The organism is Pseudomonas sp. AC463, assembly GCF_979253585.1.
This window is the reverse complement of record NZ_CEEDDZ010000029.1, coordinates 1-57671: the sequence shown is the minus strand read 5'-3', so window position 1 is coordinate 57671 and position 57671 is coordinate 1. Positions and strand designations below refer to the sequence as shown.

Genomic DNA, 57671 nt, shown 5'->3' with positions numbered 1-57671 from the left:
CCGTCGGCTAAGGTGCGCGGCTGTATTCCTCCGACTGCAAAAGGCCCGGCATGACCGCGACAAGTAACGACCCTCTCCACGGCGTGACCCTGCAGCACGTGCTCACCACCCTGGTGGAACATTACGAATGGGCAGGCCTGGCCGAGCGCATTGATGTGCGTTGCTTCAAGAGCGACCCCAGCATCAAGTCGAGCCTCACGTTCCTGCGTAAAACGCCGTGGGCGCGGGAGAAAGTCGAAGGCTTGTACGTGAAGCTGATGCGCACCAAACGCCCGCTGGATTGAGCCGATGAAGCGGTATGTGGCAGCAGCGGCGCTGGCCGGTTGGGTAGGGCTGGCGATTCAGCAATACCTGATTTTCTATTCGCGCTGGGAAGCCGGCGCCAGCCTGCTGGGCGGGTTGATCAATTTCTTCAGTTTTTTCACCGTGCTGACCAATACCCTGGCGGCGGCGGTGCTGAGCTATGCTTGGGTGAAGCGCGATTCGGCGGCGAAGCGGTTTTTCCTTGCGCCCAGTGTGAGCAGTGGCATCGCGGTGAGCATCGTGGTGGTGGGCCTGGCCTACAGCCTGTTGCTGCGGCATTTGTGGCAGCCCGAAGGGTTCCAGTTTATTGCCGATGAATTGCTCCACGACGTGATGCCGCTGTTGTTTGTTGTGTACTGGTGGCGTTGGGTGCCCAAGGGTCAGCTGCGCTTGAAGCACATCGGCCTGTGGGTGATCTACCCGCTGGTGTACTTCGGCTATGCGCTACTGCGCGGGGATTTGCTTGGGCAGTATCAGTACCCGTTCATAGACGTCGGCACCCTGGGTTATCCACAGGTGTTCGTGAATGCCGGGGGGATTCTGGCGGGGTTTGTGCTGGTGGCGTTGGTGGTGGTGGGGCTGGATAAGGTCATCAAGCCCCGCGCGTGACTCACTCTTCGTCGCTGCCCTCGGCACGCCAGTAACCCACAGCCTTGAAGGCCTCCTCATTGATCTGGTGCGTATCCAGCAGCACCCGCCGTACCTGGCGCGACAGCTTGGCTTCGGTCGCGACAAAACTGTACAGCGAGCCACTCGGCAGGGTCAGGTTGCGCACCGTTCCCACCAGGTCATCCTGGCCGCGCACGACCCAGATCACCTCAACGTCGGCGGCACTCTGCAGCGTTTGCTGTTCCGCTGCATTGGCGATTTCAACCACGGCCAACACCTTGCGCCCCGCCGGCAATTCTTCCAGGCGGCGGCCGATGGCAGGCAACGCGGTTTCATCGCCGATCAGCAGGTAGCTGTCGAAGATATCCGGCACGATCAACGAGCCTCGCGGCCCACCGATATACAGGTGCTGGCCGACTTGTACCTGATCGGCCCAAGTGGACGCAGGGCCGTCGCCGTGCAGCACGAAGTCGATGTCCAGCTCGCCAATTGCCAGGTCGAAGCGACGGGGGGTGTAGTCGCGCATGGCGAGTTTTTCGGCGTCCTTGATGTTGAACGTCGGGCTTTCCAGCGCGGCCACTTCGGCGGCGTTCTGCGGGAACAGCAACTTGATGTGATCGTCGCTGCCCAGGCTTACAAACCCCGCCAGCTCGGGGCCGCCCACGGTGATGCGGCGCATGCGCGGGGTGATGTCGACCACGCGCAGCACATTCAGGCGGCGGCGTTTGATTTCGTGGGTAACGCGGTGGATAGCTTGAATATTCATTGAGTTTTCCCGTCGGCAATGGCTTGGGCGGTGCCGTTGAGCAGCGCGGCAACGCGCACGATTTCTTCCGGGCTCCAGCGCCCATGGTGCGAATGCAAGGCGTGGCGCAGGTTGTGCACCGCCTCGTGGATTTCCGGCGGGCGGTCATGGCCGCGCAACGAGCGTTTGCTCACGTCCATGCGCAGGCGAATGCCTTCGAGGGCCACCGCCTGTTCGCTTATGAAGAGACGACCGGCGTCGGTGATTGTGTAGCGTTTTTTGCCGCCTTCGGCGTCGCCGCTGATCAAGTCGCTCTCTTCGAGGAAGGTCAGGGTCGGGTAGATCACCCCTGGGCTTGGGCTGTAGGCGCCGTCGAACAGGGCTTCGATCTGCCGGATCAGGTCGTAGCCGTGGCAGGGCTGCTCGGCGATCAGCGCCGGCAGCAGCAGTTTCAGGTCGCCCGGGGCGAAGACCCGTGGGCCTCGGCCGCCGCGCCCGCCGCCAGGGCGTTTTTCGAAGCCGTCGCGGTCATCACCGTGGTTACGGTGGGAATGATGGTCTCTCATTTCTGTGTGCTCTCGTTTGGTTTCGATACAACTTAAGATATATCTTAAGAAGGGCGCAACCTCGCCAGACGAACGGTCATTCCTCGCATTTCGTGATGAAGGCCACAAAACGCCGCACAGCCACTCGACATATTCTTCAACTTGTTAGTTGATAGGGGGCCGTAATTACTATTGTTTTTTAGACTATGTAATCTTATTCTTACGGATCTCTCCGGTAGTAAACAATTCTCGTTTATTACTATGTAGTATCTTTCTTACAGTTAATTTCAAAGTTTTGGCAAAGTGCCATAATTTTCCTATAAGTCGTGGTGTAACAAAGCTACGCAACTAAGCGAATTGGACGGCTTTCTTAATCAATCTCGCCATGGATAATTGCCCGGCGTCGAACGAATCCATCAATTGCAATGCAAGTAGTTGGAAAAACTTCAACACTTCAATGCACGCGGAAAACGTTTAGGCGCCTAACAAGTCCTGCGCATAACTGCGTTCAGGAATCCGTTGTGATTTTAATATTACGTGAGCGTCTGCTAATGAAATCTAAAGTGAAAACTGCACTGTTAACTGTCGGCCTGCTGGCGGGTTCGATCTCTGTTGCCAACGCGGCAGATGGAACGGTTACGTTTTTAGGGTCGGTCCACTCGGGTGCTTGCTCCATCAAGCCTGAATCCGTAGACCAGTCGGTTCACCTGGGCGCCATCGCGAAGCATCAACTGGAAACCGGTGGCCGTTCCGAATCGCGCCCAGTGCGTATCGAACTTGAAGGCTGCGACCTGTCCGGCCTCACCGACAACACCGTGACCACCACCTTCACCGGCGCGCCGTCGGGCGTGGTACCGGGTGCGATCGGCACCGTCGGTGGCGCGGGCGGTATCGGCATCATGATGACCCACGGCGGCCGTCCGGTCGTGCTGGGCACCCCGACTGCGCCACAAGTCATCGCCGTGGGTAACAACACCCTGGAGTTTGGCGCCTATGTGCAAGGTCAGGCAGCGGGCGCAATCGTTCCTGGCGAGTTCAGCGCAGTCACCAACTTCACCTTGGCTTATCAGTAAGTTTTTCCCCCCGCGATGTGAATCGCGGGGGGGGAACTGGCGGGAGGTTCAGGTGAAAACATTCATAAGTCTCGCTATCGCCTCTTCGTTGACGATGTTCATCAGCCCTTGTGCGTCTGCGCAAGGTGATGGCGTCGTGACGCTGGGAGGCCAGGTCATCGACTCCGCCTGCGGGCTGGAGGCAGCCTCTGTCGATCAAACCGTCGAGATGGCTGCCGAGCCCATCGGCCGGCTTTTACGCGAAGGGGAGGGGCAAAGACAGCCCTTCCAGTTGCGTCTGGTCAATTGCTCGCTCAATCGCCCCGACCCGCTGCGCCCGGGTGGCAGCCTGCCGGATTGGGAGCACCTGCGCGTGACATTCGACGGCCCGACCGATAGGCAAGGGCGCTCCTTTGCCACCTTTGGCGGCTCCCAGGGGGTGGCCTTTCATATCGAGGACGCGACCGGCCAGGAGAGTGTGCCGGGGGTGCCGATGGCGCTGTACCCGATAGTCGATGGCGACATGACGCTCAACTACACGGTGCATTTAGTCGGCAACGGAGTGCCGATGTTGGCCGGGGATCACACTGCCGCAGTGCGGTTCAAGTTGGAATACTTCTGAAAAATGATGGGTTGCTTGCATGTGGAATGCGTCGAAAGTCATAAATACCCTTCGCCCAAGCCTGTTTGGCGGGTTGATATCGCTGGCAGGCACTGCACTGGGTGCTGGCGATATCGAGTTTAATACCGATGTGCTTGATTTAAATGACCGCACCAATATTGACTTGTCTCGGTTTGCGCGCAGCGGGTTTATCTTGCCGGGCACCTACACGATGGAAGTGCAGATAAATACCCAGGCTATCTCCGAACAACCCGTGGCGTTTTATCCTCCGGATAATGACCCCAAGGGCAGCCAGGCCTGTATCTCACCCGAACTTGTCGACCAACTGGGCCTGAACAAATCCGGCGTGGCACAACTGCGTTGGTGGAAAGACGGTCAGTGCCTGGACCCCCAGGGCTTGCCTGGCATGGAGGTCAGTGCCGATCTGGCCACCGCCACGCTGAACATCAGCCTGCCCCAGGCCTACCTCGAATACAGCGCCATCAATTGGGACCCACCCTCACGTTGGGACGAAGGGGTGCCCGGGTTGCTGATCGACTACAACCTGACGGCCCAGTCCAACTACCTCCGGCATGACGGTACCCGCAATGAACTGAGTGGCAATGGCACCGTCGGGGCCAACGCCGGGGCCTGGCGCCTGCGGGCGGATTGGCAGGGGCGTGCCGAGACAGACCGCGAGTCGGCGAGCAATCGGAAAAAGCTGGAGTGGAGCCGTTACTACGCCTACCGCGCCATTCCTGCGCTCAAAGCGCGTCTGCTGGTGGGCGAGGACTACCTGTATTCGGACCTGTTCGACAGCTTCCGCTTTACCGGTGCTGCGCTCAAGTCGGATGAAAGCCAACTCCCTCCCAACCTGCGCGGTTACGCGCCGGAAGTGGTCGGCGTGGCCAAGACCAACGCCAAGGTCATCATCAGCCAACAGGGCCGCGTGCTCTATGAAACGCTGGTGGCGGCAGGGCCGTTTCGTATCCGGGACCTCAACGACGCCGTGTCCGGCATGCTCGATGTGCGCATTGAAGAGCAGGACGGTTCGGAACAGAAATTCCAACTCTATACCGCCGGCGTTCCTTACCTGACGCGTCCCGGGCAGGTGCGCTACAAAGTGTCTGCCGGGCGACCGTCCAACCTTCAGTATCACTCCGACGGGGCTTTTTTCAGCACCGGCGAATTCTCCTGGGGCGTCAGTAATGGTTGGTCACTGCTGGGCGGCGCGATAACGGATAACAATTACCGGGCGTTGTCTGTCGGTGCAGGTCGGGATCTGCTGTCGTTCGGGGCCATCTCCCTGGACGTCACCCAGTCCAACGTCAACCTGTGGAACGAGACGTACTCGGGCAAATCCTACCGCCTTCAGTACTCCAAGAACTTCGAGCAGTACGACAGCCAGGTCACGTTCGCCGGCTACCGGTTTTCCGAGAGAAATTTCTTGAGCATGAGCCAGTACCTGGACGCCAAGCATTACGGCATGAACGGCGAACTCGGCGGGGAGGGCGTGTACGACAAGAACGGCGAGTTCGTCAAACACTGGAACCCGATAGGCGGCAACAAGGCGCTGTACACGGTCACGGTGAACAAGCAATTTCGTGACCTGGGCACCACCGTCTACGCCAGCTACAACAAACAGACGTACTGGAACCGACCAGAGACCCAGCGTTGGAACGTGTCGGCGTCACGCTACTTCAGTGTCGGCACCGTCAAAAACATCAACCTGTCGCTCAATGCCTATCGCACCCAGGAGTACAGCTACAAGGACAACGGCCTGTCGCTGACCGTCAGTTTGCCGCTGGGACCCTCCGGCACATTCTCGATGGATGCCAACCGCGCTGCCGGCGAAAACAATTTCTCAACGCGCTTCAACGATCGCATCGATGAACGCAACAGCTACCAACTCGGTGCCAGTGATAAATCGGCCAGTGGTTACCTGAGCCATATCGGCGACCAGGTGGATATCGACCTCAGTGCCAGTCAACGCGAAGGCAACAACCGCAGCCTCAGTGCGTCTGTTCGCGGCGGTGGCACGCTCACGCAACATGGCGCAGCCCTTCACCGTACCACCAGCAGCGGCGGAACCCGGTTGATGGTCGACACCGGCGGTGTGCCGGATGTGCCGGTGCGCGGTTACGGCGCCACGACCCGCAGCAACACCTTCGGCAAGGCGGTGATCGCCGATATCGGCAGCTATCAGCGCACGGCGGCCAGTGTGGATCTGGAGCGTTTGCCCAGTGATGTCGAAGCCACCCAATCGGTAACGCAACTGACCCTCACCGAAGGCGCGATCGGCTACCGCTCGCTGGACGTGATCGCCGGCAAAAAAGCCATGGCCGTAGTTCGCCTGCCCGATGGCAGTTCCCCACCCTTCGGCGCGACGGTGAAGAACACCAAGCAGCAGCCTACCGGGGTAGTGAATGACGGCGGGGACGTCTACCTGAGCGGCATTCAGCCTGGCGGGCAGATGGTCGTCAGTTGGGGTGGTGCCGAGCGCTGCGTTCTCACGCTGCCAATGGTGTTGCCCGCTGACGGCTTGATCGAATCCCTGCAGCTGCAGTGCCAGCTGGTCGCCACTGAACACCCTTTGCCCACGCCAGCCGTGCTGACCGGCACACGTAACGATACGGAGAAAACACCCTCATGATCCTGAATATGCGTCTCACACCCCAGCTCTTCGCCCTGCTGCTTTTGGGCTTGAGCCAGGGCGCCAACGCGGCTGTTGGCCTGGACCGCACCCGCGTGATTTTTGATGGCGGCAAAGATGCCACCAGCGTCAACATCACCAATAACAACACCCAATTGCCGTACCTGGCCCAGGGCTGGATCGAGGATGAAGAGGGCAACAAAATCACCTCGCCGCTGATCGTGCTGCCACCGGTGCAACGCCTGGAGCCTGGCAAACAAAGCCAGGTCAAAGTCCAGGCACTGCCGGCGGCCAAGGCGCTGCCGCAGGATCGCGAGACGGTTTTCTACTTCAACCTGCGGGAAATTCCGCCGCGCAGCGACAAGGCCAACACCCTGCAGATCGCCCTGCAAACCCGCATCAAGCTGTTCTACCGGCCGCAAGCCATTGCGCCCAGCCAGCAAGACATCTCCACCCCGTGGCAGCAAAAGCTGACCCTCACCCGCCAGGGCGACACTTACCGGGTGAATAACCCCACGCCTTACTACGTAACGCTGGTGGATGCGCGCAGCAGCAAGGACGGCAAAACCATCGAAGGCTTCGAGCCGCTGATGATCCCGCCCAAGGGCAGCGAAACCCTGGGGCCCATTGCCAAGGCCCTCGGCGCAACCCCGCATCTGGCCTATGTGAATGACTACGGTGGACGCCCGCTGCTGGTGTTCGCCTGCACCGGCGAGACGTGCACGGTGAATGTGCAAGCCTCAACACCCAAGTAGTGCTGCCGGGGGAAAACGCCATGAAGTTGCACAAAGTTAAGGTGTTGGGCTGTCTTTTAGTGGCCCTGACAGGGCGGGCGCATGCCCAGGATGTCGAGGGCATGATGGGGATGGTGAATATCCGCGGGGCCATGCACGAAATGCCCTGCAGCCTGGAGATGACATCACAGCATCAAACAATCGACCTGGGCGCCATCTCGGCCAGCCAGCTGCAAAAGCCCGGTGATCAGGCCAACGCCCTGGCGTTTCAACTGCGCTTTGCCGATTGCCAGCGCACCGCCGGGCGCATCACCAGTGAGCGCACCGGCAACCTGACCTGGAGCGCCCATCAACCGGTGCTGTCGGTAGCGTTTGTTGCACCTGCCGATGCCGATGACCCACGGCTGGTGAAAGTGCAGGGCATTACCGGGATGGGCCTGCGCCTCACCGACGCCGAGGGTCGCGATGTACAGCTGGGCGCAAGGGGCGAGCCGTTGTTTCTGCCCTTGGGTCACAGCACGCAAACCTGGAAGGTCCAGCCCACGCGCACCTCTGCGCCGTTGACCAGCGGGGCGTTCCGGGCGGTGGTGGATTTCAGGCTCAATTATGACTAAGGGCAAAACAATGGCTAGGTTAAGCGGCTCACGGGCCATGTTTATCGGTGGGGGCCTGTTGTGGGCGATCAGCCAGGGCGTGCAGGCGGAAACCAGCCTGACGATCCGCGCGGTGATCATCGCGCCCCCACCCTGCGTCATCAACAGTGGCACTACGCTCAATGTGCCGTTTGGCAACGACCTGCATACCACCCGCATTGATGGCGTCAATTACCGTCGGGATGTGCCCTACACCGTGCGGTGTGACCCACCCGTCTACAGCAACGACATGACCCTGGAATTGAAGGGCACCGGGGCTTCGTTTGACGGCACTGTGCTGTCGACGCGCAAGGCGGATCTTGGGGTGAAGCTGTTCGCCAATGGTGCCGACTGGCCGCTGAACACGGCCGTGCGGTTTACCCATCCCAACTTTCCGGTGGTGCAGGCCGTGCCGGTCAAGCGCGCGGGCGTCAACCTGACGGGAGGGGCCTTTGATGCCTCCGCCACGCTGGTGATCGAGTACCAATGACCCGCGCTGATAAAACGAGGAATAACCCATGACATTTTGGCCACAGCGAGCCTTGCTCGCCTTGTGCTCCATCGGCCTGTGCAGCGTTGCGTCGGCCAACCTGACCTTCAACGGCACGCTGAACGAACCGCCGCCGTGCACGATTGATTCGGGCAGCACCATTGAAGTGGATTTTGGCGACGTGGGCACCAAGCGCGTCGACGGCATTAAGTACCGCCGGGGCGTTGGCTACACCATCAACTGCGGCAACTCCCCGCTGCCCTGGCTGCTCAAGCTGAGCGTCAACGGCACGGCAACCACCTTTGATGGCTCGGCGGTGCAGACCAACGTGGCGGAGCTTGGCATCCGGCTGTTTCAAAACAACCTGCCGTTTCTGCTCAACACGCCGCTGGATATCTCCGTGTCGTCACCGCCGGTACTGGAAGTGGTCCCCGTCAAACGGCCGGGCGCGAACCTGGCCCCCGCCAGGTTCACGGCGGTGGCCACGCTGCTGGCCGAATACGAGTAGGAGTCGAGTCTATGCGACATGAAGTGATTCATAAGGGCCTGGCATTGCTGCTGATCGCAGGCCTGGCGCCCGCGGTACAGGCGGCGGACAACCTGCGGTTCATGGGCAACCTGGTTGAACAGGCCTGCTCGATTCGCCCCGGCGACGAAGCCCTCACGGTGGAGCTTTGGGACGTTGCCGAAAAACACCTCTACATCAACACCCGTACGGTGGGCAAAGGTTTCCGGCTGCACCTGGATGACTGCAATACCACCATCAGCGAGTCGGTCAGCGTCACCTTCGCCGGTGCAGAAAACCGCGCGCTCCCCGGTCTGTTCGCGCTGGATGGCGGCAGTGGCGCGTCCGGTATCGGGCTGGGTATCGAGACGTTGAGTAACCGGCTGTTACCCGTCAATACCCCCGGCGACCAACAGCCCTTGACCCCTGGCAATAACGTCATTGAGCTGAAGGCCTATGTGCAAGGCGAGCCGCAAGCCATCAGAGACCAGACCATCGAGCCGGGTGCTTACCGGGTGACTTCTATTTTTACGCTGGATTATCCGTAGCGGCTCGCCGTGAGAGAACACAATGAATCAACTATATGTAGCTGTTGTGCTTTTTGCCCTTGGTGGTGTTACGACGGCCGTGAACGCTGCGGATTGCCGTGTGAATGGCGGGGCGTGGGAAAGGGTAAACCCTGGCGGGACGTTAGGCCTGCAGGTCCGCGTGAATGTCAGGCCCGAGTTGAACTCACCTCGCATCCTGCTGGAAGGGGTGAACTTGGAATGCCGATTCGAGCCCGATAATTATCCAGGGCGTGGCCGGCAGGATTACTGGGCAACCGGGACAAGGGTTGGCCCGGCCTGGACAGCCGGTCCGAAGTTTTCCGGCCAAGGCACCGGCTTACGCATAAATGGAGTGAACCACGATAACCCTGTTCCGGACGGTATTCGGATTGCGACGATGCCGGACAACTTCGGCGCGGTCGCGATTAATGTGACGCCGTATATTTTGCAGCGCGATAGCCCGACTAACCCAATTGATATTCGGATAGGCGACACACTCGGCACGTTACGGCTCGATCAGACAAACAACTATGACGCCACCTCGACGGCGCTCGTGGTGACTTACATTGCCAACAACGAATTTGTCGTGTCGCCCTCAACCTGCACGATCAACAATAACAACCCGATCGTCATCGACTTCGGCAACGTGCATCAGCGCGCAATCGGTACCGACCCGCTGACCAGCACCGTGCGCGTCGACCGCCGGCTCACCTACAACTGCCCGGGCCCCGGGATGAGCTTGCCGATCACCATTACCTACCAAGGCACCGCGTCGTCGTTCAACACCGACCTGTTGAGGATGACCAATGCCAACGTGGGTGCGGCGCTGGTGCGTGGGGGGGCTGCGGTTCGGGTAAACGGTGCGTTCCAGACCCGTATTACCAACGGCGTGGGGCAGGACGATGTGACGTTTTCCTTGGTCAAGCGCGCGGGCACCTTGCCTGATGCCGGGCCCATCAGCGGCAGCGGCGTGCTGGTGATGGGCGTGCCCTGACACTGCTGGAAATGTGGCGAGCAGGCCAGCCAGCTCGCCACGAAAACGTCGTTTCATGCATCAGAGGTGGCTGGTTTCAACCAGCTGCCGGTTGCTCAAACCACTCGCCTTGGCCAAGGCCTCGCGGGTCAGGTGGCGCATCCATTCCTTCTCGCGGTAGCCCAGGTCATTGAGCAGTCGGTTGTAGAAGTCGTCGGTCATTTCGTTGCCGGAGAACACCACGCTTTCCGGCACTTCCAACTCATCGACAAGGCGTTTGAGCGATTGCCTCAAGGTCTCTTTTTGCGCGGGCTCCAGGCCTTGTGAACGTGCCCACTCGGCCTGCAACTGCTGCAGCTCATCGATCTTTGCAAACTGCTCGCCGGTACGCTGTTCGTTGTCGCGATAAACACTGTCATTGCGCTCGCGCAGGTACTGTTCCCAGTAGTGCTCGAGCAGCATCTGGTTGACCAGACCATCACCTTCGCCCATGTCCATGACGGTCTGGAAGGCCTCTTCGATGCGCTCCGGGGGCACGTCGGCGGTCAGACGGTAAAGCATGTGATCGGACAGCCAGGGCAAGTCCAGCCTGGTCGCCAGGGACGTCTGGTACGCCAGGTAGATTTCCACTTCATCGACCGGCCCTGGCTCGCCGTCGCGCACGTCCGAACGCAGGCGCTGGCCCAGCCCGCCCTCGGCGATTGGCCTGAGTCGGCGCGCCACGTCTTCCTGAATCACCTCTGCCAGCAGCTTCATACGCGCCCGGCCCCTGGCCAGTGTCACCAGCCGGCCGGCGCGCTCTTCATCGGTGAATGAATAACGCTGGGCTTCGCTGGCGAGCACTTCAACGCCCATCTCATTGAAAATCTGCGCGCCGCCATCGGCACACAGCCCCGGGAAACTCGACATTTTGAACAGCCGCTCGCGCAACTCACCGTCGACACTGGCCGCGAGGATCAGTTGCCATACCCGCTGGGTCAGTTCCTGGCGATTGGCGGTCAAGCGCAGCCGGTCTTCCTGGGTCTGCACTGACTCCTCGCGCTCCAGCGACTTGAGCACCTCGAACAACCCCTGTGAGCCATGCTCCTGTTCCAGGGCATTCCACAAGGCCTTGCGATGCTCGTGCAGTTGCGAGTCCATCGCGTGCAGCCAGTAGGCGCTGTCGCCCTTGGGATCGTAGGTGCGGTTGGGGTCCAGCCCGGCTGCCAGCCGGTAACCTTCGTAGCGCTCGCGCTGGTCGAGGCTCAATGCGCTACGGTCCAGGCGCGTACGGGCGATGATTTGCGCCTGTGGCGTGCCGGGTGCAAATTCGGGTACTTGCTCAATCGGGTTGCCGCGCAGGTCGAGTACAAACTGGCGGTTGCGCGGCTGCGCAAACACCCCCGTGGGCCAGGTGGTGATCTGCGTCTGGTTCAGCAGCAGGTCGCGCAAGTCAGGCATGCGCGAGATATCCGGCGTGGCGCCCAGGGGGTTGTTTTGCAGTTGCAGGTTTTCCAGGCGACGTAGGTTGGCCAGACGCTGAAGGCCCTGGCCGTTCATCTGGATATGGTTATCGCGCAGGTTGAGGTAACGCAGCTTGCGCATGTCGCCGACCGCCTCGGGCACCCAGGGCAGGTCGTTGTAACCCAGGTCCAGGGAGCGCAGGGCCGGGAACGCCTTGAGGAAATGCTCGTGGACTGCGCCAAAACGGTTTTCGGCAATGGTCAAGCTGGTGACGTGTTCAAAGCCGGCAGTCAGTTCCGGCAGCGTATCGGGCAGCAGGATACCGCGCAGGTCCAGCTCCGCGCCGCCTTGGGCATTGCCCCACGGGTCGCTGTGCACGGTCATGCGGTCTTCCCAGCAGCGATACAGCACATCCGCCACATGGTGGCGGCTGGCGCGCTCCTGGCGATAAGCGCGGCTGTTTTTCGCGTGGCCGTTGGCCGAGCGCTTCCAGTGTTCCAGAGTGGTCTGCAACTGTGCCTTCTCAAGCGTCAGCCGGTTCACCACCGTGCGCATCTGGCGGGGGCCGATGCTCTCGATATAGTGCTGCAGGCGGTCCTCGTTCATCCACGGAAACAGCAGTTCCAGGGTCTGGCGGTGGTGTGTCGCCTCGGGGGCCTGGGGCAAGCACCCCGGCCGGCTGGCGCCCGGCCCTTGCAGCAAGCGGCTGGTCTGGGTGTCGGCGGTGGTGCGGATCGGCTGTTGCGCAAGGACCCGACGGCGCTCGCCCAGGGATTCCAATTTGCCCATCAGCCAGCGTTTCAGCGCGGCGCCCTGGCCGGGTGTGTGGCCTGGCACCTTTACGGCGTGAAGCAGCGATTCGTAAAAGCTCTGCAGCCCGTGCAGGCGCTGGTGGGTCTGGTCGAACAGCTCGTAGCCCAGGCTGTTTTTACGCACCATGATGCGTGTCACGGCGGCATCGGCCGGGCCCGCCTCGCAGCGCAGCTGGCCGTCCGGGGTTTGCTCGCGCACCTGCAGATGCACGTCGCCGAAGGCATCGCTGTGCAGCTTGAGGGTGTTGATGGCCAGGCGCTCGGTGTCGACGCTCAGCGGCCAGTCCGGGTAAAAGCCGGCGTAGGCCTGGTTGGCCTGCTGGGTGAAGTTCACTTCCTCGGCCTGATTGCGCAGGCGTAAAGGCAAACGCTCCTCGCTCAGGGCCTGGCGCTCGGTGCGGCTGGCGCTGCCCAGCACGGCCTGGGCCAGGGCCGGGTCCAAACCGGGTACCTGGCGTTGCAGCAGGCGGATCTGCGGGTCGCCCGATTGCTGGTTGATCTGATGCACGTACTGCGCGATGTCATCGATTTGGGTGTGCACGTAGTCGGCCAGTTGGTCACGCAGCGCTTGCACCCGTTCGGCACGCGGCACCTCGCGGCCGAGCAGGGAGCGGATCGCGTCTTCATCAAGAAAGCCCAGCACTCGGTCCGGCAACCGGCCGGACATCACGTCCCCCAGGCTGATTTTCAGCGTGGCCGTGGGGGTGGCGTCGGGTTTGGTGTAGGTGCGTGAATCGCCGGAAAGGTCGGCACGGATAAAGACCTGCAATGCGCTAGTGTCAGGCCAGCCCGGCAGCTCGGTGACGGTCTGCTCGAACCACGCCGAGGACGGGTCCTCGGGCAGCGGCGTGCCGGTGCGCAAGGTGCCGGCAGCCGACTTGGCCGTGTGGTAAGCCTCGTGGCGCTTGAGGCTGGCCTCCAGCAGGGGCGGCGGCGGGCGGTTGTGCACGTACACGCCGCGCAACTGGTCTTCGTCGGTGCCACTGATGTCGCGCACCTGTTGTAACTCGGCGTCGCTGAAGGGCTTGGTGCGCGGCCCGAGGCGCCGCATCAGGGTGTGGCTGTCCCACAGGCGCGGCTGTTCGGCTTCATGCACGAAGGCGCCGTGGCCGTTAAACATGACGGTGGGGTGGTAGGCGTCTGCACGCGTGGGGTGCTGGATTCGGTGCGTGTCATCGAGGCTCGCGCGTACTTCGACGTGCTGGTCGGCCAGCGCCAGGACCCGCTTGCCCTGGTGCTCGTGCAGGCCGAGGGCGTCGGGTTGTGCATCTGCTGGCAGTTCCAGGTTTTTCAAGGCGTAGGGGGTAAGGTCCGGGTTCCACAAGCGCGTGCGGCCATCGCTCATCTGCACCGGCTTGAGTCCCTCGACAAAGGGCGAGAGTTTCAGCCGTGCGGTCTTTCCGAGCGCACCCGCCGCGCCAAACAGGGCCAATTGCAGGGTGCTGTCGACCACGCCGATAAGGTGCTCGGTCGCCTCCAGCCGCTGGCCTTCGGCCCAGTCGACAATGCCCTCGAACACCTCATCGGCCAGTTGGTAGGCGCTGTAGGCCAGCATCAGTTCACCCAGCAGCGGCACAAACGGCGTGGCCACCAGCAGGGCGGCGTTGAGGATGTCGCTGAGGATTTTTTCCAGGTTGTCCCACCAGGCCCAGCGTGCATGCCGGTCGGCGAGGGCGGTGGACACCGCAATCTCCCGGGCGTCATTGAGAAGCTTGTTGAGGGTAATGCGGAACTGGTAATGCCACAGGTCGTTTTCGGCGCTGTTGCCGGAGCGGTTTTGATAGTCGTCCTCGATGGGCAGCAGGCGAAATTGCAGGTTGGGGTGGGTCACCGGGGTGTCTTTCCAGGTGGGGCCGGGGTCGGTCGGGGCCTTTTGGTGCCAGCGCACTTTGCTCAGGCGCGCGTTGAGGTTGGCGAAGAAATAGCCGCGTTCGCTGTGGGCGACAAACTGGCTGAAAAACCGTTGGTACTGGTCACGGTCGCGCAGTTGCCGGGTGAGTTCCTGGATAAAGGCAATCGGCGAGGGGTATTCCTTGAGCGGGTGCTCGGGGTCCTGGGGCACATAAGCCAGCAGCCGGCCGAGGGGCATGGCCGAATCGGGGGATGAGGAGAACAAGATAATGCCGCTCAGGGCCGTGTTCATCAGGCGCAGGGTGTAGGCGCCGAGCGGGCGTCCGTCCAGGCGTACATCCGCGCTGCCTTCCACCTGTTGCAGCACGGCCTTGTGCGCGTCCGCCTGCACATCGCCGTGCAACAGCGCGATATGGGCGGCGACCGTCATAGCGCTTTTCTGACTGCGCAGGGTGTTGTCGCGCAGGCTGCGGGCCTGGGCCGCATTGTTGAAGCCCAGTGCATCCTTGAGCTGCGCCTGGTAGCGCGCACCGATGTCCAGGTTGCGGCAGAGGGTTTTGAAGGTGTCGGCTGTCAGCAGGGCGTGGGTGGTGCGATGGCGCAGGTGCAGGATGTCGCGCTGGCCGCGCGCGTCTGCGGCCGAGAGGAAAGCGTGATCGACAAAACTGTCGCTGGCGGCGAAGTTGTGCAGCGCGGCGTCCAGCAACGACACGGTGCGGCTGACCACCGCATCGCTGCTGTCGAACACCCACCAGGCCAGTTCGGCCTTGGTGTACAGGCGCAGGAAGGTGTTGCGCACATCCACTTCGCCGTAATGGGCCAGGGCGCTTTTCAGCAAGGGTTCGGCGAAGGCTTGCACGTCGTTGAGGTCACGGAATGCCTGGTCGAGGGTGTTCTGGTTGGACCAGTGTTCGGCGATGGCGGTCTTGAGTTTTGGCGTCGGGGCAATGCTGCGCAGGCGCATGGTTTGCAGGGCGCGCACGCGCTCAAGTGAGGTATTTTTGATCCACGCCGGCAGGGCGTTCTGGATCTGTGAATAGTGGGCGCCTTGAAACTCGGCGGTAGGTGAATCGGACATGGAATGGACCTGAATAGCGCATGAGTAACGGTCCAGTCTATGCACGCGGCGGGGGCCGGTTAAGTTTGAATAGTGGGTCGGACAAGCGGCTTTTTCAGCAAGTAAATGCGTGGATAAAGCGCATAACTGCCACCCGTTTCAGCGTGAGGCAGTGGTTGCAGGAAGCTGGCACAAGGTGCCGCTGCCGGGTTGCAGATACGGTGTAAGAATCGGCGCCATGCCCTTGAGCACCTGCACCGGCAACGCCGACGTAAACCTGAAACCCTGGGCCGAAGCCCCGGGCACAAACGCGGTGAGTGTGCCGAAGTGATGTTCGCCGATATAGAACACAAAGGTTGCGGTGCGGTTGATCGCCTTGGAGCTGAGCACCCGCCCGCCGGCACCGATGGCTTCGATGCGGTTGTCGCCGGTGCCGGTCTTGCCGCCCATGGCCAGCGGCGCGCCGTCGGCCAGTTTGAAACTGCCGGACACCCGCCGCGCGGTGCCGGCATCCACCACCTGAGACAGCGCCTCACGCAAGGCGGTCGCCACCTCGGACGGCATCACCCGCTTGCCGCGCTCAGGGTCGTTGATCAAGCGGGTTTCGTAGGGCGTGTCGGCGGCAAAGCGCAGGCTGTCGATACGCAGCGTGGGCTGGCGCACGCCGTCGTTGAGGATGATTCCCACCAGTTCCGCCAGGGCGGCCGGGCGGTCGCCGGAGCTGCCGATGGCGGTGGCCAGGGACGGTACGAGGTGGTCGAACGGGTAGCCGACTTGCTTCCAGCGCTGGTGAATATCCAGGAACGCCTCGATCTCCAGCATGGTGCGGATGCGGCTGTCACGGGCGCGTTGATGCCGGCTCTTGAACAGCCAGCTGTAGACCTCCTGGCGTTCGTGTTCGCTGGCGGCCGTGGCCTCGGTGAACGTGGCTTTGGGGTGGTTGAGCAGGTAACCCATCAGCCACAGGTCCAGCGGGTGAACCTTGGCAATATAGCCTTGGTCGGGCAAGTCGTAAGCGCCGGGGCCGTAGTTCTGGTAAAGCTTGGCCAGGCGTTCGTCGGTGAGTTTCACGCTGCTTTTTACGCTGCTCATGTGCGCGCGCACGAAACTGTTGAAACTCGCCTGGCTGGCGTTGGGCAGCAGGTAGCGGTGCACGGCGGCCAGGCGCTGGGCGGTGGGGCGCATGCCATCAAGGAAGGTGTCGAGCCGTGCCTGGGTGTCTTTGTTGCGGTACTTTTTCCAGAACTTGAGCAGGAAGGTGGTGCCTTCGCGGTCGGCAAATTTGGCCAGGTATTCCTGGCGGCGCGGGTCGCTGTCGTCCTTGAGCAATTGCGCGCTGTTGTTGGGCGCCTGGTAGGTGCTGTAGCGCACCAGGTCGCGCATCAGGCGAATGAACGGCAGGTTGATCGATTCGCGCAGGGCCTCACGCAGGGTCGGGTTGCGGCCATTGTCTTCGTTGCGAAAGTTATGGAAGCGGTGAATGCCGCCGCCGGTGAAGAAGCTTTCGCCGGGGCTGGCGGAGTATTGCCGGTTGAGGGCCGCGTCGAGCATGGCCGGTAGGCTGCGGTCGGTGTTTTGCATCAGGTAGTCCAGGGCCCAGCGGGTCAGACGGTCCTGGTCGTCGACCTGGACTTTTTTCAGCTCGGCGGCGGTTTGGGCGCCGTAGCGGTCGTGCAGTTCGCTGATGATTTGCAGGTAGGTGGTGAGCACCCGCAGCTTGGCAGTGGAGCCCAGTTCGAGCTTGCTGCCCTCGTTGATGTCGAAGGGCTGGTCGGTGCTGTCGGTTTGCACGCGTACGCGGGCGCCGTCGGGTGTCATCTCGTAGAGGGTAAAGCTGTAGCGCACCTGGGCGGTGCTGGCGGGGGTCAACAGGCGCTCGCCGAGCAGGCCGATCTGCGCGGCGAAGGCGGGGTCGGCCAGGTGCTTGAGGTAGGCGGAGGCCTGGGCTTGCAGGTCGCTTTGCAAGGTGCTGGTGGCGGCCAGGTCGAGGCGGTCGAGGTCGTACAGCGGCCGGTTGAGCAGGGCGGCGAGACGGCTGCGGGCGGCGCTGATGCCCTTGTTGGTTTCGATCGGCTGCAGCGTCGGTTGCTGTTGCCAGTCGCGGTAGGTGACTTGGCTGGCCAGTGCTGCCTTGGCCAGCGCCGGGTCGATCACGGCGTTTTGTGCGAGCAGGCGGATATGGCTGTCGGTGAGGCTGGCCAGTTCGGCGTGGCCCTTGGACAAATAGTGCGACGGCCGACGCTGGGCGATCATCAGCGACAACACCTCACGCAGGGCCAGGCCGCGTTGCGCCAGCTGGGCCGGGTCGGTGCCGGCGAGCAGCGCGTTGGTGTGGTTGAAGTCGGCGCCGTACCACACGCGCAACCCCTCGGCCATGCCGTGCACTTCACCGTGGCCGGGCACCGCCGACAGCGGCACGCTGTTGAGGTAATCGCGCACGATGGCCTGGCGGGCCTGGAGGGTGTCCGGCCCGTGTTGATAAGCGCGCACGCTGGCGGACAGCATCTGGCGGATTTTTTCGCCGCCGGACAGGGTCAGGCCATCGGGCGAGTGGCGGTATTTTTCCAGCTGCGTGGCGAGGGTGCTGCCGCCGGCGCTCTGGCCGGGCAAGTGCAGCAGCTTGGCCACCTGCGACCACGCGGCCTTGGCAAAGCGCGGCCAATCCACTGCCGGATTGAGTTGCGGTTGCCTGGGGTCGAGCAGGTCGCGGTCTTCGATAAACAGCAGGCTATTGACCACCACCGGCGGGATCGCCGCGAAGCTGGGGTAGAACTGCTGGGGGTAGCTGAACTGGTACAGCGGCGTGGCGCGGCAATCGGTGATCGTCAGCCCTGCCTGGATTTTTTCCGGGTAGGGCACGACCAGGCCGTGGTCGGTGTAATCCATCAGCGCCGGGGAAAAACGCACTTGGCTGTGTATCAAGTAATCGCGCTTGAGCAAGCGTGGCAGGAACGTGTTCAGGTCGCTGTAGCCCAGGCGTTTGTCGAAGGGCCCGGCACCGGGGTAGGCCATGGCATCGCTGGCGCCGGGCTGCAGGCTGTACGACAGGTCGGCGGCCCAGCGGCTGAAAAGCCGGGCTTGCCAGGCGGAAGTCAACACCTCGCGGTGGGCGGCAAAGGCCAGGGCAATCAGCCCGAGCACCAGCACCAGCGCGGTCAACCGCCACCACGGCCGTCGCGGGCGTTGTGGCAAAGGCGGTTCATCCGGGCTGTCAGTGGGGACTGCAACCTTGGTCGACGCGTTTTGCCATAGAGCACCCATAGTCGATTGATCCATTCACGCAGATTGATCGGACTTGGTTGAAGCTTAGACGGTGGTGGCGCGGTGTGAGTCGAAATGTGGGAGGGGCAAGCCCCCTCCCACATTTAGTCCCCGAGGCCCTTGTCGTGCGATACTCGCCGGCCCCCAGTGCCCTGATAAATGCGTAAAAACAGGTGGTGCTTTCTCGCAGAAAGCGGATTTACCCCGATTTATCGCTGAATTTTGTCACTTATAGAGTGAAAGCCCCCTCGTTCGGGTTTTTATACTGCACGCCCGCTGATCCCGCAGGACGGGCCTGTCCACGAAACAGGCCCGGCGGGATCGGTGGTTCATCCAATAACAAGACGAGGTTGTACCCCTATGCCAGTTGGCAACCCACTGCCCCATGGCGAGACCGCTTCCGGCGGCCCGCTCAAACGCGAACTTGGCGAACGGCATATTCGCCTGATGGCCCTTGGCGCCTGTATCGGTGTCGGCCTGTTCCTGGGCTCGGCCAAGGCCATTGAAATGGCCGGCCCGGCGATCATGCTGTCGTACATCATCGGTGGCCTGGCGATCCTGGTGATCATGCGCGCCCTCGGTGAAATGGCCGTGCACAACCCGGTCGCCGGTTCGTTCAGTCGTTATGCCCAGGATTACCTGGGCCCGTTGGCCGGCTTTCTCACCGGCTGGAATTACTGGTTCCTGTGGCTGGTAACTTGCGTCGCAGAGATCACCGCCGTGGCGGTGTACATGGGCGTGTGGTTCCCCGACACGCCGCGCTGGATCTGGGCCCTGGCGGCACTGATCAGCATGGGCACCATCAACCTCATTGCGGTCAAGGCCTTCGGTGAATTCGAGTTCTGGTTCGCGCTGATCAAGATCGTCACCATCATTGCCATGGTGATCGGCGGCGTCGGCATCATTGCATTTGGCTTCGGCAATGACGGCGTGGCGCTGGGTATTTCCAACCTGTGGGCCCACGGCGGCTTTATGCCCAATGGCGTGCAGGGCGTGTTGATGTCCCTGCAAATGGTGATGTTCGCCTACCTGGGCGTGGAGATGATCGGCCTCACCGCCGGTGAAGCGAAGAACCCGCAGAAGACCATCCCGAGTGCCATCGGCTCGGTGTTCTGGCGCATCCTGCTGTTCTACGTGGGCGCGTTGTTCGTGATCCTGTCGATCTACCCGTGGAATGAAATCGGCACCCAGGGCAGCCCGTTCGTGATGACCTTCGAGCGCCTGGGCATCAAGACCGCCGCCGGTATCATCAACTTCGTGGTGATCACCGCCGCGCTGTCGTCGTGCAACGGCGGCATCTTCAGCACCGGGCGCATGCTCTACAGTCTGGCGCAGAACGGCCAGGCCCCGGCCACGTTCGGCACTACCTCCAGCAATGGAGTGCCGCGCAAGGCGCTGCTGCTGTCGATTTTTGCGCTGCTGCTGGGCGTGTTGCTCAACTATCTGGTGCCGGAAAAAGTCTTCGTCTGGGTGACCTCGATTGCCACCTTCGGCGCGATCTGGACCTGGGTGATGATCCTGCTGGCCCAGCTCAAGTTCCGCAAGAGCCTGAGCCCGACCGAGCAAAAAGCCCTCAAGTACCGCATGTGGCTGTACCCGGTCAGCTCGTACCTGGCGCTGGCGTTCCTGGTGCTGGTGGTGGGCCTGATGGCGTACTTCCCCGACACCCGCATCGCGCTGTACGTGGGCCCGGTGTTCCTGGTGCTGCTGACGGTGTTGTTCTACGTGTTCAAGCTGCAACCGACCAACGCAGCGACGGCACCGGCGCAGTCCGCCTGATGCCCGGGATGGCCCGCCGCATGCAGCGGGCCATCCACCCTAGCGGGCCTGCGCGGCCCGCTGGAGGGATTGGTCCAGGCGCTTGTTGAATTCCAGCCACACCGCCAGCATCACCATCAACGCAGCGCCGACCATGGCGGTCAGCAGTTGCATCAGCACCGCATCGCCGGTCATGGCGTTGACCATGTCGGCCAGGGGCGCGAGCACCACGCCCAGGCAAAACACTTCCAACGAATAACGGCCCATGCGGCAGGTGTGTTGCGCCAGCCAGTTTTCGGTCCAACCGCGCCCGGGCAACAGCTTGGCGGTGACGTAGGCCAGGGCCAGGAAGTGCAGCAGGCGCAGCGGCGACAGGTCGGTCTTGCTGATGGGGTAAAGCAGGTCGCTGAGCGCACTCGGCATCAGCGCGTCGTGCACCTCGGGCCAGCGCCACGACAGGGTCAATATGCCCGCCAGCACGGTGTACAGCGCCGCCGCCATGAACAACGGCTGGCGCACCAGCGGGCGGGTTTCGGCGGGGCGCTCGCGCCCGGCATGCAGCGCGGCCGCGCCACCGAGCACAAACAGGAACTGCCAGGTCACCGGGTTGAAGTACCACACGCCATCGGCAATCGCGCGCAGGTTCCAGCCCATCCAGGGTGCCAGGAAATACACCGTGGCCGACAGGGCCACCACCGCCCAGGTCTTGCGCAGCATCAGTGGCAACACCAGCGGCAAGCCCGCGAGCAGCACGATATACAGCGGCAACGGGTCCATCAGGTTGGGTTTGAAGCGCAGCAGCAGCTCATCGGTGAGGGCCTGCTGCGGGTGGGTGACGAAGTGCGTCAGGCCCATCTCTTCCACCAGATCGCGGGTTTCCACATGGCTGTTGGCGAAGAACACAATGCCCATCAGCAGCGCCAGCAGGAAGATATGCACCACGTACAACACCCAGGCACGGCGCAGGATTTTCAGCGAGGCAATCCAGTAGCCGTCGCGTTGCAGGATCTTGCCGTAGGCCAGCACGGCGGCGTAACCGGCGAGGAACACAAACACCTCCGCCGCATCGCTGAAACCGATGTTGCGCAGGGTGATCTGGCCGAGGGGATTGTGGGGGACGTGATCCCAGAAAATGAAGATCAACGCCAGGCCCCGAAAAAAATCGATGCGCGGGTCGCGTCCGTTCAACATGGCAGCGGGCTCTTGAACAAAAGGTTTAGTAGTGACAGGCGAACGCGCGGGTTGTCGTGCGCCGCACGTCGGGCGGGCGCAGGGTGGCGGTATTTGGGGGCAATTGCAAAGGTTGGGTATTACTGAATGTCTCTAGATCGCCTGCTGATCGAACGTTGTTCCATTAACGGCATGCGGAAGCGTTAAGCATCGACATGCCGTTTTTTGGGGGCCGTTTTAGAACGCGTCCATCAGCAACGTCCTTTTAGGCGGCTGCGTTTTCATGCGGCTCAAAACTGTCCGCCCGCGCCATCTGCCACATGCGCGAATAGAACTCGCCATTGACCTCGCCGGTGAGCAATTCCCCGGGCTTTAAGAACACATGCAGCTGCGAGAACAATTTGATTTCGGTGGCCGACATGCGTCGCACCAAGTGCTTGGCCGACAGCTGCGAGGGATGGTCCAGGCCCGCCGCGGCGAGCATTTCGGCCAGGGCCTTGAGGGTGTTGCGGTGGAAGTTGAACACCCGCTGGGCCTTGTCCGGGACCACCAGGGCGCGCTGGCGCAGTGGGTCCTGGGTGGCAACGCCGGTCGGGCATTTGTTGGTATGGCAGCTTTGCGACTGGATGCAGCCGATGGCGAACATGAAGCCGCGCGCCGAGTTGGCCCAGTCGGCGCCGATGGCCAGCACGCTGGCGATATCGAAGGCGCTGACGATCTTGCCGCTGGCGCCAAGCTTGATTTTGTCGCGCAGGTTCAGGCCCACCAGGGTGTTGTGCACAAACAGCAGGCCTTCGCGCAGCGGCACGCCGATATGGTCGGTGAACTCCACGGGCGCGGCGCCGGTGCCGCCTTCCTTGCCGTCGACCACGATAAAGTCCGGGAGGATGCCGGTTTCGAGCATGGCCTTGGCGATGCCCATGAACTCCCACGGGTGGCCCAGGCAGAACTTGAAGCCCACCGGCTTGCCGCCGGACAGCTCACGCAGTTGCGCGATGAACTGCATCAGCTCGACAGGGGTGGAAAACGCGCTGTGACGCGACGGCGAGACGCAATCCTCGCCCATCAGAATGCCGCGGGTTTCGGCAATTTCCTTGGTGACTTTGTGCTTGGGCAGGATCCCGCCGTGGCCCGGTTTGGCGCCCTGGCTCATCTTGATTTCGATCATGCGCACTTGCGGGTTCTGCGCCTGCACGGCGAAGCGCTCGGGGTCGAAACGGCCGTCGCTGGTGCGGCAGCCGAAGTAGCCGCTGCCCAGTTCCCAGGTCAGGTCGCCGCCGTGTTCGCGGTGGTAGGGGCTGATGCTGCCTTCGCCGGTGTCATGGGCAAAGTTGCCGAGCTTGGCGCCCTGGTTCAGCGCGCGAATCGCGTTGGCACTCAGGGAGCCAAAGCTCATCGCGGAGATGTTGAACACCGAGGCCGAATACGGCTGCGTGCACTGCGGGCCGCCGACCATCACACGGAACGCGCTGGGGTCGCTCAGTGGCGCGGGACGCATGGAGTGGCCGATAAATTCAAAGCCCGACTGGTACACGTCGATCAGGGTGCCGAAGGGTTTGTCGGCGCTTTCGTTCTTGGCGCGCGAATACACCAGCGAGCGCTGCGAGCGGGAAAAGGGCAGGGCGTCGCTGTCGGATTCGAGCAGGTACTGGCGGATTTCCGGGCGGATGGCTTCCACCAGGTAACGGATATTGCCCAGGATCGGGTAGTTGCGGCGTACCGCGTGGGGGCTTTGCAACAGGTCGAACAGGCCGATCAGGCTGAGGACGCCGGTGACCAGTGTGATCGGCCACAGCCATTCATGTTGGATAAAGGGGAGGCTGGCGAGGGTGAAAATGACGCAGACGGCAAAGAACGCGTAACGGCTTAGTAACGACAGGCTCATGCGGTTTTTCCTCAGGTTCAACTCTAAAGGTCGATGCGCCATTCTGCGCCTGTCGGGAAAGCCACAACAACCGCTAAGGGCATTCAGCGTCTGAGCATCCTCGGAATGGCCGAGCCAAGGGTGGGCAACCGGCGACTGTCGGTGACCTCGAAGGTGGCCTGGTTGTCGGTGGTGGAACTGCCGCCGACGAACACCGTGAACGTACCGGCTTCGATCACGGGCAACAGGTGCTCGTTGAGCAAGGCGAAGTCTTGCTGGTCGAGGATGAACTCCACGGTGCGGGCTTCGCGCGAGGCCAGGTGCACTTTGCGAAAACCGCGCAATTGGCGCACCGGGCGGGTCACGCTGGCGACGTCGTCACGCAGGTACAGCTGCACGATTTCATCACCCGCACGTGGGCCGGTGTTGCTCACGGTGACCCGCACCGTCAGGGTCTGGGTCGACGCCAGGTGCTTGCTGCTGAGGCGGGGCTTCAAGTAGGTGAAGGTGGTGTAGCTCAAGCCGAAGCCGAAGGGGTAGGCGGGCGTCGAGGGCAGGTCGAGGTAGCCGGACTCATACAGGGTTTTGCCGGTAGCCGGGCGGCCGGTGTGCCTGTGGGCATAGTAGAGGGGCACTTGCCCCACGCTGCGGGCGAAGGTGATGGGCAGCTTGCCGCTGGGGTTCACGTCGCCAAACAGCACGTCGGCCACGGCGTGCCCCATCTCACTGCCGAGGAACCAGGCTTCCAGGATCGCCGGCGTGTGGTGGGCGCTGCGCGAGAGTGCCAGCGGCCTCCCGTTCATCAGGACCAGCACCACCGGCTTGCCGGTTGCCCGCAGCGCGTGCAACAGCGCGTCCTGGGCGCCGGGCAGGCCAAGGTCGGCACGGCTGGCGGCTTCGCCACTCATGCCGGCGGTTTCACCGAGCACGGCCACCACGACATCGACCTGCCGGGCGGCCTCTTGCGCCGCTGCGATGCCTTGGGTGTCCGGGCTGGTGGGTGACGCGCCCGGTTGGTAGAGCACTTGGGTGCGGGAAGACACCGCGCGCTGTATGCCTTGCAATACCGTCACCGAGTCTTCGGCGCGTGCGGCCGGGGCCCAGGAGCCCAAGGTGGCCTGGGCGTCGGCGGCCAGGCTGCCGACCACCAGCACGCGATGCAAGTCTTTGGGCAAGGGCAGCAATGCATCGGTATTTTTCAGCAGCACGATGGATTTTTGCCCCGCCTCGCGGGCCAGGGCGCGCAGGGCTGGGGTGAGGGTCTGGGCGCGCTCGCGGTCGGGGTCGCTGTAGCGATAGGGATGCTCGAACAGGCCCAGGCGCTGTTTGGCCCGCAGCACGTTGCGCACGGCGTCGTCCACGCTGCTCGACTGTACCTGGCCGCTGCGCACCAGGTCGGGCAGGTAGCGGTTAAACGACTGGCTGGCCATGTCGATGTCGATACCGGCGTGCAAGGCCTGGCGCGCTGCATCAGCGGGGCTGGCGGCCACGCCATGGGCAACCAGTTCAGCCACGCCCATCCAGTCGCTGACGATGATCCCGCTGAACCCCCAGCGGCCACGCAACAGGCCTCGGAGCAAGGCTGCGTTACTGTGCATGGGCGTCCCGGCGAGTTCTTCGAACCCGGGCATCACCGCATCCACGCCGGCCTCCACCGCTGCCTGGAAGGGCGGCAGGTAGACCTCTTTCAAGCTGCGCTGCGACAGGTCGGCACTGTTGTAGTCGCGCCCGCCTTCAGCGGCGCCATAGGCGACAAAATGCTTGGCGGTGGCCAGCATGAAGGACGTCTCCGGCGGCCCGTCGCCGTGAGTCCCGCGCACCCGGGCCACCGCGAGTGCCGAGGCGAGAAAGGGGTCTTCGCCGGCGCCCTCGACTACCCGCCCCCAGCGTGGGTCGCGGGTGATGTCGAGCATCGGCGCAAACGTCCAGTGCACCCCTGCGGCCGTGGCTTCTACGGCGGCGGCGCGGGCAGTGCGCTGCGTCAGGTCCGGGTCCCAGGCCGCCGCCTCGGCCAACGGCACCGGGAATGCGGTGCGAAAACCGTGCAGCACGTCAAAGGCAAACAGCAGCGGGATATGCAGGCGCGAGCTTTCCACCGCCGCGCGCTGCAATTGCAAGGTTTGCTCGGCGCCGTAGGTGTCGAGAATCGAGCCCACGGTTTTGATTGGTAGAGGAAGTTCGTTGTCCAGGTCTATCAACGGGCCTGTGGGCATGCCTTTTACGCGCAACTGAGTGAGCTGGCCGACTTTTTCTTCAAGGGTCATTTGCCCCAGCAGTTGCTCGACCAGGTCGTCCTGAGCGAGGGCCAGCAGCGGAAAACAGGCGAGCAGCAGTGTCGCGAGACGAACAGGCATGGCAGCCTTCCATGGGCGGTGAGCGTGCTGTTGAGTGTTCGGCGGGCAGGCAAAACCGTCTACTGTCAGAACTGACAGTGCGTGACGGTTTTCAGATAGGTGGCAGTGCAGTCAGGCGTTTTGCGCCTGGAGGAAAATCGAGAACAGCTCCGACTGGGATTTGATCCCGAGCTTGCTGTACATGTGTTTCTTGTGGACCTTCACGGTCTCCACCGAGATCTCCAGTTTGCGTGCGATCTCCTTGCTGGAGCAGCCGCTGAGCATCAAGCGGCCCACATCCAGCTCGCGGGCGGTGAGGTGCGCGCCCCAATCGTCATTCTGCATCGGCGGCTGCGGGGCGCTGACCTGCTGCAGTTCATGGGGCAGGCGCTGGCGCAGCAGGCTCAGCACCCAGGGCTGGATCAGCGACAGCAGGGCGATCTGCTGCGGGTCAAAGCGCTGCTTCGAGCCCAGGGACAGGCACAGGGTGCGGCCGTCCGGCAGCTGGCAATTGAACTGGATTTCATCCGCCACCACGTTGAGGCGGAAGTAGCGTTGGTAGTATTCGGTGAGTTCGAAATGCTCCGGCGCCACTTCGGCCAGGCGAAACAGGCCGGTGCGCGAGTGCTCGCGGCTGGCGATGTAGAAGGGGTCGAGCAGGTAGAGGCCGTTGAGGTAGTCCTGGAACAGCTGGTCCGGCGTGCCGTCGGCGCCGGGGCATTCGGCGAACACCAGCGGGCGATGCTCGCTGCTGAAGAGCAGCACGACCCAACTGTCGAACGCGACGTATTGGTCAAGCAAACGCACCAGCTGGGTCCAGAAGTTGGCCTGGTCGAGGGCGTCTATCATTTGCCCCACCGAGCGGTGCCAGGCGATGTCTTGCAGCGAAACGGTCATTCGTCTACCCCCATAGGGTTACCCCGGCGGCGTGATTTCCCACGCGGGTGCGGCTGCGCATACTGCGCCACAGTTAAAACAACAGGAATTCCCATGAAGGTCGAATTTGCCCAGTTGGCAGGCCGCGATAACGGCACAGCTTACAACCTTGAGCGGGCGTTGGCGGCGATTGCTGCAACGGCCGCCGACACGCAGTTGATCGTATTCCCGGAAACCCACCTGATGGGCTTCCCTTCGGCCGAGACCGTCGCCGACATCGCCGAACCGCTGGATGGCCCGACCGTGCAGGCCGTGATCCAGGCCGCGCGTGCGCGCAACATCGCTGTGGTGATCGGCATGGCCGAGAACGACGGCGGCCACTTCTATAACACCACCGTGCTGATCACCCCCGAGGGCATCGCCCTGCGTTATCGCAAGACCCACCTGTGGGCTTCGGATCGCGGCGTGTTCACCCCGGGCGATCGCTACGCCACCTGTGTGTGGAACGGCGTGCGCGTGGGCCTGTTGATCTGCTACGACATCGAGTTCCCGGAGACCGCCCGCGCACTGGCGCAGCTGGGCACTGAATTGCTGATCGTCACCAACGGCAACATGGACCCCTACGGCCCCACGCACCGCACCGCAATCATGGCCCGCGCCCAGGAAAACCAGGCGTTCGCGTTGATGGTCAACCGCGTGGAAGAAGGCGATGGCGACCTGTTGTTTGCCGGTGGCAGCGCGTTGGTGGACCCGTTCGGCACGCTGCTGTTCGAAGCCGGGCGTGATGAAGGGCAATTTGCGCTTGAGCTGGATCTGGACCAACTGGCAACGGCGCGCAAGGACTACCGCTACCTGGACGACCAGCGCTTGAAATTGCCGGGTGAGGTGATCGAGCGCAGCGATGGGACGCGCGAGCTGTTGATCCCGAAACACTGACCCACCTGTGACTCAGGCCACAGTTGATGGCCGTAACCATAAAAACAGCGACAGCTTCACCGACTTCAGTTCTGCCATAAATCTAATAATTGCGCGGAGAATCGCTCATGGCTCGTTTGCAACGCACCCTGTCATTAGGGTCGGTGGTGCTGTTTGGCATCGCCTATATGACGCCGATCATTGTGCTCGGCACCTTCGGCATCCTGGCGCAATCCACCGCCGGCATGGTCCCCGCCGCTTACCTCGCGGCACTGGTGGCGATGTTTTTTACCGCCATGAGTTACGGGCGCATGGCCTCGGCCTTCCCCGTGGCGGGCTCGGCCTACAGCTATGTGCGCAAGGCTATCAGCCCCAAGCTGGGCTTTATCGCCGGTTGGGCGGTGTTGCTCGACTACCTGTTTTTGCCCATGGCCATCTGGCTGATCGGCGCGGCGTACCTCAACTCGGCATTTCCGGCCGTGCCGCAATGGGTCTGGGTGCTGGCGTTTATCGGCATCACCAGCGCGATCAACATCGTCGGCCTCAAGCTGGCCAACGGCATCAACGCCCTGTTGATGCTGGTGCAGGCCTTGGTGCTGATCGCATTTGTGGTGCTGTGCATCCACTACATCGGCGGCGACGCGAGCAAGCCGCTGTGGACGATCGCCCCGTTCTTCAACGGCCAGATGCAACTGCCGCTGATCATGAGCGGCGCGGCCATCGCCTGCTATTCGTTCCTGGGCTTTGACGCGGTCAGTACCCTGACCGAAGAAACCCGCGACCCACGCCGCACCATCCCCCGGGCGATCATGTTGATCACCTTGATCGGCGGGTTGATCTTTGTCGGCGTGTCCTACTTTGTGCAGATCGCCCATCCGTCGTTCGAGTTCGCCAATGTGGATTCGGCCGCGTATGAAATCGCGCGCAATATCGGCGGTGACCTGTTTGTGTCGATCTTCCTGATCGGCCTGATCGTCGGCCAGTTCGCCTCGGGGCTGTCGGCCCAGGCCAGCGGTTCGCGGCTGCTGTTTGCGATGGGCCGCGACGGGGTGTTGCCCAAGTCGTTTTTCGGCACCTTGCATGCGCGCTTCGGAACGCCGGTCAACAGCATCCTGCTGTGTGCGGCGGTGGCGTTGCTGGCGTTGAAGCTGGACGTGACCACCTCCACCTCGTTCATCAACTTCGGCGCGTTCCTGGCGTTCAGCCTGGTGAACCTGTCGGTGATCTTTCACTACTGGATCGGCGCCAAGCAGCGCGGCGTGCGGGAGTTGATCCTGTTCCTGGTGTTTCCGGCCATAGGCCTGGCGGCGGACTTGTGGTTGATGGTCAGCCTCGATCACTTGGCCATTTATCTGGGCCTGGTGTGGCTGGCGGTCGGCCTGGTGTACCTGGGCTTCCTGACGCGCGGCTTCTCGCAACAGCCGCCGGAGATGGATTTCCAGGAAGCTGCATAGAAGTAGAACGCCTATTCTTATTGCAATAGGTTCTCGTTTGGGTGGATTATTTATGTTACTGTATAACGTAATTAATCCACCCATACGCCCCGGAGGCCTTATGAAAGCTGGTATCCATCCCGACTACCGCACCGTGCTGTTCCACGACACCGCCGCCGACGTGTTCTTCCTGATCGGCTCCACGGCCGACAGCGACCGCACCCATAAACACAGCGACGGCAACACCTATCCCTACATCCCGCTGGACGTGTCCAGCGCCTCGCACCCGATCTACACCGGGCAACAGCGCAAGACTCAGGCTGAAGGCCGCATCGCCGGGTTCAACAAGCGGTTTGCAGCCTTTGGTTCGAGCCCGAAAAACGCCGAGGCGTGAGGGCAACAGGTTTCACCTCGAAGGCCGCTCCAGTTTATGGAGCGGCTTTTTTTGTTCCGGGGGAAACGACCGCTCATCGCTACATCTCACTGCCTATTCAGCAGTCAGTTGGTTATCTGAAAAACCACTGTAGAGTTGCTTTTTAACGAATAACGTTAAGCATTAAGCAATGATAAAAAGCTTTAAATGCGCCGACACCAGAACGCTCTTTGAAACCGGTCGAACCCGGCGCTGGTCAGCCATCGTTTCAGTGGTGGAGCGCAAGCTGAGTATGCTCGCTGCGGTGGTGGACCTTTTCGATTTGCGATCACCGCCCGGGAACAGGCTGGAGCAGTTGTATGGTGACAGAGAAGGGCAACATAGCATCCGAATCAATGGTCAATTCCGGATCTGTTTCGTTTGGGGGCCTAACGGCCCGGAAAACGTTGAAATTTGGATTACCACTGAGGTGAATCATGTTTAAAAATGGCATGCGACCCGTACATCCCGGAGAAATTCTCAAGGAAGAGTATCTGGAGCCGCTGGGACTTACTGCAGCGGCCCTTGCAAGGGCATTGCACGTTTCAGCGCCCACGGTGAATGACATCGTATTGATGCGTCGCAGCATCAGTGCGGATGTCGCATTACGTTTGGCAGCAGCATTTGAAACCTCTGCCCAGTTCTGGCTGAACCTGCAAACAGCCTATGATCTGCGCACCGCAGAAATCGCCAAGGGTGCTCAGATTTTTAAAGAGGTCGAGAGGGTTGCGCATTGTGCGTGATGCGGTAGACCGTTCTATTCAAACCCGGTGAAAACCGGGTTTTTAATAGCTGATAAAAATGAGTGATGTTGATGAGCCATCACTGGTGTAAAAAACCGACTAAACTCCTCAGTAATCGCCAGGAGGCCACACCCACAACTCTAAGGAACACACACCGACGATCCGAGGTGTCCCATGGGAGAGTCAGTTACTGTCACCGATACCGAGCGTGCCGTGGTACTGCTGATCGACGCCCACCCGCACGTACTCCATAGCCTAACGCAACTGCTGCATCTGGAGCCCTTCGACCTGCACAGCGCCACTTGTGCGAATGACGCACTGGCGATTCTCGGCCGCCAACCCGTCGACCTGGTAATGAGCGCCGCGCGCCTGCCGGACATGGATGGCGCCTCGTTGCTGGCGCATATCCACCAGCACTACCCGCACACCGTGCGCATCCTGCTGACCAGCGAGACCGATCTGACCCTGATCGTCAAAGCCATCAACGAAGGCGAGATCTACCGCTACCTGAGCAAGCCCTGGAATGACGAGGAGTTGTTGCTCGCCCTGCGCCAGTCCCTGGCCCATCAGCATTCGGAGCGCGAACGTGAGCGCCTGGAGCAGTTGATCCAGCAGCAGAACGATGAACTCAAGCACCTCAACGCCAGCCTGGAAAAGCGCGTGGTCGCGCGCACCAGCGAACTGCAGCAGACCGCCGACATGCTCGACCTGGCCTACGAAGAACTCAAACACAGCTACGCCACCGGCGCCGAGGTGTTTTCGCTGCTGGCCAACCTGCGCCTGCCGCGCGCCAAGCAGACCAACCGCCAGATCATCGACGTGGTGCGCACCTGGTGCGTGGCCCACAGCGTGGACGAAGCCAGCAACCGCGACCTGACCATGGCCGCCGCGCTCTACAACATCGGCAAGTTGAGCTGGAGCGACAGCATGATGGCCTCGCCCTCGGACCTGCTGCACGGCAGCGACCGTGAGCGCTATCGCGCCTATGCCACCCAGAGCGAATCGCTGCTGATGGCCCTGGAACCGATGAAGGACGCCACGCGGCTGATCCGCCATCACCAGGAACGCTGGGACGGCAGCGGCTTTCCCGACCACCTCAAGGGCGAGGCGATCCCCGCCGGTTCGCGGCTGCTGAAGCTCGCAGTGGACTTTATCGAACTGCAAAAGGGCCTGATCCTCGAACGCCAGATGAACAGCGATGAAGCCCTGCTGTACATCCGCAAATACGCCGGGCGCCTGTATGACCCGGCGATGGTCGAAGACTTTGTGCAGGTGTGCGCCACTTACGTTAACGACGTGACCCTGGGCGACCCCAACGTCAAGGTGCTCGGCACCCGCGAGCTGGAGGAAGGCATGGTGCTGGCGCGCAGCCTGAATGCCGACAACGGCATGTTGCTGCTCAATGCCGGCAAGGTTTTGAACCTGCCGCTGGTGGACAAGCTGATTGCCTTCGAGGCCATGGAGGGCGCCCGGTACAGTGTGTTTATCAAAACCAGCCCTGCGCCGCTGCTCCTATAAACCCCAGACTTTATGTTTGCTCCCGTGATAATCAATGATCCCCTTGAAGATAAAGACGTCTTTACCGTCTTCTTTCGCGGTTTTCTCAAACGCCATTCGCCAGCGACCCCGGCCGGTCCCGGCATCTAGTTGGGGTAAATCCATATAGGTGTAGTTGCCGATTTTTTTGCGACTCACACGGCCTGCCTGAATATCCTCAATGATCTCGTCAACCTTGGCTCGGGCATTGTCAGGCAACAGCGGTAGCTGCGTTTGTGCCAGTTCATCGAGTCTGACGATGTTGACCGCTGGGTCGCTGGGCGGCACCGGTGTGGGGAGGGAAGGGGGCTCGGAGCTGCCGGGCAGCCGTTCAACTTTGTGGGTTTGCGCGCGGGTGTTGGTGAACTCCAGCGGCGTTGAGTACCGCGGTATGTTGTTTTCAAATTCGGTAACGCTGAGGCTGTCGATGGCTTTAACCCCTGGGGCCGGGCCAGTGTCTTTACCACGGGACAACGCAATGTAGGGTATGCCGGACTTTTTGAAACTGTCGGAAAAAGACTCGACGCCCAGTTCAGCGAACAGCTCTTTTTGCCTGTTGTTTCTGAAGGTGGCTAATGCGCCAAGTATTTGCGGCTCCGAGAACAGATAGTTCAGCGCTTGTTCCGGTGTGAGTCGGTAATCCGAGGCAGTTTTTTCGAGGATCTGCCTGCGTCCCTTTTCATTTAAAAAATCATTCAGCGTGTCGGCGCGCCAGGTGGAAATTTTAAACCTTTGGTCAAATTTATTGAGGTTGTTTAACTGCCTGCTGGTGAAGGCATAGCCGACAAACACCGCCTGGGTGTCCGGGTCTTGCAGGCTGATGGATGACTTCAGGTGTTTTGAGAAGTCCTCGTTTTTGCCCGCAATTCTTTTTATTTTTATGAACAGATCGTCTTTTTCCAGCGGTGAAAGTTTGATCGCGCCCTCCAGCGCGTCGGTTGTCCTGTTCAGGTGCGTGTAAATATCCGCGTCGAAATCGAGGGTCAGTAAGCTCTCACGCAATCGGCTGGGAGAAATCCCGCCGCGTTGGCCCCAGACGATTTGACGAAATGTGGCCTCGTCTACATTCAACTGGCGTAACGCGTTATCCAGCAACTGGCGTTTCTGTGACGCCGTCAGCAGTGGCACGATGGCTTCGCCCCTGCTGGTTGAAAATACCCGAAACGCCGCGAGCAGGTCGTCGTCCAGTTGCTCTTCGACCGTGCGCCCTCTCAGCACGCCGAGCACCGGGCCGCCGCCGACGGTGGTTCGCTCAAAACGTGGCATCCAGCTTTTGGCATCCCCCGGAACCACCATGAAATCGGCGTTGTTGCCTGCCGGGTCTTTGACAAAAACTGCGCCGTCCTCGACGTAGGCCGAGTACAGGTAATAGCGGCTGTCGTCGCCCTGCATCGCGATGAATTGATTGTTGTGATGATCAATAAAACTCGGTGCGCCTTGGCGGCGCGACAGCGTGTAGTGATGGGTGTGTGCGAAATCTTCGACGTCAAACAACGCGTCAATCTGTTTGGGCAAACGGTACTGCGCAACATCGACCCAGGCCGGTGTCAGCGGTCGTACCGAGGCGGTCGAGAGTGCGATGGAGAGCTTTTGGTCCACACCGATTTTTCTGACCAGCCCCGGGATACCGCGTCCCAGTTTCTGTGCGTTGCGCAGCCCTCTGGCGATGGCGCGAAACAGCAACCGCCGCATGGCTTTGACCAGCGACAGGCCGAGCAGGAAGTCGGCGGCGTCGACGGCAAATAAAAATCCATTGACCGCCGACTCTCGTGCAACTTGCGCGTTGCTGCGGGAACGGTAGTCGGCATGGGATAGTTGAAAACCCAGTTGCGCCGAATACAGGTAGGCCTGTAAATCGCCGGTTATCGGGGTCACCGTGTAACGGTTCGCACTGCGTGTATCGCTGAAGATTCTCGTCAGTTCCTCGGCGTCACTGGTGGCTATCCGCTCGGTGAAATAGGTGCGCCATTCGGGTTTGGCCTTGAGTGTGTCCAGCTCTCTCAACCCGTTGACGAGTTCCCGGAACGGGGCGTCATCCGGTGCGTCCGGGGTGTAAAGCACACAGACACCGCCAGGGCGGGTGCCGCGTCGCTGGATAACCAGCACGCCATTGAGCGGCTGGCCGCCCTGGCCACGCACCAGCCCCGCGCCCATCACTACGGCGTGGGCTTCGATAGCGAAGCCGCCGACCAGCGGGCGCGTGGCCGGATCGGGGTGTTGGATGACGGCTTGTATCCAGTCGAACCCACTGCCGGGCGTCTTGAACGTAAACAGACCGTTGATCGCCGGGTTCAGTCGGCTCTCAAACGCGTCTTTGCGCATCTGCGCCACGTTCGCGTTTTGCCAGGCAGTGGCAAAAACGGCCCCCGCTCCCGTTCGCGAGAACGCTAAGCGCAGGTACTCGTCATACTGTGCGGCCACGTTGGCCTGTTGGGCCAGCGCGCGCAAATCTGTGGTATTGAGCGTGCCGAGCTTTTTTCCGGAGGTATCGATGAGGTCGGCACTGGCGGTGGTGGTTCGGTGTAGCTCATGGGGCGACCACGGCTCGACATTGCGCCTTGCGTAACTGCCCAGTGTGCGCAAATCCACCACCACTCGGGTGCTCCAGGTGCCCAGGGTCAGTTGTCTGTGCTTTAAAAATTGGGCGATGTCTATCGCCGGGTCTTCGCTGATGAAGACCGTCTCGGAGACGGCGTCACGATAGCCAGTGACGCGTATTGGCATCGCGTTGCGCACGCGCAGCCTTACCAGGCTTTTGTAGGGCGCCAGGTCCGCGTTGGCATAGGCCGGTTTTTGTGTTTTCAGCACCCGGCTGACCGCTAGTTCGGAAAAAGAGGCGAATGTCGAAATCTTCTCAAGGAAGGGCAGCAGCGCCTCATGCCCATCGATCATGGCCGTTTCAAGTTGCCGGTACTGCGCCTGATCGGTCGGGTTGGCCGCATTCAGCCAGTCGGGGACACGTGGCGCTGCCAGGCGCAGGTTGCGGGCCGCCAGGGCCACGGACACATCCAGCAGCGAGGACAGATCTGCCGCAAGGTTCAGCTCGCCCGTCACCGGCAAGGTAGCGTTGCGCAGGGCTGCGCGTACAGCAAGGCTTTGCTTGATCCGCAGCGAATGGACACCGACGGCAATTACATCGGTGTCAATCACCGAAGGCTTGGTTGCCAGCGCGGGCCAATCGCCCGGTTCTGCGCCAAGTGCCGGCATCACGGCGGCGGCCAGCCGCTGGCCTGACGATTCGCCTGCACGCAGGCGTGCCGCCACGGTTTGATTCAACTGCTGCAAGTCCTTGAATTCCTCGAAGCCTTCGCCCGGGGTGTAGAGCACCACAGTGCCGACGGGGGGGGGTGCTGCGGTGGCGCTGATGATGAAGGCTGCGGCGAACGTACCGTCGTTTTCCAGCATCAGTCTGTAGACGCGAGGTCTTTGGTCAACAGCCAGGGCTTGTTCGCGCGCCGCCGCCGTGGGGTATTTCAGCACCGCGTCGGCCAGCGTCCGTGCTTGCGCCGAGAGCGTGCCGTCAACCGTGCGCAATGCCAACTGATGGGCCAGCACCTGGCGACGCAGGGCTACCAGTTGGCCCTCGGTATCACCCCAGAACTCGTTCAGCTTCACCAGGAAAACCACTTCCAGCATGCTCGCCAGCGTCGCCGTGGGGCTGACAGGAGACAGGCGTTTGCTCTCATCCAGGATCTGGCTTTCCCGGTAGAACGCGCCGCTTTCTTGTGTCAGGTAGGCGTTTGCATCGGGGCCCCTTAATGTGCTCAGCAGCGACCCCAGCGGTTCGCTGCTGAGCAGGTGTTTCTGGCCCTGCTCATCCTCACGGTAACGGCTGTAAAAAATCTGGTTGGGGTTGATGGGCCGGCGTAACTCAGGAAACACCGCGGCCAACTGCTGTTGAAACACGGTCTCCAGATTCGGCTGCTCCAGGAGCAGTTCGGCGGTTCTGGCATTGAGCCTGGCCAGTTCCTGGACAAGAAACGCTTGTTGTTCGTCGACGGGGATTGCCGGTGGTACCACCGGCAGCGTCACGGGCTGCATGGACATAGGTGAACTCATGAAGGGCTGGGTCTGAGTCCCGAGTGTAGGGTTGGCGTCAAAGGGCGCTGCGGTGCATGTGTGTGGGCGCACATACCGCTTCGATTGCTTGCTGGCGACGTGCGTGTGATCCTTTGCGCCTTTTCCCCTGAGGCGCTTATTTCATGTCTACGACTATCCGTATCGCCGCCGCCCTGTTGATCGGCGCCGACGGCCAGACCCTGCTGGTGCGCAAGCGCGGCACCAAGGCATTCATGCAACCGGGTGGCAAGATTGACGCCGGTGAACAACCTGCGCAGGCCCTGGCCCGTGAGTTGTTTGAAGAACTGAACCTGCGTATCGAGCCGAGCGACGCGCTCTACCTCGGCAAGTTTTCTGCACCGGCCGTGAACGAGCCGGGCTTTACCGTGGAAGCCGAGCTGTTCCAGGTGCAGATCGATGTCGCGGTCACCCCCGCTGCGGAGATCGAAGAAGTGCGCTGGATCGACCCGGCCGGCGATGGCGGCCTGCTGCTGGCGCCCTTGACACGTGACCTGATCCTGCCGTTTTATCGAGCATCGCTGGCCACCCCGGCCTGACGCAGGCGCCAAGGACTGAACCGTGATCCCGCTCAACGAATTGCTGATTTTCGCCGCTGCAAGCCTGATGCTTGAACAGCGCCGCAGCGCATGAGCATCCGCACGCTGGGCGCCGCCGATGCCGAGGCCTATCGGGCGTTGATGCTGGAGGCCTACGGCGTCTATCCACAGGCCTTCACCTCCAGCGTCGCCGAGCGTGCGGCGATGCCGTTGAGCTGGTGGGAAAAGCGTTTGGAGAGTCGGCTGGATTGCTTGCTCGGTGCCTATGTCGGCGCTGAACTGGCCGGTATTGTCGGCCTGGCCTTCGAGCCCCGCGAGAAGGCGTGGCACAAGGTTACCCTGTTCGGCATGTACGTGAACGGCGCCCATCAGCAGCGGGGCCTGGGCCGCAAGCTGGTCGAGGCCGCACTCGACGAAGCGCGGCGGCACCCACGCCTGCAGGTCATCCAGCTGACCGTCACCGCTGGCAACGCCGCCGCCTTTGCCCTGTACCAGCGCTGCGGGTTCATCCAGTACGGCCTGGAGCCACTGGCGGTGCGGGTGGGCGAAGACTACTTCGACAAGATCCACATGTGGCGTGAACTCAAGGCCAACTGAGAGCCAATGTGGTCTCAACGCACCACGCTGACCCCATCCAACGTCGAAAACGACGTGTCTTTGGCCGTCAGCAAAAAATCGCGCATATACGGCGCATCCAGCATGTCGGCGCGGATCCCCGCGTACAGCGTCGCAAACAAACCTTTCTCGCCCAGGCGCTTGGCCTTCACGTACCCGCGCGAGCTGTATTCATGCAGCGCCCAATGCGGCATGCCGCATACGCCACGGCCGCTGGCCACCAATTGCATCATCATCACCGTCAGCTCCGAGGTGCGCACCTGGGCCGGTTCGACGTCGGCCGGCTCCAGGAAACGGGTGAAGATGTCCAGGCGGTCACGCTCCACCGGGTAGGTGATCAAGGTTTCCGTCAGCAGGTCTTCGGGCACGATGTAGGACTTGTTCGCCAGCGCGTGCTGGTTGGCCACCGCCAGCATGGCTTCGTAGGTGAACAGCGGCACATAGGTAATACCCGGCAATTCCTGCGGGTCGGACGTGACCACCAGGTCCAGGTCGCCACGGGCCAGGGCCGGCAGCGGCGCGAAGGCAAACCCGGAGGCAAGGTCCAGCTCGACTTCCGGCCAGGCATCGCGGAACTGGTCGATGGTCGGCATCAGCCACTGGAAGCAACTGTGGCACTCGATCGCCATGTGCAGCCGCCCGGCAGTACCGCCGGCTAAACGTGCGATATCGCGCTCGGCACCGCGCAGCAGCGGCAGGGTGGCGTCGGCCAGTTGCAGCAGGCGCAGCCCGGCGCTGGTGAAGCGCAGCGGCTTGGTCTTGCGCACGAACAGCGGCATGCCCAGGCGCTCTTCAAGTTCCTTGAACTGGTGGGACAGCGCCGACTGCGTCAGGTGCAGGCGCTCGGCGGCATCAACCAGGCTGTCGGCTTCACGCAGGGCGTGCAGGGTCTTGAGGTGGCGGATTTCGAGCACGGGCTCTCCATGAATACAATTTGTGAAGAATCTGAATGGCGTGAGTTTGTCTCATGTTGCGGCGTATGTCGACTGTGACCGCTGGGCACTCTTCATCAAACTGTCACGCAACTGTGGCAGCGCGCTTGTACAAACTTCATCAGACTCGCGCTCTACTGGGGTTCTGCGTTTCGGTGTTTTTCATGCGCGTGTTGCTTTTACTGGCCGCTCTACTGTTCGGCCTGCCGTCTTTTGCGGCTTCTCGATGTGATGTGAATGTCCCGACCCAAACGGTCGACCTGGAAAAGGTGAGCATCGCCTACCAGAGCATCGGCCGTGCGTCCGACCCGGCCTTGCTGCTGGTGATGGGCCTGGGCGGGCAGTTGATCCACTGGCCCGACGAGGTGGTGGTCGCCCTCTGCCAACAGGGTTTTCGGGTGATCCGCTATGACAACCGCGATGTCGGCCTGTCCAGCTGGCGCCAGGCCCCCGCCAGCGCCAACCTGACCTTCGAAGTGCTGCGCTACAAGCTCGGTTTGCCGGTGTCGGCGCCCTACACCCTGACGGACATGGCCGATGACGCCCTGGGCTTGATGGACGCGTTGCAGATCCAGCAATTCCACGTGCTGGGCGCGAGCATGGGCGGCATGATCGCCCAACACCTGGCGGCCATGGCGCCGCAACGGGTCGAAACCCTGACGCTGATCATGACCAGCTCCGGCGCCGAAGGCCTGCCGGCCCCAAGCGCGGCGCTGGTGCAGTTGTTGTCGCGGCGCAGTGCGCCGAATCGCGAGGTGGCGCTGGAGCAGCAGGCCGACTTGCTCGCGGCTCTGGGCAGCCCGTCCATAAAGGATGACCGTGACGCATTGCTGCACCAGGCGGCGTTGTCCTACGACCGCGCCTTCAACCCGGACGGGGTGAAACGCCAGATCATGGCGATCCTCGCCGAGCCCAGCCGCGTGCCGTTGCTCAACCAGCTGCGCGTGCCGACCCTGGTGGTGCACGGCACCGCCGACCCGTTGCTGCCGGTGATGCACGGCGTGCACCTGGCCGCGCATATCCAGGGCAGCCAGCTCAAACTGATCCCGGGCATGGCCCATCGTTTTCAGGAAGCGTTCAAGGCGCCGCTGCTGACCGCGGTGCTGCCGTACCTGCAAGCCCATCGCGAAGATGCCGCGCATTGGGCGCAGATTGACCTGGGCGAGCCTTCGAAGGTGTTGTGACATTGGTGTATCGTGCAACCTTTGTGGCGCATTCACTGCCAGCGAGGTTGCCTACCATGAGTACTCCCCTGAAAATCGATTTCGTCAGCGACGTGTCCTGCCCCTGGTGCATCATCGGCCTGCGCGGCTTGACCGAAGCCCTCGACCAGCTCGGCGCCGAAGTACAGGCCGAGATCCACTTCCAGCCGTTCGAGCTGAACCCGAAGATGCCCGCCGAAGGTCAGAACATCGTCGAGCACATCACTGAAAAATACGGCTCCACCGCCGAAGAGTCCCAGGCCAACCGTGCGCGTATTCGCGACATGGGCGCCGAGCTGGGCTTCGCCTTCCGCACCGACGGCCAAAGCCGTATCTACAACACCTTCGACGCCCACCGTTTGCTGCATTGGGCCGGGCTGGAAGGCTTGCAGTACAACCTCAAGGAAGCGCTGTTCAAGGCGTATTTCACCGACGGGCAGGACCCTTCCGATCACGCGACCCTGGCGATCATCGCCGAAAGCGTCGGCCTGGATATCCAGCGCGCGGCCGAGATTCTCGCCAGCCGCGAATACGCCGCCGAGGTGCGTGAGCAAGAGCAGTTGTGGATCTCCCGGGGCGTGACCTCGGTGCCGACCATTGTGTTCAACGATCAATACGCGGTGAGTGGCGGCCAGCCGGCCGAGGCGTTTGTGGGGGCGATTCGCCAGATCATCCAGGAGAGCAAGGGCTGAAAGGCTGTGTAGGTCAGCGGACGATCTTGTCTACCTGAATCCCCAGTTTCTTCAACCGATACCAGAAGCTGCGCTCGGAAATTCCGATCTTCTGCGCCGCTGCCGCCTGCACGCCATTGCTCTCGTGCAATGCGGCCAGGATGTAGGCTTTCTCGACTTCCGCCAGCGCCGCATCCAGGTCCTGGGGGATGCCTGGCCCGTCGCTGAGGATCGCCGTCACGCCGCATTCGCTGGGCCTGGAGGCAAACAGGTAACCCGGCAGATCGATATCCTCGATCACCGGCGTAGCCGCCACGATGGTCGCGCGTTCCACGCAGTTTTGCAGCTCACGGATATTGCCCGGCCAGTGGTACGCGGCCATGGCCTGCAACGCCTCGGGGCTGAACCCGATGATGCGTTTGCCGGCGGTGGCGCTGAGGGTCTGGGCGAAGTGGCGGGCCAGGGGCGCGATGTCTTCCACGCGCTCGCGCAGGGCTGGCAGCGGGATCGGGAACACGTTGAGGCGGTAGTACAGGTCTTCGCGAAATTCCTTGTTGGCCACCGCCTCCAGCAGGTTCTTGTTGGTGGCGGCGATCACCCGCACATCGACCTTGCGCTCGCGCGGGTCGCCGACCGGTTCGATCACCCGTTCCTGCAATGCCCGCAGGATCTTGGCCTGCAGTGCCAACGGCATGTCGCCCACTTCGTCGAGAAACAGCGTGCCCTTGTCAGCCTGTTGAAAGCGCCCGACCCGGTCGGCCACGGCGCCGGTAAAGGCGCCCTTGCGGTGGCCGAACATTTCGCTTTCCAGCAGGCCTTCGGGGATGGCCGCGCAGTTGACCGCCACGAAGGGCTTGCTCGCGCGGCTGCCGTGTTTGTGGATGGCACGGGCGACCATTTCCTTGCCGGTGCCGCTTTCGCCGGTGAGCAGGATGGTGGCGCTGCTGTCGCGTACCGAGTCCACCGCTTGCAGCACCTTGCGAAACGCCGGGCTGTCGCCCACCAGGCTGTCGAACTGCGCGTGCTCGTCCAGCTCGGCGCGCATACGCGCGTTGTCGCGCAGGATGTCGCGAAATTGCAGGGCCTTGGCCACGGTGATGTCCAGCTCGTCGATATCGAACGGCTTGGCGATGTAGTCGTAGGCGCCGTTGCGCATCGACTGCACGGCGTTTTTCACCGTGCTGTAGGCGGTCATCACAATCACCGGCACCTGGGCGTAGCGCAGCTTGATTTCGGCCAGCAGGGCAGGGCCGTCCATGCCCGGCATGCGCCAGTCGCTGATCACCAGGTCGATGTCTTCCTGCTCCAGTACCTTGAGCGCGTGCAGGCCGTTGCCGGCAATGAACACCTGCACACCGTTCTGGCCCAGGGCCGAGGCCAGCAGGTCGCAGAGCTTGGGTTCGTCGTCGACTACCAGAATGTTATGCGTCATGACTGTCCTCGTCGTCTTCGCCTATCGCCGGAATGTACAGGCTGAACGTGGCGCCGGCATCTTTCTCGCTGGCACATTCGATGCGGCCATCGTGACTTTCCATGATCGAATAGACTTTCGCCAGGCCTAACCCGGTGCCGGAGGCCTTGGTGGTGACGAAGGGCGTAAAGATACGTTCGATCATCTCCGCCGGGATGCCCTGGCCGCTGTCGCCGATGCTGATCACCGTATTGTTTCCTTCGCTGCGAATGCCCAGGGTCAGCCGGCCACCTTCGGGCATGGCGTCGATGGCGTTGAGGATCAGGTTCAGGCACGCCTGCCTGAGTTGCTTGGCGTCGGCGTAAAGCGTTGCGCCCGGTGCCTGGTCGTCGATCTGTGGGTCGATGTTGTGGCTGGCCAGTTCCGGCGCACAGAAACCGAGGATCTCCTCCACCAGTGGCCGCGCCGGCTGCACCACGCGTAACGGCGGGTTGGGCTTGGCGAAGTCGAGGAATTCGGTGATCAGGTCGTTGATGCGGCTGACTTCGCTGATCACGTATTCCAGGTGACGTTTGTCGGCCTCGGCCAGGTCGGCGCGGCGGTGCAGCAATTGGGTGGCGGTCTTGATGATGCCCAGCGGGTTGCGAATTTCGTGAGCCAGGCCCATGGCGACTTCGCCCAGGGCGTGCAGGCGGTCACGCCTTCGCAACTGGGCTTCGAGGTGATGCAACTCGCCGAGGCGCTCGGTCATGTGGTTGAAGGTGCTGCTCAGTTGCGCCAGCTCGTCGCCGCCGGTGACCTGCACGCGGTGCTCGTAATTGCCCGAAATCACCGCACCCACGCCTTGGGACAAATCCCGCAGTGGCTTGGTCAGGCGCCGCGACACCAGCACCCCGGCCGCCAACGACAGCGCCGAACTGACCAGGAAAATCAGCACAAACAGATTGCTCTGGTTCACCAGCCCCACCAGGCTGGTGTGGCGCAGCAGGCCGCTGAAAATCACGCCTTGCAAGTCGCCGGAGTCATTGAAGATCGGCCAGTACAAACCACTGTAATTATTGGTGAACTGCTCGCTGGGCTGCTTGGTGCTGCGCATACTGGCTTCGACATTCTTGGGGATGCGCGAGGGGTGATCCTCAAAGCGCTGCGTCGAGAAGATCTCCGAGAAGCCTTCGGGGTTGGCCAGGTACAGGCGCAGGTCGAGGGAATGCACGTCGGCCACGCTGGTCAGGAAGCTGCTGTCCAGGTAGGTGCCCACCAGCAGCAGGTAGTCGACGCCGTCCTGGGTGGTTTCGAAGGTGGAAATGACAATCCCGGTACTCACGCCGGCCACCTGCACGGTTTGCAGCACGGTGTTGGGCGCCAGGCTAATCTGTTTGACGATGTCGTCGGCGGCGGTGCTGAACACCACTTTCTGATCGCTGACGCGGATCAGCGCCACCACATCGATGTCGGTGGCGTCGGCAATATCGGCGGTCAGCCGGTCGTGCCGGGCGGCTTGCTTGCTGGACGGGGGGCTGGTGTAGCGCAGGAACAGTTTGGCCATGCGCGCGTTGTCGTGAAGGATGTCGCCTATCTCGTCCTTGACGATCTTGGTCGACTCCTGCAGCCAGATGCGCACGTTGCTGTCGAAGATCTGCGACAGCGTGGTGGCGGCCAGCTCGGCGGCGATCATGGTGGGAATCACGCTGACCAACCAGAACGCCAGCACCAGCTTGCGCTGGACACTCCAGCGCGAAATGGCAAACGGGCGGGCTTTCTGGCGGGTCTTGGTGATCATCAGGTTTCGCTTATCGCAGCAGCCATGGCAGGGTCGGAACGATCCGGTCGGAAAAACATTTTCAATACGTTGAGCAGGCCGTTGACCAGCCGGTTACGGTGGCGGAAAAACACACTGTTGCCGCGGAACTCGCAGCCCAGGCGCAGCTTACTGGCATACCCGGCCTGGCCGCACTCGTACAGCGCAATATTGTGCTGGATACAGTAGTCGACATTGGTCAGCCAACTGCGGAAATACAGGTTGTAGTCGCGGGTGAACGTTACGTCATGCGCGAAAAACTTGTCCACCAGCCGGTGCTCGTCCACCAGCACCAGGTTGAACGCCACCAGTTGCTCGTCCACCCAGTAAAGTACACACGCCGCGCGGTCTTCCAGGCGCTGGAGCACACCGGTGAAATAGTCGGCGGGCAGCCGCTCGAATTGCAGTTCCGCGCGGTTCAGGGTGGCTTCGTACAGGCGCATCACCTCGGGCAGCACATCGTCGATATTTTGCCGCCACTCCACCCGTGGCCCCGGCGCGCGCAGCTTGCGGCGCAGGTCCTTGCGTGTGGATTTGCCCAGCGAGCCGAGGTAGGCGTCCACCGAGCCGTAGGGCAATGGCAGCACGCCCGTGGGCAGGCTCGGCATGCTTTGGAAACCGGCGGCGCGGCAACTGTCGAGCCAGTGGGGGTCGTTGCTTGGCGCATCCTTGACCGCCACCAGGCCGATTCCGAACTCATCGGCATCCTGGCGGGCGGCGCTCAGCAAGTGCTTGAGCAACAACGCGCGACGCGTCTGCGGCACGTGGCTCGCCACCCCGGCGTCGCAGCGCTCGGCCACCGGCGAACCGAGGGCATACAACCCCAGCTGCAAGAGCCCCGGCCACAGCCGCTCCACGCGTGCGGTAAACCGCTTGCCGGCACCCGACACCGTGGTGTCGAGCCGGTAATGGGTGATGAACGCGGCGGCCACCGCTACCAGCGTGCCGTCTTCGTAAACCGCCAGGTAGCGCCACTGGAAATCGGCCATCGCGGCGTTTTCCACGGCGACGTAATAGTCCCAGTCCTCCAGGGCACCGGCAAAGCAGTCGTTCCAGGCGCTGCGCTGGATGCCCCGGATGGTCGGGAAGGCTTGGGCGGTGATCACATCGATTCCTTAAGGCTTATGCCCGCTGTCGATAGTCTTGAGCGGCCTGGATGGCCTCGGCATGCTGCTCGACAAACTCCGCACTCAACTCGATCACCCGGCGGTATTGCAGGTCGACGGTGATCATGTGGTAGCAGTTGTCCAGCAGGATCTTGGTCACCGGTCCGCCGAGGTGGCGTTCCACGTAGTCGGCGTTCCAGCGGCTGGTGATGTCGTCCTCGATGGAGTGCAACACCAGCGCCGGCACCTGGACCTCGGGCATGCGTTTCTTGACCACGGCATTCATGCGGTGCAACTCGCGCACGGTGATGCCCTCCATGGTCAGCAAACCGGCCTGGCTGCTTTCGCCTTCTTTCATCTGCCGTTCGACGATGGCCCGCAGGCGTTCGTTCTTGATGCCGTAGGGCGATTTCTCTTCGAAGCTGCAGATGTGCACGCCGAACGGGATCTTCATCAGCAACGGCGTGAGGAACGCCAGTTTGTTGATGCTCCAGCCGTCGTACTTCAAGGTGGTGGAATACATCAGCAGCCCGGCGACTTGCCCGGGGTGTTCGGCCGCCACATACATCGACATCACCGCGCCCATGGACAAGCCGCCGACAAACACCTGCGCATGCCGCTGGCGCACCTGCACGAAGGTCTTGCGCACGCCTTCGTACCAGTCGCGCCAGCCGGTGGCCTGCAAGTCGCTGTTGTCGCCGCAGTGCCCGGCCAGGGTCGGCACGTACACCGTGCAGTTGCCCGCCTTGGCCAGGCCTTTGGCGACCTGGCGCAATTCCGTCGGCGTGCCGGTCAGGCCGTGGATCAACAGGATCCCGACCGGACCTTCACCGAGAACGAAGCCGGCATCACCTTCACCGAGGTCGATCTCTGCAAGCTTCACCGTTTGGTCGCCCGCACCAGCAGTTGCTCAAGCAGCTTCAGGCCCAGGTCGATTTCCGGGTAGCTGATTTCCAGCGACGGCGCCAGGGTGATCACGTTCTTGTAGTAGCCGCCCACGTCGAGGATCAGCCCGAGTTTCTGGCCGTCTACCACCATGTCGCCCTTCATGCCTTCTTCGACCATGTAGTCCAGGGTAGCCTTGTCTGGCGTGAAGCCGTCCGGACCGCAGATTTCGCAGCGCAGGGCCAGGCCCAGGCCGTCGACGTCGCCGATGATCGGGAAGCGTTTTTGCAGATCCTGCAGGCCTTCGAGGAAGTATTTGCCCTTGGCCATGACCATCGCGCCGTAATCGACTTCGTTGGTCATCTTGAACATTTCCAGGCCTACCGCCGTGCCCAATGGGTTGGAGGCAAAGGTGGAGTGGGTGGAGCCCGGCGGGAAGATTTTCGGGTTGATCAACTCTTCACGGGCCCAGATGCCGCCCAATGGGTTGAGGCCGTTGGTCAACGCCTTGCCGAATACGATCACGTCCGGTTGCACGTCGAAGTGCTCGATCGACCAGAGTTTGCCGGTGCGGTAGAAGCCCATCTGGATCTCGTCAGAGACCATCAAAATGCCGTGCTGGTCCAGCACCTGCTTGAGTTCGCGGTAGAAGTTCATCGGCGGGATCACGTAGCCGCCGGTGCCCTGGATCGGCTCGACGTAGAAGGCGGCGTATTCGCTCTGGCCGACTTTCGGGTCCCACACGCCGTTGTATTCAGTCTCGAACAGCCGCGCGAATTGCTGCACGCAGTGGCTGCCGTATTCTTCCTTGGTCATGCCTTTGGGGCCGCGGAAGTGGTACGGGAACGGGATGAACTGCGCACGCTCGCCGAAGTGGCCGTAGCGGCGGCGGTAGCGGTAGCTGGAGGTGATCGACGAAGCGCCGAGGGTGCGGCCGTGGTAGCCGCCTTCGAAGGCGAACATCAGGCTCTTGCCGTTGGTGGCGTTGCGCACCACTTTGAGCGAGTCTTCGATGGACTGCGAACCGCCGACGTTGAAGTGCACGCGGCCGTCGAGGCCGAATTTTTTCTTGGCGTCGACCGCGATCATTTCCGACAGCTCGATCTTGCCTTTGTGCAGGTACTGGCTGGCGATTTGCGGCAGGGTGTCGATCTGCTGTTTCAGCGCGTTGTTCAGGCGCGGGTTGGCGTAGCCGAAGTTGACCGCCGAGTACCACATTTGCAGGTCGAGGTAGGCCTGGTCTTCGGTGTCCCACACGTAGGAACCTTCGCAACGGCTGAAAATACGCGGCGGCTCGATGTAGTGAACGGTGTCGCCGTAGGAGCAGTATTTGGCTTCTTTATCCAGAAGGATCTGGTCTTCGGCGGTAGCGATACGGATATCAGACATGATGGAAAATTTCCTGGTTGTCAGCAGTAAAGGAGGTGGCGTTGGCGGCGATGCCTTGGGGCAGCAGGGCCAGCAATGCAGGCACTTCGGCGAAGGTGTCGAAGCGCGCGTGAGGGATGTGGTTGGCCAGGCAGTAGTCGGCGAGGCTGCCCTTGGCGAACACGAAGTCGGCGGTGGAAGCCACACACATGTCGGACTTGCCGTCGCCGATTACCAGCACGCGCTTGTTGCGCGGCGTGGATTTGCATTTGCAGTTGCCCGACGCGGCGCGGCAGGCGTCGCTGGCGTAGGGGAAGTCGATGCGCCAGCTGTTCTGGTCGACCTGGCGCAGGCGGTTGGCGAGGATCGGCAGCAAGGTCACGTAATTGCGTGACAGGATCCGCGCGATGCCTTGCTCGATGCCGTCGCTGACCACTTCGAGGGACGCGCCCAGGCCGATCACGTGATCGACGAAATCGGGGAAGTCCGGGTCGATCTCGACGCTGTCGAAGTACGCCAGCAGTTCGCTGGGTGTGGCCTTGATCAGCGCCAGTTGGCGGCTCAGGCATTCGCGTGAACCGATATGCCCGTCCAGCCATTCCTGTTCGATGGTTTCCCACTCGGGGCCGGCGAAGCGTTGGAGGACGTTGTCGATGACGTCGGTGGGGGTGATGGTCCCGTCGAAGTCACACACGATATGCCAGTGGATCATTGCGTTTACCCTAAGAGGAGCGCGCTCTGTGCGCTTGCAAGTGGGGTAGTGCAGGGGCTGTGCCAACTGGCCAAAGCCCAGCGGGGCTGGGCGCGCGCCTGGGTTTGTGTCGCGCAAGCTACAATTTTTGTAGCTTGCTACAAACAAGATGAGTGCTTGCGTGGAGGCAGCCCTTCGCGCGTTCATGCGCGTATGTCCACACAAGGAAACCGCTCCATGCTCAAGCCAACTTCTGCTGTCGTCGCCTGTTTACTGGGGCTGTGGGGCGTTTCCAGCAGCGTGGTGGCAGGCCCGATCACCGGTGATGTCGGCGCGGGCGTCAGCTACCAGCCCCATGACCCGACCGGCAGCCGCTACGAAACGCGCCCCGTGCCGTACCTGGACCTGGACTGGGGCAACGTCAGCCTCAGCACCGATGACGGCCTGACCTGGAGCGCGCTGAATACCCAAGGTTTTACCGCCGGCCCCTACATCAATTACTTGCAGGGGCGCACCTCCAACGGCTCGCTGCAAGGGCTGCGCAATGTGTCGGACATGGCTGAAGTGGGCGGGTTTGTGCAATACGCGCCGGCCGACTTCTGGCGGGTCTATGCGCGACTGGGGCAGGCGGTGGGCGGCGGGCACTCGCAGAGTGGCGCGCTGGGCAAGGTCGGTGGCGAACTGGGTTATCCGCTAGGGGGAGGCATTATCGGCAGCAGTGGCCTGGCGGCGAATTTTGCCGACGCGCGCCAGACCCAGACCTACTTCGGCGTGGATGACAACGAGGCGGCGGCCACCGGCTTCAAGCCGTACAACGCCAGCGGCGGGTTCCAGAACGTCACGCTGACCCAGAGTTTCCAGTTCCCCCTGGCGCCCAACTGGTCCCTCCTGACCAGCGCCAGCTGGGTCCACCTGGTGGGCTCGGCGGCCGACAGCAGCATCGTCAAGCAGACCGGCGACGTGAACCAGGGCCAGGTGCAGACGGCGATCAGCTATACCTTTGACTGATGTGTGCAGATCAAATGATCTATGGAGGTAAAAGGTGGGAGGGGCGGTGCGACGATTCGACTTGCCCCCGATGGCGGATTGTCGGTGTACATATCCGTTGTTGAAGTAACGGCTGATATTGGTTCCGCTCTTACAGCGGGTCACTTTTGGAAGAGCGCCAAAAGTAACCAAAAACGCTTCGCCCCAACACTTGGCACCTCGCCTAGGCTCGGTGTGCCCGAACGCAGGCTTGAATCCGTGGGCCGCCGCGATGGGCCATCCTTGGCCCAGCGCGGCTAACCCGGCGTCCTGCCGGGTTACCCACGGATTCAAGCCTACGTTCGGCCAGCGTGTTTGACGGGGCGATTCGAGATCAAAAGCAAAAGCGCGGCGGCCTTAGAGCCGACCGGTATTGCATGCTCGATATCAGTTTTCTTCGCCTTCGGCCAGCAGCGCGATGCCGCCGATAATCACCGCCACCCCGGCCCAGTGCAGCGGGCTGATATGCTCCCCCAACCCCAGCCACGAACCGAGCAACACCACCACAAACACCAGCGAACTCAGGGGGAAGGCCAGGGACAAACTGCTGCGCCGCAGGATCAGCATCCACACGAAAAACGCACCGATATAACAGGCAATAGCCGCCAATATCCCCGGGTTACGCGCGACATCCGCCAGCCATAACCAATTGAAATCCATCTGGCCCAACTGGTCGCCAGCCACTTTGGTAAATAACTGCCCGGCACTCTCGGTGCAGATCAGCAACGCCCACAGCACTACCGTGCCGATGCGCCCATGCAACCACGCGTGCGAATTCATGCCTGACTCCCTGCAATCGCCACCAACATCACCCCCAAGGTAATCACCAGCGTGCCCATCCAGCGACGGCGGCTGACGGTTTCGCCGAGTACCAGCTTGCCCGCCAGCACCACGCCGCAATACGCCAGCGCGGCGGCCGGAAACAACAGGCTCAGCGGCGCGCGGGACAGGGCTTCGAGCCATACGAAAAACTCAATCACGTAGGCGCCGATCCCGGCCCACAGCAAGGGTGCATTGAACACCTGGCCCCAGAACGCATTCAGGCGAAAGCCGCCTTCCAGCTCGGGCAAGCGGTCGAGGCCGAGCTTGAAACACAGCTGGCCGATCACATCGAGCACGATGGAAAACGCCACCAGCAACACCACGGTCAAGGTCACGGGAACAGCTCCTCAAACAGGTCGATCAGGGCTGCATTGGTGGCGGCATTGCGTTGCAAGTCCGCCGCGCTCCAGCGCTCGGGGGGCGGCTGGTCGGACTTGGCCTCCCAGCGCTTGAATGCGTTGCTGAAGGCCGGCGTGGCGAACTCGCCGCACACGTCGATGCCGATGATCCGCTTGCGCGCCGCCAGGGCTCGCAGGGCTTGCAGCAAGTGGGTCAGGCGCATGCCGCCCTGGTCCCAGTTGGTGGCCGCGTCTTCGCAGGCCAGCACGTCTTTGTCGAGGGTGATCCAGATCGCGTCGGTGGGCAGGCTGCTGATCATTTGCTCGAGAAACGCGGCCCAGTCCAGCTCGGCCAGGTTGCGCCAGTGCAGGTGGTTTTCCTGCTGCTGGTGGCCGGCGCCGTCGCCGACCCGGCCCCAGACTTTCGACGGCGGATGCTGCCAGGGAAACAGCTGCAATTGCCCGCGCTTGAGGGCCGCGAGGTTGCCGCCGCGCAGTTGCGGGTTATGCAGGTCATCGCTGCACGGGCCGAGGGTGACGATGCGTTTGATCGCCGGCATTTTCAACGCACGGTTGACCCACGAACCACAGTGGCGCTTGGGCGCAAAGCGCACCCAGTCGGGGTGGTTGTCGAAGTGAATCAGGCTGATGGGCTCTTTAAGGTCGGCGAGAAATGCCGGGGTCAGGTGGTGATAATCGCCGGAGCCGACAAAGAAAATTTCCGGCCGTGCACAGGTGGGCCGAGGCCGCGTGGCCAGGCGTTCGGCAAAGTGCTTGTAGGTTTTTTCGGTGGACCAGAGGCGCAGTTTGGGGCCCAGGTCCAGCAGGTCCAGGCGGGTGGCCTGGCCGCTGGCGAGGCGCTTGGCAATCGGCGCCTGGCCGGTGAGGCTGTGGTCGAGGTCAAGAATGTTCACGGCAGTGTTTCACCCATGGCAGCGCCCGTTCTGATACTGGGTTCATCACTCATGAACCCCAGCCGAATGGGCTTTGCAGGGTGAATGCAAGGCGCGGGCCAGGGGTCAGGCGTGCACGCGTACCCACACGCTGACCAACACCGTCGCGGCCATCAGCCAGGCCACGGCCGCCACGGCGAGCGAGGTTTCCAGGCGCAGGCGGTCGACCAGCACGTACAGGGTCGCCAGGTACACAAAGTACGGGATGATCGACCACATGCCGAACAGGATGGTGGTCTTCAAGTCGTCCACCGAACGGCCCTTGCCGACGATGTAGTGGGCGATCAGGGCAAAGGTTGGAAACAGCGGCACCAGCCCGGCGATGTAGTAGTTTTTGGTCTTGGCCAGGGCGGCCAGGATCAACACCACGGCCGCGCCGAGGGCGGCCTTCAAGAACAGATCCATCAGTGGCTCAACCCGTATTTTTTGACCTTGTCGAACAGGGTGGTCTTGGCCATCCCCAGTTCCTGGCTGGCCTGGGTCAGGTTGCCGCCGCTGCGTTGCAGCGCGTCCACCAGCAGGTTGCGTTCAAAGGCTTCCACCGCCTCGGTAAAGGCTAGGCCATGGCTGCCGCTGCTGGCGCCGCTTTTCTTGAAGGCGGGCAGGCCGAGGGCAAAACGTTCGGCGACGTTGCGCAGCTCACGCACGTTGCCGGGCCAATCGTGGCTCATCAGGCTGGAGACGGTCTGGTTGTCCAGCTCCGGCGCCGTGCGGTCAAAGCGCAGGGAGGATTGCTGCAGGAAGTGTTCGAACAGTTGCAGGATGTCTTCACGGCGCTCGCGCAGGGGCGGCAGCTCCAGGGTCACCACGTTGAGACGGTAGTAGAGGTCGCTGCGGAACTGGTTGGCGCGGCTCAGTTCGTCGAGGTCGGATTTGGTGGCAGCGATCACCCGACAATCCACCGCCACGCTCTGGTTCGAGCCCAGGCGTTCGAGGGTGCGTTCCTGCAACACCCGCAGCAATTTGATCTGCAGGTTGATCGGCATGCTTTCCACTTCATCGAGGAACAGCGTGCCTTCATGGGCGTGTTCGATCTTGCCGATGCGGCGTTTGCCGGCGCCGGTAAACGCGTTGGCTTCGTGGCCGAAAATCTCGCTTTCGAAGAGGTTCTCCGGCAGGCCGCCGCAGTTCAGCGCGACAAACTGGTGGGCGTGGCGCCGGCTGAAATCATGCAGGCAGCGCGCGACCAGTTCCTTGCCGGTGCCGGTCTCGCCTTCGATCAATACGTTAGCCGAGGTGTCGGCGACGTTGGCGATCAGCTCGCGCAGGTTCTGCATGGCCGGCGAACGGCCGATGATGCGACCTTCGAGCGAATCACGCTCGGCCAGCTGACGGCGCAGCGACCAGACCTCCCGCGCCAGCCCGCGCTGCTCCAGGGCGCGGCGGGCGACGTCGACCAGGCGCTCGGGGGAGAAGGGTTTTTCCATGAAATCGTAGGCGCCGTTGCGCATCGCGCCGACCGCCATGGAGATATCGCCGTGCCCGGTGATCAACACCACCGGCAGGCTTTTATCCAGCGCCTTGAGGCGCGTGAGCAGCTCCAGGCCGTCGATGCCCGGCAAGCGGATGTCGCTGATGACGATGCCCGCAAAGTTCTCGCCGATGCGCTTCAAGGCCTCTTCGGCACTGCCCACGCCCACGCTGGGAATATCTTCCAGCGCCAGGGCCTGCTGGCAGCCGAGCAGCACATGGGGGTCGTCTTCGACGATCAGCACGGTGAGGTCTTGGGATTCAATATTCATGTCGACTCAGCTTGTTGAGTACCCGCCAGCGGCAGGCACAGGACAAAGGCCGTGCCACCACTGGCCGGGTGTTCCACGGCGAGGTTGCCGCCGGTGGCCGCCGCGAGGCTGGCGGACAGGGTCAGGCCCAGGCCCAGGCCTTGCTCGCCAGGTTTGGTGGTGAAGAACGGTTCGAATAAATGCTTGCGGGCCTCGGCGTCAATGCCATGGCCGTTGTCGCGCACCAGCAGGCGATACTTGCCCTCGCTGCTGCTGCCTTCCAGCCACAGCTCGGGCAAGGGTTGCGCCTGCATGGCGTCGAGGGCGTTGCCGATCAGGTTGACCAGGATTTGCTCCAGGCGCGTCTGGTCGATCTGCAACTGCGCAGGGCTGAATACGCGGTGCACGCTCAGCGGCAGGCCGTCCAGGCGCGCGCCGAGGACCTGGAACGCGGCGTCCACGGCCTTGCCGAGGTTGGCTTCGCCCTGGTCATCGCCGCGCCGGGCAAAGGAGCGCAGGCTGGCGGTGATGCGGCCCATGCGGTCGATCAGTTCGTTGATGGTCTTGAGGTTGGTGCTGGCCGTGTCCAGCGCACCGCGTTCGAGGAAGCGCACGGTGTTGCCCGACAGCGTACGCAGCGCGGCCAGGGGCTGGTTCAATTCGTGGGCGATGCTGGTGGACATTTGCCCGATGGCCGCCAGCTTGCCGGCCTGCACCAGCTCATCCTGGGCGCGGCGCAGGGTTTCTTCGGCCTGTCGGCGTTCGCGGATCTGGCCCTTGAGCCGTTCGTTGCTGGCGCGCAGGTCGGCGGTGCGTTCGGCAATCCGTCGCTCCAGTTGGCTATTGGCTTCCTGCAGGGCTTCGCGCGCGGCGAGGCGGGTGGCGATGACTTTGCGCCGTTCGTTCCAGGCAATCAGCAAAAACGCCACCAGGCCAAACGCCACGGCCACCAGGATCCCCTGGTTGATTGCCGCGCGGCGCAGGTCGTTGAGCGGCGTGAGCAGGGTGAAATTCCACGGTGTGTCGTTGAGCGGCCGGGTTTGCGCGAGGTAGCTGACTGCGTGCTCGTCGTTGACCACTTCGCTGTTGGCCGGGAAGGTCAGTTTCTCGGTGCCTTCGTTGAGGCGCTCGCGGGCCAGGGGTTCCAGCTCGTTCAGCGTCGCCCAGTAATATTGCAGGCTGTGGGCCAGGCGGTCCTTGGTTTCATTGCTCAGCGGGCGCACGGCCTTGAGGCGCCGGGCCGGGTCGCTGGACAAGATGATGATGCCGTTTTCGTCGCTCACAAAGGCTTCGAGGCGTGCGCGCTGCCAGCGATCTTCCAGCGCTTCGAGGCGCACCTTGACCACGGCCACGCCGATGATCTTGCCGTGCTCTTCCAGGCCATGGGCCAGGTAGTAGCCGGGTTCGCCGTTGGTGCTGCCGATGCCGTAGAAGCGCCCGGGCTGGCCGCGCACGGCATTCTGGAAATAGGCACGGAAGGACAGGTCTTCACCCTGGTAACTGTCGGCATCGCGCCAGTTACTGGTGGCCAGCACGCGGCCGGTGGTGTCCATCACGTAGATGGCCCGACTGCGACTGCGTCGGTTCAGGCCTTCGAGGTAATCGTTGACCGGCTGCCGGGTTTGCTGGTTCGGGTCGGCCAGCAGCTTGGAGACACTGGACTCAAGTTCCAGCAGGCTGGGCAGGTAGGTGTATTTGCTCAGTTCGCTTTCGACGGTGCGTGCGTGCAGCTCCAGCTGGCGTTCACCGGTGTCGCTGAGGGTGCGGATGCCATAGAACTCACTGACCCAGAAGCCGATATAACCCAGGCCGATCATCAGGGCGATGATCAGCGGCGGCAGGAACAGTTGGCGAATCAGACGAGGTTTCACGGCAAGTGATGGCGGTGCGGCGCGAAATTGGTTGGGGTCGCATTTCATCACAGATGCCTTGGGTCAACCAGAGCTGCCGGCCTGCTCGGTCCGGTGTGGGAGGGGGCTTGCCCCCTCCCACATTGGACCTGTTTCTGCAGAGGGCGCGCAGTAGTACTTAGTGCTGCAGGATTTTCTCAAGAAAGTGCTGCGCGCGTTCGGAGCGGGCGCTGATGTCGCCGAAGAACTCTTCTTTCGGGCAGTCTTCGATGATCTTGCCGGCGTCCATGAAGATCACGCGGTCGGCCACTTTGCGCGCAAAGCCCATTTCGTGGGTCACGCACATCATGGTCATGCCTTCGTGGGCCAGTTGCACCATCACGTCGAGCACTTCGTTGACCATTTCCGGGTCCAGGGCCGAGGTCGGTTCGTCGAACAGCATGACGATCGGGTCCATGGCCAGGGCGCGGGCAATCGCCACACGTTGCTGTTGGCCGCCGGAGAGTTGGCCTGGGTGCTTGTGGGCGTGCGCCGACAGGCCCACGCGCTCAAGCAGTTGCAGGCCTTTCTTGGTGGCTTCTTCCTTGCTGCGGCCCAGCACCTTGATCTGCGCGATGGTCAGGTTTTCGGTGATGGTCAGGTGCGGGAACAGTTCGAAGTGCTGGAATACCATGCCCACGCGCGAACGCAGTTTCGGCAGGTTGGTCTTCGGGTCGGCGATGGAGGTGCCGTCGACCACGATGTCGCCTTTCTGGAACGGTTCCAGCGCGTTGACGCACTTGATCAAGGTGGATTTGCCCGAGCCCGACGGCCCGCACACCACGATCACTTCGCCTTTTTTGACATCGGTGCTGCAATCGGTCAGCACCTGGAAGTCGCCATACCACTTGTTGATGTTCTTGATAGAGATCATACGGCAAACCTTTTTTGCAGACGCTTGACCAGCAGCGAGGCGGAAAAGCTGATGATGAAGTAGACGACACCGGCGAAGATCAGGAACTCATTGGAGCGGCCGATGATGTCGCCGTTGGAGCGGGCGGAGTTGAGGAAATCCACCAGGCCCACGGTGTAGACCAGCGAGGTGTCCTGGAACAGGATGATCGACTGTTGCAGCAGCAACGGGGTCATCTTGCGGAACGCCTGGGGCAGGATGATCAGGCGCATGGTCTGGCCATAGGTCATGCCCATCGCTTGCGCTGCGCCCATCTGGCCCTTGGGGATCGACTGCACGCCGGCCCGCACGATCTCGCAGAAGTACGCGGCTTCGAACATCATGAAGGCCACGACGCAGGAGGTGAACGCGCCGATCGGGGTGTCTTCGCCGGTGATCCAGCGCAACACGAACGGCACCGCCAGGTAGAACCAGGTGATCACCAGCAGCAGCGGGATCGAGCGGAAGTAGTTCACGTAGGCGCCGGCCAGGCGCGACAGCAGTTTGCTGGACGACAGGCGCATCAGCGCCAGCACCGTGCCCAGGGCGATACCGCCGACCACGCCCATGACCATCAATTGCAAGGTCATGATCATGCCGTTCCACAGGCCCGGGATGGCGGGGATGATGCCAGTGAAATCGAGTTCCATTATTTACCCCCCACGGAGATCAGGCCGGGCACGGCGACTTTCTTCTCGACCATGCGCATCAGCAGCATCAGGCTCATGTTCAGGGTGAAGTAGATCAGCGTGGCCAGGGTGAAGGCTTCAAACAGGTTGGCCGAGAACTCGGCGGTCTGCTTGGTTTGCGCCAGCAGTTCCATCAAGCCGATCAAGGACGCCACGGAGGAGTTCTTGAACACGTTGAGGAATTCCGAGGTAAGCGGCGGAATGATGATGCGGTAGGCCTGGGGCAGCAGCACGTTCCAGTAGATCTGCGGCAGCTTGAAGCCCATGGCACGCGCGGCAGCTTCCTGGCCACGTGGCAGCGCCTGGATGCCGGTGCGTACTTGCTCACACACACGGGCGGCGGTGAACAGGCCCAGGCACACGACAACGCTCAGGTAGGCCGAGGTGGTCGGGTTCAGGTCCTGCTTGTACCAGTCCTGCAGGTTTTGCGGCAGCAGGTCGGGTATCAGGAAGTACCAGATGAACAGCTGAACCAGCAGCGGCACGTTACGAAACAGTTCCACGTAGCAGGTCGCGATGCCCGCTACGAGGCGGTTTGGCACGGTACGCATGACCCCCAGAATGGAGCCCAGCAGCAAGGCGATGATCCATGCCACGACAGCGATGGCGATGGTCCAGCCCAGGCCGGCGATGTACCAGTCGAGATAAGTCTCGCTGCCAACGCCGGTGGACTTGAAGAACACGCCCCAGTCCCAGTTGTAATTCATTAGGGTCTCCCCTCGAGATCGATCGATGTACAAGCACCCGCTTGGGGAAAGTCCATTCCCGTCTGACGGTGAACGCCAGACACACGCGATCGGCTCGAAAACCGCCAGGTCGAGTGTTCCAAAAAAAGCCAGCAGGTAATTACAGACGCCTGAGGGAGGGTTGCTCCCTCAGGAGATAAGGTTAGATCAGTGTCAGATTTTTACGTCAGGCGCTGGCTTGTCGCTTGGGTTGGCGATCAGCTCTTTAACCTTTTCACTCATCGGGAAGTTCAGGTTCAGGCCTTTAGGTGGAATCGGGCTCTCGAACCATTTGCTGTAGATCTTGTTGATTTCGCCGGACTTGAACAGGGCGGTGATGGCGCCATCCACGGCTTTCTTGAAGTCTGGATCGCCTTTGCGAACCATGCACGCGTAGGCTTCGAAGGACTGTGGAGTACCGGTGATGACCCAGTCGTCCGGCTTCTTCGCCTTGGCTTCTTCACCGGCCAGCAGGGCGTCGTCCATCATGAACGCAACGGCACGGCCGCTTTCGAGCATCTGGAAGGACTCGCCGTGGTCTTTGGCGGAGATGACGTTCATGCCCATCTGCTTGTCGGCGTTCATCGCCTTGATGATGCGCTCGGACGTGGTGCCGGCGGTGGTCACGACGTTCTTGCCTTTGAGGTCAGCGAAATCGTTGTAGGACGGCTTGCCATCCTTGTCTTTCTTGACCAGCAGGCGGGTGCCGATTTCGAAGATGTTGACGGTGAAGTCGACTTGTTGGGCGCGTTCGGCGTTGTTGGTGGTGGAGCCGCACTCAAGGTCCGCAGTGCCGTTCTGGATCAGCGGAATACGAGTCTGCGAGGTGACCAGGTTGTACCTGGTCTTCAGGTCGGGCTTGTTCAGGTCTTTTTTCAGTTGCTCGACGACAGCCAGTTGAACGTCGTGGGAGTAGCCCACGGGTTTACCCGAAGCATCTGCGATGTAGGAAAACGGAATGGAGCTGTCGCGGTGAGCGAGAGTGATGGTGCCGGAGTCGTTGATCTTCTTCAGCGTGCCGGTGAGTTCGGCGGCGAAAACTGGAGTGCTGATCAGAGCAGCAGCGATAGCTGCGCCCAGAATATGGGGAACGATGCGCATCAATACTTCCTCGACATTTGTTTTTTTTATGAAGCCGGCTAAACGGCTCTCTTGTACAGCGAATGCCCGTGACGGCTCCTGAGGCGTCCCAGGCAATCGTCTAGGAGTGTAGAGCATGAGTCGTGCCATACCCGTAGTAAAAGCATAAAGTACTGATTTATATGCAAATTAACTTTGTATGACGGTAAATATATAACGCATCGGTCCGGCAAACCGAATGGTAGGGGTTATGCTGTTCGGAAAACCGAATGCGCTGAAGGCCGCCTGCCTGATTCACCAGGGAACCAATTGTCTAGTCCTGAAATAGGTTTACACCTGTTTCAGTCTCAAAACGCCCGATGCACCGCATCGGGCGTTTTGTATTTC

General features: G+C 61.9%; 48 protein-coding genes and 1 pseudogene. 23 read left to right on the top strand and 26 right to left on the bottom strand.

The annotated features are described in order from the left end of the window. Positions 1 to 50: 50 nt before the first annotated feature. Entirely contained in the window at positions 51 to 284 is a 234-nt protein-coding gene (locus AC0IYH_RS27035) for a VF530 family protein (RefSeq protein ID WP_048720273.1), read from the top strand. 4 nt (positions 285 to 288) lie between these two features. Further along, on the top strand, positions 289 to 912 hold the full coding sequence (locus AC0IYH_RS27030; RefSeq protein WP_122773576.1) for a Pr6Pr family membrane protein: 624 nt from the start codon (positions 289 to 291) through the stop codon (positions 910 to 912). 1 nt (position 913) lies between these two features. Here the strand turns inward: AC0IYH_RS27030 and AC0IYH_RS27025 are convergent, their stop codons facing one another. Beyond that, positions 914 to 1678 carry a siderophore-interacting protein gene (locus tag AC0IYH_RS27025; RefSeq protein WP_471837114.1) on the bottom strand — a complete coding sequence of 255 codons (765 nt, stop codon included), beginning with the start codon at positions 1676 to 1678 and terminating at the stop codon, positions 914 to 916. Beyond that, positions 1675 to 2223 (bottom strand): PadR family transcriptional regulator, encoded by a 549-nt coding sequence (locus AC0IYH_RS27020; RefSeq protein WP_116628524.1) that lies wholly within the window; start codon positions 2221 to 2223, stop codon positions 1675 to 1677. The genes AC0IYH_RS27025 and AC0IYH_RS27020 overlap by 4 nt, the downstream gene beginning before the upstream one ends. Positions 2224 to 2753: 530 nt before the next feature. Here AC0IYH_RS27020 and AC0IYH_RS27015 point away from each other — a divergent pair. Genes AC0IYH_RS27015 through AC0IYH_RS26975 form a run of 9 tightly spaced genes read left to right on the top strand, consistent with a single transcriptional unit; the run spans position 2754 to position 10411 of the window. Next, positions 2754 to 3275: a fimbrial protein gene (locus AC0IYH_RS27015; RefSeq protein WP_116628523.1), complete on the top strand. Its 522-nt coding sequence runs from the start codon at positions 2754 to 2756 to the stop codon at positions 3273 to 3275. Between the two features lie 52 nt (positions 3276 to 3327). Beyond that, on the top strand, positions 3328 to 3876 hold the full coding sequence (locus tag AC0IYH_RS27010; protein ID WP_122773578.1) for a fimbrial protein: 549 nt from the start codon (positions 3328 to 3330) through the stop codon (positions 3874 to 3876). A gap of 19 nt (positions 3877 to 3895) precedes the next feature. Continuing rightward, positions 3896 to 6508, top strand: a complete 2613-nt coding sequence (locus AC0IYH_RS27005) for an outer membrane usher protein (protein ID WP_471837112.1) — start codon at positions 3896 to 3898, stop codon at positions 6506 to 6508. Then, positions 6505 to 7263 carry a fimbria/pilus periplasmic chaperone gene (locus tag AC0IYH_RS27000; RefSeq protein ID WP_122773579.1) on the top strand — a complete coding sequence of 253 codons (759 nt, stop codon included), beginning with the start codon at positions 6505 to 6507 and terminating at the stop codon, positions 7261 to 7263. Before AC0IYH_RS27005 ends, AC0IYH_RS27000 begins: the two co-directional genes overlap by 4 nt. Positions 7264 to 7283: 20 nt before the next feature. Then, positions 7284 to 7856, top strand: coding sequence for a fimbrial protein (locus AC0IYH_RS26995; protein ID WP_116628520.1), 573 nt, complete (start codon positions 7284 to 7286; stop codon positions 7854 to 7856). A gap of 10 nt (positions 7857 to 7866) precedes the next feature. Further along, complete coding sequence (locus AC0IYH_RS26990; RefSeq protein ID WP_122773580.1) at positions 7867 to 8364, top strand: fimbrial protein; 498 nt, start codon at positions 7867 to 7869, stop codon at positions 8362 to 8364. A 28-nt stretch (positions 8365 to 8392) separates the two neighbouring features. Then, positions 8393 to 8872 (top strand): fimbrial protein, encoded by a 480-nt coding sequence (locus AC0IYH_RS26985; RefSeq protein WP_122773581.1) that lies wholly within the window; start codon positions 8393 to 8395, stop codon positions 8870 to 8872. Between the two features lie 11 nt (positions 8873 to 8883). Beyond that, positions 8884 to 9417, top strand: coding sequence for a fimbrial protein (locus AC0IYH_RS26980; RefSeq protein WP_471837111.1), 534 nt, complete (start codon positions 8884 to 8886; stop codon positions 9415 to 9417). A gap of 22 nt (positions 9418 to 9439) precedes the next feature. Further along, the gene (locus AC0IYH_RS26975) at positions 9440 to 10411 is read left to right on the top strand and encodes a fimbrial protein (protein ID WP_122773583.1); all 972 of its coding nucleotides are present in this window, start codon (positions 9440 to 9442) and stop codon (positions 10409 to 10411) included. 60 nt (positions 10412 to 10471) lie between these two features. Here AC0IYH_RS26975 and AC0IYH_RS26970 read toward each other — a convergent pair whose 3' ends face one another. After that, positions 10472 to 15574: an NEL-type E3 ubiquitin ligase domain-containing protein gene (locus tag AC0IYH_RS26970; RefSeq protein ID WP_471837109.1), complete on the bottom strand. Its 5103-nt coding sequence runs from the start codon at positions 15572 to 15574 to the stop codon at positions 10472 to 10474. A gap of 138 nt (positions 15575 to 15712) precedes the next feature. Continuing rightward, on the bottom strand, positions 15713 to 18814 hold the full coding sequence (locus AC0IYH_RS26965; RefSeq protein ID WP_471837107.1) for a transglycosylase domain-containing protein: 3102 nt from the start codon (positions 18812 to 18814) through the stop codon (positions 15713 to 15715). Positions 18815 to 19174: 360 nt separating this feature from the next. Here AC0IYH_RS26965 and AC0IYH_RS26960 point away from each other — a divergent pair, with 360 nt between their 5' ends. Beyond that, positions 19175 to 20593: an amino acid permease gene (locus AC0IYH_RS26960; protein WP_116628513.1), complete on the top strand. Its 1419-nt coding sequence runs from the start codon at positions 19175 to 19177 to the stop codon at positions 20591 to 20593. A gap of 39 nt (positions 20594 to 20632) precedes the next feature. Here AC0IYH_RS26960 and AC0IYH_RS26955 read toward each other — a convergent pair whose 3' ends face one another. The 4 genes from AC0IYH_RS26955 to AC0IYH_RS26940 all read right to left on the bottom strand — a co-directional run bounded on the left by AC0IYH_RS26955 (position 20633) and on the right by AC0IYH_RS26940 (position 26836). Further along, positions 20633 to 21763, bottom strand: a complete 1131-nt coding sequence (locus AC0IYH_RS26955) for an OpgC family protein (RefSeq protein ID WP_471837105.1) — start codon at positions 21761 to 21763, stop codon at positions 20633 to 20635. A 244-nt stretch (positions 21764 to 22007) separates the two neighbouring features. Next, positions 22008 to 23627, bottom strand: coding sequence for an FMN-binding glutamate synthase family protein (locus AC0IYH_RS26950; protein WP_471837103.1), 1620 nt, complete (start codon positions 23625 to 23627; stop codon positions 22008 to 22010). An 83-nt stretch (positions 23628 to 23710) separates the two neighbouring features. Continuing rightward, positions 23711 to 25960 (bottom strand): glycoside hydrolase family 3 N-terminal domain-containing protein, encoded by a 2250-nt coding sequence (locus AC0IYH_RS26945; RefSeq protein WP_471837102.1) that lies wholly within the window; start codon positions 25958 to 25960, stop codon positions 23711 to 23713. 111 nt (positions 25961 to 26071) lie between these two features. Continuing rightward, positions 26072 to 26836 carry a helix-turn-helix transcriptional regulator gene (locus tag AC0IYH_RS26940; protein WP_471837101.1) on the bottom strand — a complete coding sequence of 255 codons (765 nt, stop codon included), beginning with the start codon at positions 26834 to 26836 and terminating at the stop codon, positions 26072 to 26074. 93 nt (positions 26837 to 26929) lie between these two features. Here AC0IYH_RS26940 and AC0IYH_RS26935 point away from each other — a divergent pair, with 93 nt between their 5' ends. From AC0IYH_RS26935 to nosR, 6 genes and pseudogenes are all read left to right on the top strand, one after another. Then, complete coding sequence (locus tag AC0IYH_RS26935; protein WP_116628508.1) at positions 26930 to 27751, top strand: carbon-nitrogen hydrolase family protein; 822 nt, start codon at positions 26930 to 26932, stop codon at positions 27749 to 27751. Positions 27752 to 27858: 107 nt separating this feature from the next. Next, positions 27859 to 29184, top strand: coding sequence for an APC family permease (locus tag AC0IYH_RS26930; RefSeq protein WP_116628507.1), 1326 nt, complete (start codon positions 27859 to 27861; stop codon positions 29182 to 29184). A gap of 100 nt (positions 29185 to 29284) precedes the next feature. Further along, complete coding sequence (locus AC0IYH_RS26925) at positions 29285 to 29557, top strand: type B 50S ribosomal protein L31 (protein WP_122773590.1); 273 nt, start codon at positions 29285 to 29287, stop codon at positions 29555 to 29557. A gap of 169 nt (positions 29558 to 29726) precedes the next feature. Further along, positions 29727 to 30004, top strand: a pseudogene (locus tag AC0IYH_RS26920) (type II toxin-antitoxin system RelE/ParE family toxin). Between the two features lie 8 nt (positions 30005 to 30012). Next, a complete protein-coding gene (locus AC0IYH_RS26915) occupies positions 30013 to 30318 on the top strand; it encodes a HigA family addiction module antitoxin (protein WP_116628505.1) in 306 nt (101 codons plus the stop codon). Between the two features lie 174 nt (positions 30319 to 30492). Continuing rightward, on the top strand, positions 30493 to 31836 hold the full coding sequence (nosR, locus tag AC0IYH_RS26910) for a response regulator c-di-GMP phosphodiesterase, NosR family (protein ID WP_471837098.1): 1344 nt from the start codon (positions 30493 to 30495) through the stop codon (positions 31834 to 31836). Here nosR and AC0IYH_RS26905 read toward each other — a convergent pair. Next, positions 31831 to 35901 carry a dermonecrotic toxin domain-containing protein gene (locus tag AC0IYH_RS26905; protein WP_471837097.1) on the bottom strand — a complete coding sequence of 1357 codons (4071 nt, stop codon included), beginning with the start codon at positions 35899 to 35901 and terminating at the stop codon, positions 31831 to 31833. The genes nosR and AC0IYH_RS26905 overlap by 6 nt on opposite strands. 155 nt (positions 35902 to 36056) lie before the next feature. Between AC0IYH_RS26905 and AC0IYH_RS26900 the strand changes: the two genes are divergently transcribed. Beyond that, positions 36057 to 36470, top strand: a complete 414-nt coding sequence (locus AC0IYH_RS26900; RefSeq protein ID WP_471837095.1) for an NUDIX hydrolase — start codon at positions 36057 to 36059, stop codon at positions 36468 to 36470. Positions 36471 to 36560: 90 nt separating this feature from the next. Then, the gene (locus tag AC0IYH_RS26895) at positions 36561 to 37067 is read left to right on the top strand and encodes a GNAT family N-acetyltransferase (RefSeq protein WP_471837093.1); all 507 of its coding nucleotides are present in this window, start codon (positions 36561 to 36563) and stop codon (positions 37065 to 37067) included. Between the two features lie 14 nt (positions 37068 to 37081). On the opposite strand, the gene metR is transcribed toward AC0IYH_RS26895, so the two are convergent. Then, positions 37082 to 37999: a transcriptional regulator MetR gene (gene metR, locus AC0IYH_RS26890; RefSeq protein WP_471837091.1), complete on the bottom strand. Its 918-nt coding sequence runs from the start codon at positions 37997 to 37999 to the stop codon at positions 37082 to 37084. Between the two features lie 182 nt (positions 38000 to 38181). Between metR and AC0IYH_RS26885 the strand changes: the two genes are divergently transcribed. Together AC0IYH_RS26885 and AC0IYH_RS26880 are read left to right on the top strand one after the other, a co-directional pair. Further along, complete coding sequence (locus AC0IYH_RS26885; protein WP_116628499.1) at positions 38182 to 39201, top strand: alpha/beta fold hydrolase; 1020 nt, start codon at positions 38182 to 38184, stop codon at positions 39199 to 39201. 56 nt (positions 39202 to 39257) lie between these two features. Further along, positions 39258 to 39911 carry a DsbA family oxidoreductase gene (locus AC0IYH_RS26880; protein WP_116628498.1) on the top strand — a complete coding sequence of 218 codons (654 nt, stop codon included), beginning with the start codon at positions 39258 to 39260 and terminating at the stop codon, positions 39909 to 39911. Positions 39912 to 39924: 13 nt separating this feature from the next. Here the strand turns inward: AC0IYH_RS26880 and AC0IYH_RS26875 are convergent, their stop codons facing one another. Genes AC0IYH_RS26875 through AC0IYH_RS26850 form a run of 6 tightly spaced genes read right to left on the bottom strand, consistent with a single transcriptional unit; the run spans position 39925 to position 47170 of the window. After that, the gene (locus AC0IYH_RS26875) at positions 39925 to 41322 is read right to left on the bottom strand and encodes a sigma-54-dependent transcriptional regulator (protein ID WP_122773598.1); all 1398 of its coding nucleotides are present in this window, start codon (positions 41320 to 41322) and stop codon (positions 39925 to 39927) included. Beyond that, a complete protein-coding gene (locus tag AC0IYH_RS26870; RefSeq protein WP_471837089.1) occupies positions 41312 to 43081 on the bottom strand; it encodes a sensor histidine kinase in 1770 nt (589 codons plus the stop codon). The genes AC0IYH_RS26875 and AC0IYH_RS26870 overlap by 11 nt, the downstream gene beginning before the upstream one ends. Continuing rightward, a complete protein-coding gene (locus AC0IYH_RS26865; RefSeq protein ID WP_471837088.1) occupies positions 43081 to 44205 on the bottom strand; it encodes a GNAT family N-acetyltransferase in 1125 nt (374 codons plus the stop codon). The genes AC0IYH_RS26870 and AC0IYH_RS26865 overlap by 1 nt, the downstream gene beginning before the upstream one ends. Before the next feature lie 16 nt (positions 44206 to 44221). After that, a complete protein-coding gene (locus AC0IYH_RS26860) occupies positions 44222 to 45088 on the bottom strand; it encodes an alpha/beta fold hydrolase (protein ID WP_122773601.1) in 867 nt (288 codons plus the stop codon). Beyond that, complete coding sequence (locus AC0IYH_RS26855; RefSeq protein WP_315417495.1) at positions 45085 to 46479, bottom strand: aspartate aminotransferase family protein; 1395 nt, start codon at positions 46477 to 46479, stop codon at positions 45085 to 45087. The genes AC0IYH_RS26860 and AC0IYH_RS26855 overlap by 4 nt, the downstream gene beginning before the upstream one ends. Continuing rightward, positions 46472 to 47170, bottom strand: a complete 699-nt coding sequence (locus AC0IYH_RS26850; protein ID WP_471837086.1) for an MtnX-like HAD-IB family phosphatase — start codon at positions 47168 to 47170, stop codon at positions 46472 to 46474. Before AC0IYH_RS26850 ends, AC0IYH_RS26855 begins: the two co-directional genes overlap by 8 nt. A 216-nt stretch (positions 47171 to 47386) precedes the next feature. On the opposite strand from AC0IYH_RS26850, the gene AC0IYH_RS26845 reads away from it, so the two are divergent. Further along, positions 47387 to 48157, top strand: coding sequence for a MipA/OmpV family protein (locus AC0IYH_RS26845; RefSeq protein ID WP_471837084.1), 771 nt, complete (start codon positions 47387 to 47389; stop codon positions 48155 to 48157). Between the two features lie 405 nt (positions 48158 to 48562). Here the strand turns inward: AC0IYH_RS26845 and AC0IYH_RS26840 are convergent, their stop codons facing one another. The 10 genes from AC0IYH_RS26840 to AC0IYH_RS26795 all read right to left on the bottom strand — a co-directional run bounded on the left by AC0IYH_RS26840 (position 48563) and on the right by AC0IYH_RS26795 (position 57305). Further along, positions 48563 to 48955 carry a DMT family transporter gene (locus AC0IYH_RS26840; protein ID WP_116628490.1) on the bottom strand — a complete coding sequence of 131 codons (393 nt, stop codon included), beginning with the start codon at positions 48953 to 48955 and terminating at the stop codon, positions 48563 to 48565. Beyond that, complete coding sequence (locus AC0IYH_RS26835; RefSeq protein ID WP_116628489.1) at positions 48952 to 49332, bottom strand: DMT family transporter; 381 nt, start codon at positions 49330 to 49332, stop codon at positions 48952 to 48954. The genes AC0IYH_RS26840 and AC0IYH_RS26835 overlap by 4 nt, the downstream gene beginning before the upstream one ends. Further along, positions 49329 to 50249: an arginase family protein gene (locus AC0IYH_RS26830; protein WP_471837082.1), complete on the bottom strand. Its 921-nt coding sequence runs from the start codon at positions 50247 to 50249 to the stop codon at positions 49329 to 49331. Before AC0IYH_RS26830 ends, AC0IYH_RS26835 begins: the two co-directional genes overlap by 4 nt. A gap of 105 nt (positions 50250 to 50354) precedes the next feature. After that, positions 50355 to 50693, bottom strand: a complete 339-nt coding sequence (locus AC0IYH_RS26825; RefSeq protein ID WP_471837080.1) for a GlpM family protein — start codon at positions 50691 to 50693, stop codon at positions 50355 to 50357. Then, complete coding sequence (aauR, locus tag AC0IYH_RS26820; protein WP_116628486.1) at positions 50693 to 52030, bottom strand: two-component response regulator AauR; 1338 nt, start codon at positions 52028 to 52030, stop codon at positions 50693 to 50695. The genes AC0IYH_RS26825 and aauR overlap by 1 nt, the downstream gene beginning before the upstream one ends. Then, positions 52027 to 53928, bottom strand: a complete 1902-nt coding sequence (aauS, locus tag AC0IYH_RS26815; protein WP_122773605.1) for a two-component sensor histidine kinase AauS — start codon at positions 53926 to 53928, stop codon at positions 52027 to 52029. Before aauS ends, aauR begins: the two co-directional genes overlap by 4 nt. A 109-nt stretch (positions 53929 to 54037) precedes the next feature. After that, positions 54038 to 54772, bottom strand: coding sequence for an amino acid ABC transporter ATP-binding protein (locus AC0IYH_RS26810; RefSeq protein ID WP_049709764.1), 735 nt, complete (start codon positions 54770 to 54772; stop codon positions 54038 to 54040). Continuing rightward, positions 54769 to 55440 (bottom strand): amino acid ABC transporter permease, encoded by a 672-nt coding sequence (locus AC0IYH_RS26805; protein ID WP_471837077.1) that lies wholly within the window; start codon positions 55438 to 55440, stop codon positions 54769 to 54771. The genes AC0IYH_RS26810 and AC0IYH_RS26805 overlap by 4 nt, the downstream gene beginning before the upstream one ends. After that, positions 55440 to 56186, bottom strand: coding sequence for an amino acid ABC transporter permease (locus tag AC0IYH_RS26800; RefSeq protein WP_116628483.1), 747 nt, complete (start codon positions 56184 to 56186; stop codon positions 55440 to 55442). The genes AC0IYH_RS26805 and AC0IYH_RS26800 overlap by 1 nt, the downstream gene beginning before the upstream one ends. A 192-nt stretch (positions 56187 to 56378) precedes the next feature. Continuing rightward, complete coding sequence (locus tag AC0IYH_RS26795) at positions 56379 to 57305, bottom strand: glutamate/aspartate ABC transporter substrate-binding protein (RefSeq protein WP_116628482.1); 927 nt, start codon at positions 57303 to 57305, stop codon at positions 56379 to 56381. Between the last annotated feature and the right edge of the window lie 366 nt (positions 57306 to 57671).

Bases quoted from the DNA above. Each gene is read 5' to 3' on its own strand.
- AC0IYH_RS27035 (WP_048720273.1), top strand. From the start codon at position 51: ATGACCGCGACAAGTAACGACCCTCTCCACGGCGTGACCCTGCAGCAC.
- AC0IYH_RS27030 (WP_122773576.1), top strand. From the start codon at position 289: ATGAAGCGGTATGTGGCAGCAGCGGCGCTGGCCGGTTGGGTAGGGCTG.
- AC0IYH_RS27025 (WP_471837114.1), bottom strand. From the start codon at position 1,678: ATGAATATTCAAGCTATCCACCGCGTTACCCACGAAATCAAACGCCGC.
- AC0IYH_RS27020 (WP_116628524.1), bottom strand. From the start codon at position 2,223: ATGAGAGACCATCATTCCCACCGTAACCACGGTGATGACCGCGACGGC.
- AC0IYH_RS27015 (WP_116628523.1), top strand. From the start codon at position 2,754: ATGAAATCTAAAGTGAAAACTGCACTGTTAACTGTCGGCCTGCTGGCG.
- AC0IYH_RS27005 (WP_471837112.1), top strand. From the start codon at position 3,896: ATGTGGAATGCGTCGAAAGTCATAAATACCCTTCGCCCAAGCCTGTTT.
- AC0IYH_RS27000 (WP_122773579.1), top strand. From the start codon at position 6,505: ATGATCCTGAATATGCGTCTCACACCCCAGCTCTTCGCCCTGCTGCTT.
- AC0IYH_RS26995 (WP_116628520.1), top strand. From the start codon at position 7,284: ATGAAGTTGCACAAAGTTAAGGTGTTGGGCTGTCTTTTAGTGGCCCTG.
- AC0IYH_RS26990 (WP_122773580.1), top strand. From the start codon at position 7,867: ATGGCTAGGTTAAGCGGCTCACGGGCCATGTTTATCGGTGGGGGCCTG.
- AC0IYH_RS26985 (WP_122773581.1), top strand. From the start codon at position 8,393: ATGACATTTTGGCCACAGCGAGCCTTGCTCGCCTTGTGCTCCATCGGC.
- AC0IYH_RS26980 (WP_471837111.1), top strand. From the start codon at position 8,884: ATGCGACATGAAGTGATTCATAAGGGCCTGGCATTGCTGCTGATCGCA.
- AC0IYH_RS26975 (WP_122773583.1), top strand. From the start codon at position 9,440: ATGAATCAACTATATGTAGCTGTTGTGCTTTTTGCCCTTGGTGGTGTT.
- AC0IYH_RS26970 (WP_471837109.1), bottom strand. From the start codon at position 15,574: ATGTCCGATTCACCTACCGCCGAGTTTCAAGGCGCCCACTATTCACAG.
- AC0IYH_RS26965 (WP_471837107.1), bottom strand. From the start codon at position 18,814: ATGGGTGCTCTATGGCAAAACGCGTCGACCAAGGTTGCAGTCCCCACT.
- AC0IYH_RS26960 (WP_116628513.1), top strand. From the start codon at position 19,175: ATGCCAGTTGGCAACCCACTGCCCCATGGCGAGACCGCTTCCGGCGGC.
- AC0IYH_RS26955 (WP_471837105.1), bottom strand. From the start codon at position 21,763: ATGTTGAACGGACGCGACCCGCGCATCGATTTTTTTCGGGGCCTGGCG.
- AC0IYH_RS26950 (WP_471837103.1), bottom strand. From the start codon at position 23,627: ATGAGCCTGTCGTTACTAAGCCGTTACGCGTTCTTTGCCGTCTGCGTC.
- AC0IYH_RS26945 (WP_471837102.1), bottom strand. From the start codon at position 25,960: ATGCCTGTTCGTCTCGCGACACTGCTGCTCGCCTGTTTTCCGCTGCTG.
- AC0IYH_RS26940 (WP_471837101.1), bottom strand. From the start codon at position 26,836: ATGACCGTTTCGCTGCAAGACATCGCCTGGCACCGCTCGGTGGGGCAA.
- AC0IYH_RS26935 (WP_116628508.1), top strand. From the start codon at position 26,930: ATGAAGGTCGAATTTGCCCAGTTGGCAGGCCGCGATAACGGCACAGCT.
- AC0IYH_RS26930 (WP_116628507.1), top strand. From the start codon at position 27,859: ATGGCTCGTTTGCAACGCACCCTGTCATTAGGGTCGGTGGTGCTGTTT.
- AC0IYH_RS26925 (WP_122773590.1), top strand. From the start codon at position 29,285: ATGAAAGCTGGTATCCATCCCGACTACCGCACCGTGCTGTTCCACGAC.
- AC0IYH_RS26915 (WP_116628505.1), top strand. From the start codon at position 30,013: ATGTTTAAAAATGGCATGCGACCCGTACATCCCGGAGAAATTCTCAAG.
- nosR (WP_471837098.1), top strand. From the start codon at position 30,493: ATGGGAGAGTCAGTTACTGTCACCGATACCGAGCGTGCCGTGGTACTG.
- AC0IYH_RS26905 (WP_471837097.1), bottom strand. From the start codon at position 35,901: ATGTCCATGCAGCCCGTGACGCTGCCGGTGGTACCACCGGCAATCCCC.
- AC0IYH_RS26900 (WP_471837095.1), top strand. From the start codon at position 36,057: ATGTCTACGACTATCCGTATCGCCGCCGCCCTGTTGATCGGCGCCGAC.
- AC0IYH_RS26895 (WP_471837093.1), top strand. From the start codon at position 36,561: ATGAGCATCCGCACGCTGGGCGCCGCCGATGCCGAGGCCTATCGGGCG.
- AC0IYH_RS26885 (WP_116628499.1), top strand. From the start codon at position 38,182: ATGCGCGTGTTGCTTTTACTGGCCGCTCTACTGTTCGGCCTGCCGTCT.
- AC0IYH_RS26880 (WP_116628498.1), top strand. From the start codon at position 39,258: ATGAGTACTCCCCTGAAAATCGATTTCGTCAGCGACGTGTCCTGCCCC.
- AC0IYH_RS26875 (WP_122773598.1), bottom strand. From the start codon at position 41,322: ATGACGCATAACATTCTGGTAGTCGACGACGAACCCAAGCTCTGCGAC.
- AC0IYH_RS26870 (WP_471837089.1), bottom strand. From the start codon at position 43,081: ATGATCACCAAGACCCGCCAGAAAGCCCGCCCGTTTGCCATTTCGCGC.
- AC0IYH_RS26855 (WP_315417495.1), bottom strand. From the start codon at position 46,479: ATGTCTGATATCCGTATCGCTACCGCCGAAGACCAGATCCTTCTGGAT.
- AC0IYH_RS26850 (WP_471837086.1), bottom strand. From the start codon at position 47,170: ATGATCCACTGGCATATCGTGTGTGACTTCGACGGGACCATCACCCCC.
- AC0IYH_RS26845 (WP_471837084.1), top strand. From the start codon at position 47,387: ATGCTCAAGCCAACTTCTGCTGTCGTCGCCTGTTTACTGGGGCTGTGG.
- AC0IYH_RS26840 (WP_116628490.1), bottom strand. From the start codon at position 48,955: ATGAATTCGCACGCGTGGTTGCATGGGCGCATCGGCACGGTAGTGCTG.
- AC0IYH_RS26825 (WP_471837080.1), bottom strand. From the start codon at position 50,693: ATGGATCTGTTCTTGAAGGCCGCCCTCGGCGCGGCCGTGGTGTTGATC.
- aauR (WP_116628486.1), bottom strand. From the start codon at position 52,030: ATGAATATTGAATCCCAAGACCTCACCGTGCTGATCGTCGAAGACGAC.
- aauS (WP_122773605.1), bottom strand. From the start codon at position 53,928: ATGAAATGCGACCCCAACCAATTTCGCGCCGCACCGCCATCACTTGCC.
- AC0IYH_RS26810 (WP_049709764.1), bottom strand. From the start codon at position 54,772: ATGATCTCTATCAAGAACATCAACAAGTGGTATGGCGACTTCCAGGTG.
- AC0IYH_RS26805 (WP_471837077.1), bottom strand. From the start codon at position 55,440: ATGGAACTCGATTTCACTGGCATCATCCCCGCCATCCCGGGCCTGTGG.
- AC0IYH_RS26800 (WP_116628483.1), bottom strand. From the start codon at position 56,186: ATGAATTACAACTGGGACTGGGGCGTGTTCTTCAAGTCCACCGGCGTT.
- AC0IYH_RS26795 (WP_116628482.1), bottom strand. From the start codon at position 57,305: ATGCGCATCGTTCCCCATATTCTGGGCGCAGCTATCGCTGCTGCTCTG.